This window comes from Flavobacterium sp. (assembly GCF_036405015.1).
GTDB lineage: Bacteria > Bacteroidota > Bacteroidia > Flavobacteriales > Flavobacteriaceae > Flavobacterium.
This window is the reverse complement of the sequence record NZ_DASWYK010000254.1, coordinates 1-43,181: the sequence shown is the minus strand read 5'-3', so window position 1 is coordinate 43,181 and position 43,181 is coordinate 1. Positions and strand designations below refer to the sequence as shown.

Annotated in this window: 41 protein-coding genes and 1 pseudogene; 22 read left to right on the top strand and 20 right to left on the bottom strand. The window is 33.5% G+C overall.

Going from position 1 to position 43,181, the window contains the following annotated elements:
- From VGE71_RS22360 to VGE71_RS22305, 12 genes and pseudogenes are all read left to right on the top strand, one after another.
- Positions 1–680, top strand: a pseudogene (locus VGE71_RS22360) (patatin); the annotation flags it as partial.
- A gap of 317 nt (positions 681–997) precedes the next feature.
- The gene (locus VGE71_RS22355) at positions 998–2,155 is read left to right on the top strand and encodes a homogentisate 1,2-dioxygenase (protein WP_331140307.1); all 1,158 of its coding nucleotides are present in this window, start codon (positions 998–1,000) and stop codon (positions 2,153–2,155) included.
- Between the two features lie 249 nt (positions 2,156–2,404).
- Complete coding sequence (gene hppD, locus VGE71_RS22350) at positions 2,405–3,565, top strand: 4-hydroxyphenylpyruvate dioxygenase (RefSeq protein WP_071635490.1); 1,161 nt, start codon at positions 2,405–2,407, stop codon at positions 3,563–3,565.
- Between the two features lie 298 nt (positions 3,566–3,863).
- The gene (locus VGE71_RS22345; protein WP_331140306.1) at positions 3,864–4,637 is read left to right on the top strand and encodes a DUF3108 domain-containing protein; all 774 of its coding nucleotides are present in this window, start codon (positions 3,864–3,866) and stop codon (positions 4,635–4,637) included.
- A complete protein-coding gene (locus VGE71_RS22340; RefSeq protein ID WP_331140305.1) occupies positions 4,634–5,572 on the top strand; it encodes a tryptophan 2,3-dioxygenase family protein in 939 nt (312 codons plus the stop codon). The genes VGE71_RS22345 and VGE71_RS22340 overlap by 4 nt, the downstream gene beginning before the upstream one ends.
- Positions 5,573–5,599: 27 nt before the next feature.
- Positions 5,600–6,823 carry a peptidoglycan DD-metalloendopeptidase family protein gene (locus VGE71_RS22335; protein WP_331140304.1) on the top strand — a complete coding sequence of 408 codons (1,224 nt, stop codon included), beginning with the start codon at positions 5,600–5,602 and terminating at the stop codon, positions 6,821–6,823.
- A gap of 222 nt (positions 6,824–7,045) precedes the next feature.
- Entirely contained in the window at positions 7,046–7,666 is a 621-nt protein-coding gene (locus VGE71_RS22330; RefSeq protein WP_331140303.1) for a hypothetical protein, read from the top strand.
- Between the two features lie 6 nt (positions 7,667–7,672).
- Positions 7,673–8,014 (top strand): hypothetical protein, encoded by a 342-nt coding sequence (locus VGE71_RS22325; RefSeq protein ID WP_331140302.1) that lies wholly within the window; start codon positions 7,673–7,675, stop codon positions 8,012–8,014.
- 103 nt (positions 8,015–8,117) lie between these two features.
- Complete coding sequence (gene pgi, locus VGE71_RS22320; protein WP_331140301.1) at positions 8,118–9,761, top strand: glucose-6-phosphate isomerase; 1,644 nt, start codon at positions 8,118–8,120, stop codon at positions 9,759–9,761.
- Positions 9,762–10,081: 320 nt separating this feature from the next.
- Positions 10,082–13,363, top strand: coding sequence for a TonB-dependent receptor (locus tag VGE71_RS22315; RefSeq protein ID WP_331140300.1), 3,282 nt, complete (start codon positions 10,082–10,084; stop codon positions 13,361–13,363).
- 104 nt (positions 13,364–13,467) lie between these two features.
- Positions 13,468–13,890, top strand: coding sequence for a hypothetical protein (locus VGE71_RS22310; protein ID WP_095953867.1), 423 nt, complete (start codon positions 13,468–13,470; stop codon positions 13,888–13,890).
- 92 nt (positions 13,891–13,982) lie between these two features.
- A complete protein-coding gene (locus VGE71_RS22305) occupies positions 13,983–14,474 on the top strand; it encodes a septal ring lytic transglycosylase RlpA family protein (protein ID WP_331140299.1) in 492 nt (163 codons plus the stop codon).
- 31 nt (positions 14,475–14,505) lie between these two features.
- Here the strand turns inward: VGE71_RS22305 and VGE71_RS22300 are convergent, their stop codons facing one another.
- Positions 14,506–14,961 carry a DinB family protein gene (locus VGE71_RS22300; protein WP_331140298.1) on the bottom strand — a complete coding sequence of 152 codons (456 nt, stop codon included), beginning with the start codon at positions 14,959–14,961 and terminating at the stop codon, positions 14,506–14,508.
- A gap of 79 nt (positions 14,962–15,040) precedes the next feature.
- Between VGE71_RS22300 and VGE71_RS22295 the strand changes: the two genes are divergently transcribed.
- From VGE71_RS22295 to nadD, 4 genes are all read left to right on the top strand, one after another.
- Positions 15,041–15,388: an arsenate reductase family protein gene (locus VGE71_RS22295; protein ID WP_331140297.1), complete on the top strand. Its 348-nt coding sequence runs from the start codon at positions 15,041–15,043 to the stop codon at positions 15,386–15,388.
- 94 nt (positions 15,389–15,482) lie between these two features.
- Positions 15,483–16,343, top strand: a complete 861-nt coding sequence (locus VGE71_RS22290; RefSeq protein ID WP_331140296.1) for a YicC/YloC family endoribonuclease — start codon at positions 15,483–15,485, stop codon at positions 16,341–16,343.
- A 78-nt stretch (positions 16,344–16,421) separates the two neighbouring features.
- Entirely contained in the window at positions 16,422–16,994 is a 573-nt protein-coding gene (gmk, locus tag VGE71_RS22285) for a guanylate kinase (protein ID WP_331140295.1), read from the top strand.
- A 110-nt stretch (positions 16,995–17,104) separates the two neighbouring features.
- A complete protein-coding gene (nadD, locus tag VGE71_RS22280) occupies positions 17,105–17,686 on the top strand; it encodes a nicotinate (nicotinamide) nucleotide adenylyltransferase (protein ID WP_331140294.1) in 582 nt (193 codons plus the stop codon).
- A 396-nt stretch (positions 17,687–18,082) separates the two neighbouring features.
- On the opposite strand, the gene VGE71_RS22275 is transcribed toward nadD, so the two are convergent.
- The 18 genes from VGE71_RS22275 to VGE71_RS22190 all read right to left on the bottom strand — a co-directional run bounded on the left by VGE71_RS22275 (position 18,083) and on the right by VGE71_RS22190 (position 31,616).
- Positions 18,083–19,552, bottom strand: coding sequence for a nicotinate phosphoribosyltransferase (locus VGE71_RS22275; RefSeq protein ID WP_331140293.1), 1,470 nt, complete (start codon positions 19,550–19,552; stop codon positions 18,083–18,085).
- A 13-nt stretch (positions 19,553–19,565) separates the two neighbouring features.
- Entirely contained in the window at positions 19,566–19,874 is a 309-nt protein-coding gene (locus VGE71_RS22270; protein WP_331140292.1) for a hypothetical protein, read from the bottom strand.
- The gene (locus VGE71_RS22265; protein ID WP_331140291.1) at positions 19,871–20,839 is read right to left on the bottom strand and encodes an ADP-ribosylglycohydrolase family protein; all 969 of its coding nucleotides are present in this window, start codon (positions 20,837–20,839) and stop codon (positions 19,871–19,873) included. The genes VGE71_RS22270 and VGE71_RS22265 overlap by 4 nt, the downstream gene beginning before the upstream one ends.
- Positions 20,836–21,567, bottom strand: coding sequence for a metallophosphoesterase family protein (locus VGE71_RS22260; RefSeq protein WP_331140290.1), 732 nt, complete (start codon positions 21,565–21,567; stop codon positions 20,836–20,838). The genes VGE71_RS22265 and VGE71_RS22260 overlap by 4 nt, the downstream gene beginning before the upstream one ends.
- Positions 21,568–21,570: 3 nt before the next feature.
- Positions 21,571–22,131 carry a 2OG-Fe(II) oxygenase gene (locus VGE71_RS22255; RefSeq protein WP_331140289.1) on the bottom strand — a complete coding sequence of 187 codons (561 nt, stop codon included), beginning with the start codon at positions 22,129–22,131 and terminating at the stop codon, positions 21,571–21,573.
- Positions 22,132–22,196: 65 nt separating this feature from the next.
- Complete coding sequence (locus VGE71_RS22250) at positions 22,197–22,745, bottom strand: RNA 2'-phosphotransferase (protein ID WP_331140288.1); 549 nt, start codon at positions 22,743–22,745, stop codon at positions 22,197–22,199.
- Positions 22,746–22,750: 5 nt separating this feature from the next.
- Positions 22,751–23,386, bottom strand: a complete 636-nt coding sequence (locus VGE71_RS22245; RefSeq protein WP_331140287.1) for a DUF4291 domain-containing protein — start codon at positions 23,384–23,386, stop codon at positions 22,751–22,753.
- Between the two features lie 128 nt (positions 23,387–23,514).
- Positions 23,515–24,021 carry an O-acetyl-ADP-ribose deacetylase gene (locus tag VGE71_RS22240; protein ID WP_331140286.1) on the bottom strand — a complete coding sequence of 169 codons (507 nt, stop codon included), beginning with the start codon at positions 24,019–24,021 and terminating at the stop codon, positions 23,515–23,517.
- 127 nt (positions 24,022–24,148) lie between these two features.
- On the bottom strand, positions 24,149–24,562 hold the full coding sequence (locus tag VGE71_RS22235; RefSeq protein WP_331140285.1) for an ADP-ribosylation/crystallin J1: 414 nt from the start codon (positions 24,560–24,562) through the stop codon (positions 24,149–24,151).
- A 7-nt stretch (positions 24,563–24,569) separates the two neighbouring features.
- On the bottom strand, positions 24,570–25,097 hold the full coding sequence (locus VGE71_RS22230) for an NADAR family protein (protein ID WP_331140284.1): 528 nt from the start codon (positions 25,095–25,097) through the stop codon (positions 24,570–24,572).
- Between the two features lie 12 nt (positions 25,098–25,109).
- A complete protein-coding gene (locus VGE71_RS22225; RefSeq protein WP_331140283.1) occupies positions 25,110–26,192 on the bottom strand; it encodes an adenylosuccinate synthetase in 1,083 nt (360 codons plus the stop codon).
- Between the two features lie 169 nt (positions 26,193–26,361).
- Positions 26,362–27,231, bottom strand: coding sequence for a hypothetical protein (locus tag VGE71_RS22220; protein WP_331140282.1), 870 nt, complete (start codon positions 27,229–27,231; stop codon positions 26,362–26,364).
- 2 nt (positions 27,232–27,233) lie between these two features.
- Entirely contained in the window at positions 27,234–27,569 is a 336-nt protein-coding gene (locus tag VGE71_RS22215; protein ID WP_144216898.1) for a hypothetical protein, read from the bottom strand.
- Between the two features lie 160 nt (positions 27,570–27,729).
- On the bottom strand, positions 27,730–28,548 hold the full coding sequence (locus tag VGE71_RS22210) for a TIGR02452 family protein (RefSeq protein WP_331140281.1): 819 nt from the start codon (positions 28,546–28,548) through the stop codon (positions 27,730–27,732).
- A complete protein-coding gene (gene prs / locus VGE71_RS22205) occupies positions 28,545–29,372 on the bottom strand; it encodes a ribose-phosphate diphosphokinase (protein WP_331140280.1) in 828 nt (275 codons plus the stop codon). Before prs ends, VGE71_RS22210 begins: the two co-directional genes overlap by 4 nt.
- 74 nt (positions 29,373–29,446) lie before the next feature.
- Positions 29,447–30,139 (bottom strand): NUDIX hydrolase, encoded by a 693-nt coding sequence (locus VGE71_RS22200; protein ID WP_331140279.1) that lies wholly within the window; start codon positions 30,137–30,139, stop codon positions 29,447–29,449.
- Between the two features lie 107 nt (positions 30,140–30,246).
- Positions 30,247–30,609: a PKD domain-containing protein gene (locus tag VGE71_RS22195; RefSeq protein ID WP_144216890.1), complete on the bottom strand. Its 363-nt coding sequence runs from the start codon at positions 30,607–30,609 to the stop codon at positions 30,247–30,249.
- A 101-nt stretch (positions 30,610–30,710) separates the two neighbouring features.
- On the bottom strand, positions 30,711–31,616 hold the full coding sequence (locus VGE71_RS22190) for a LysR family transcriptional regulator (protein WP_331140278.1): 906 nt from the start codon (positions 31,614–31,616) through the stop codon (positions 30,711–30,713).
- Positions 31,617–31,701: 85 nt separating this feature from the next.
- Here VGE71_RS22190 and VGE71_RS22185 point away from each other — a divergent pair, with 85 nt between their 5' ends.
- Complete coding sequence (locus tag VGE71_RS22185) at positions 31,702–32,463, top strand: type 1 glutamine amidotransferase domain-containing protein (protein WP_331140277.1); 762 nt, start codon at positions 31,702–31,704, stop codon at positions 32,461–32,463.
- A gap of 183 nt (positions 32,464–32,646) precedes the next feature.
- A complete protein-coding gene (locus tag VGE71_RS22180; protein ID WP_331140276.1) occupies positions 32,647–33,804 on the top strand; it encodes an iron-containing alcohol dehydrogenase in 1,158 nt (385 codons plus the stop codon).
- A 254-nt stretch (positions 33,805–34,058) separates the two neighbouring features.
- Here VGE71_RS22180 and VGE71_RS22175 read toward each other — a convergent pair whose 3' ends face one another.
- A complete protein-coding gene (locus tag VGE71_RS22175; RefSeq protein WP_331140275.1) occupies positions 34,059–36,464 on the bottom strand; it encodes a hypothetical protein in 2,406 nt (801 codons plus the stop codon).
- A 241-nt stretch (positions 36,465–36,705) separates the two neighbouring features.
- On the opposite strand from VGE71_RS22175, the gene VGE71_RS22170 reads away from it, so the two are divergent.
- From VGE71_RS22170 to VGE71_RS22155, 4 genes are all read left to right on the top strand, one after another.
- On the top strand, positions 36,706–37,701 hold the full coding sequence (locus tag VGE71_RS22170; RefSeq protein ID WP_331140274.1) for an NAD(P)H-dependent glycerol-3-phosphate dehydrogenase: 996 nt from the start codon (positions 36,706–36,708) through the stop codon (positions 37,699–37,701).
- Positions 37,702–38,101: 400 nt separating this feature from the next.
- Positions 38,102–40,771: a TonB-dependent receptor gene (locus tag VGE71_RS22165; protein WP_331140273.1), complete on the top strand. Its 2,670-nt coding sequence runs from the start codon at positions 38,102–38,104 to the stop codon at positions 40,769–40,771.
- A 12-nt stretch (positions 40,772–40,783) separates the two neighbouring features.
- Entirely contained in the window at positions 40,784–42,094 is a 1,311-nt protein-coding gene (locus VGE71_RS22160; protein WP_331140272.1) for a DUF4876 domain-containing protein, read from the top strand.
- Positions 42,095–42,105: 11 nt separating this feature from the next.
- On the top strand, positions 42,106–43,181 hold a 1,076-nt coding region (locus tag VGE71_RS22155; protein WP_331140271.1), incomplete at its 3' end, for a DUF6850 family outer membrane beta-barrel protein.

Sequence of the window (43,181 nt, the reverse complement as noted above, 5' to 3'; positions counted from 1 at the left end):
AGAAGTTTTTAATGGGCGGTGGATTAGAATATAAATATCTAAAGATCAATTCACCTACTTTGGCCAACGAAGACAATATTATTGACAAAAGCAGTTATTTTAGTGCATTTGCGTATTTAAAATATGATTCGTTTGATGATAAATATTATCCAAGTTCCGGATTGTATTTTTCTACTGACTTGCAAACTTATCTCGCATCTTCAGATTACACGAATACTTTCAAACCTTTTTCAATGGCAAAAGCCGAAGTTTCTTTTGTGAATCCTTTGTTTAGAAGAGCTACTTTTAAGATCGATGCCGAAGCTGGTTTTACTTTTGGAAACAGCAGCGTTCCGTTTTTTGACTTTATTTTAGGAGGTTATGGCTACAGCAAAATCAACAACTTCAATTATTTTTATGGATATGATTTTTTAAGCATTGCTGGAAATAGTTTTATAAAAACAGGAATTACTTTAGATTATGAAATCCTAAGAAAAAACCACATTAATCTTTCTGCCAATTTTGCCAATTTAGGAAATGATATTTTCAATGGTGTTGATTGGATTTCGATGCCGAAATATACAGGTTATGCTGTAGGTTACGGATTAGAAACTATTATTGGACCAATCGAAATCAAACAATCTTGGTCGCCAGAAATGTCAAGAGGTTTTACTTGGTTCAGCATTGGATTCTTGTTTTAGTATTTTCACAAAGAATACTTCAATAAAATCGTACTATTTTTTTGCTATGTAAAAATTATATCAAAAAACTTTAAATTATTTTAGTTATAATTAATATAATTTTTATTTTTACTTCGAAAAAATTACGACATTTGTTATAATGAAAACAAAATGGACAGGTTTATTAGAGTATCTTCAATTCCTCATCAAGAGAAATCCTGAGTAAGCTATCGAATTGAGATAATTAGGTCATTCAAAAAAAGGAATGATTGAATTATCTGTTCAGACAATTCTAATTTTCGAATTATCTAATTTACAAATTATCTAATTGAAAAGCCATGCCATTATATCACAAACTCGGAGATTTTCCGCAAAAGCGACACACCCAATTTGAAAAACCAGAAGGCGGTTTTTACTACGAACAATTATTTGGAACCGAAGGTTTTCACGGACATTCGTCATTATCTTATCATGTTCACAGACCTACACAGGTTAAAGAAATTTTAAACTCTTATTCGGTTGAACCTAAAATTGCAATCGGAAAAAACATAAAATCATTACTTTTTAAAGGTTTTGAATTAAAACCTGAAAAAGACTTTTTGGACAGCCGAAAAGCAATGTTGGTCAACAAAGATTGTATTATTGGTTTGGCTTCGCCGAAAGAATCACTTCGAAATTATTTCTACAAAAATGCCGATGCCGATGAAATGCTTTTCATTCACAGAGGAAAAGGAAAATTAAGAACCATGTTAGGAAATATTCCGTTTGAATATGGCGATTATTTGATTATTCCGCGTGGCATTATTTATCAGATTGATTTCGAAACAGAAGACAATAGACTTTTTTATGTAGAATCATACTCTCCATTTTATACGCCAAAACGTTATAAAAACCAATCGGGTCAGCATTTAGAACACTCTCCATTTTGCGAACGTGATTTTATTCTACCTAACGAATTGGAAACGTATGACGAAAAAGGTGATTTTTTAATTAAAATCAAAAAAGAAGGAATGATGCATGAAGTGGTTTACGCCACGCATCCGTTTGACGTTGTAGGCTGGGATGGCTATAACTTTCCTTACGGATTCTCCATTCACAATTTCGAACCTATAACTGGACGCGTTCACCAACCGCCGCCAGTACATCAAACTTTTGAAACGGCTACTTTTGTCGTTTGTTCATTCTGCCCAAGACTTTACGATTATCATCCTAAAGCGATTCCGGCGCCATACAATCACAGCAATATAGATTCTGACGAAGTACTATATTATGTTGATGGCGATTTTATGAGTCGTAATAATATTGAGCAAGGTCATATCACTTTACACCCAAAAGGAATTCCGCACGGACCAGCGCCTGGAGCAATGGAACGCAGTATCGGTCACAAAGAAACTCAAGAATTAGCTGTTATGGTGGATACTTTCCGTCCATTAATGGTTACCGAAGAAGCTATGGGATTGGATGATGGGAAATATTACAAATCCTGGACGGAATAGTTAATTCATGTAACGCAGAGTTCGCGGAGGATTTTCGCAAAGATCACAAAGGTTTTTTTGAGGAAGTTTTATCAAACAAGTTCACAGAGCTTGTGTTTATTATTAATTCAGAAAATCTAAATAATAGAAAACTTTGCGCTCTTTGCGATTGCCTTTGCGCTCTTTGCGGTTAAAAAAAAATCTTAAAAACAACACTAACACTTCGGCTTCAATCAATTAAACGATTAACCGATTAAACAAATAAACATCATGTCAAAAGAAGTAAAATCAGTAGAATACGGATTAGAGAAAATATTCGAAGGAGCACAAGATTTCCTTCCATTATTAGGAACAGATTATGTAGAATTCTATGTTGGAAATGCGAAACAATCTGCACATTATTATAAAACAGCTTTCGGATATCAATCATTGGCTTATGCCGGATTAGAAACTGGAGTAAAAGACAAAGCATCTTATGTTTTGAAACAAGACAAAATCAGAATTGTTTTGACTACACCTTTAACAGCTGATTCTCCAATCAATGAACATTTGAAAAAACATGGAGACGGCGTAAAAGTTGCCGCGCTTTGGGTTGAAGATGCTACAAAATCTTACGAAGAAACGATGAAACGTGGCGCACGTTCTTTTATGGAACCGACTGTTGAAGAAGATGAATTTGGCCAAGTAATTCGTTCTGGAATTTATACTTACGGAGAAACCGTTCACATTTTCGTAGAAAGAAAAAACTACAACGGAGTTTTCCTTCCAGGTTACAAAGAATGGAAATCAGACTACAATCCAGAACCAACTGGATTAAAATATATTGACCACATGGTTGGAAATGTGGGCTGGAATGAAATGAATACTTGGGTAAAATTCTATGAAGATGTAATGGGATTTGTGAATTTCCTTTCTTTTGATGACAAACAAATCACTACAGAATATTCTGCTTTGATGAGTAAAGTAATGTCAAACGGAAACGGAAGAATTAAATTTCCAATCAACGAACCAGCTGAAGGAAAGAAAAAATCGCAGATTGAAGAATATTTAGATTTCTACGGCGGACCTGGAATTCAGCATATTGCTATTGCAACAGACGATATTATTAAAACAGTATCACAGCTAAGAGCACGTGGTGTCGAATTTTTATCTGCTCCTCCTCATACTTATTATCAAGCAATTCCAGAAAGATTAGGAGTTCACATGGATATGATGAAAGAAGACATTAATGAAATCGAAAAACTAGCCATTATGGTGGATGCCGATGAAGATGGTTATTTATTGCAGATTTTCACAAAACCAGTTCAAGACAGACCAACACTTTTCTTCGAAATTATTCAAAGAATGGGAGCAAAAGGATTTGGTGCAGGTAACTTTAAAGCTCTTTTTGAGTCAATTGAAAGAGAACAAGAATTAAGAGGAACTTTGTAAAAATGCATTTTTTTTGCATTTAAACGAGGATTTCACCAAAAAAGGATGCTTTTTTTGCAAATGTTATGTTAAACTTGACTTTGGCTATTTGAAATCTGAACTTTCTATCTATCTTTGCACTCGCAAATCAGGAAGGGGTGGTTTCCTTCCGAATTGATATAAATTTCATAATTTATAGTTTTTTGGTTAGTTAATAGCATAAAAACTCAGTCATTCTTGACTGAGTTTTTTTGTTTTGGTACATTTGGAATAGAATTTGCATTTCTCTATCTTTATATATAGATGTAAAAAATGTACTATGAAAAAACTCATTCTCACTATATTAGTTCTCACTTGCTTTGCTTTCGATTCTCAAAAAGAGGATGCATTTGACACAGGAGAATTTTTTAAGTTCAGGATTCACTACGGAATTGTCAACGCTGGTTATGCAACTCTCGAATTAAAAGATGCAACCATCAGCAACAAAAAAGTATATCATGCTGTTGGTAAAGGTTATACAACCGGAATGTCTAAATTCTTTTTTAAAGTTGAAGACTTGTACGAAAGTTATTTTGACAAAGAAACAGGTAATCCTTACCGATATGTTCGAAAAATTGATGAAGGAGGTTACACCAAAAATCAAGAAGGTTTTTTCAATCAAACGGAAAACAAAGTTTTAGTAAAAGATTACAAACGCAAATCAGAAAAAACAATCGTAATTACTGATAATGTGCAAGATATTGTTTCTTCTTTTTACTTTCTTAGAAATCATCCGAACATTGACAAATTAAAATCAGGAGAAGCGATTACAATAGATATGTTTTTTGATGATGAAATCACAAAATTTAAGTTAAAATTTGTAGGCCGTCAAGATATTACAACTAAATTTGGAACGGTTTCTACGATGGTCTTCAAACCTTTGGTACAAACCGGAAGAGTCTTCAAAGAGAAAGAAAGCTTAACGCTCTGGATCACAGACGACGACAACAAAATTCCAATTAGAATTAAAGCAGATCTGGCTGTTGGATCCCTAAAAGCAGATCTCGATGAATATAAAGGATTGAAAAGTCCGCTTAAAGTAAAAAAGAAATGAATTTAACTGATAATTCAGAAGCAATTTTAAAAGAAATTGATCTTAAATTTCAAGCCATAAATCAAAAAACTGATGTTCAGTTAGAAGGATTGCTTTGGGCTAAACCAATCACTTATTGGGATTACATTCAAACCGATGCTTTATTAAATCTACAAATTCAGCGCACCACACTTCCTGACGAAATGGTTTTCATCATGTACCATCAGGTAAACGAATTAATTTTTAAAATGATTCTGTGGGAAATTGATCAAATTGCTGCCACAGAAAATATTCAGGTTGATTTTTTCAGCGAAAGATTGTCAAGAATTACCAGATATTTTGATATGCTTACCAATTCTTTCAGTATTATGGAAAACGGAATGGAAGTCGATCAGTATATGAAATTCAGAAATACACTTACTCCTGCAAGTGGTTTTCAAAGCGCACAATATAGAATGATCGAATTTGCCTCGACTGATGTTATCAATTTAACAGATCGCAGATACAAAGCAAACTTTGATGAAAATACAGATTTAGAAACCAGTTTTGAACATTTGTATTGGCAAGCTGCAGGAAAAGATTATCAGACAGGCGAAAAATCATATTTACTTCAGGAATTCGAAAACAAATATAAAGGTCAGTTTTTACGACAAATGTCAACTTTTAAGACTAAAAATATCTGGCAAAAATTTTCGCAACTTCCAGAACAAGATCAGCAAAATCCGGAATTAATCGCAGCCATGCGTCACTATGATAAAACCGTGAATATCACTTGGGTTATGCAACATCTTAACACGGCAAGAAAATACATTTTGGAAAGTGGAAAAGGTAATGGAGAAGCTACAGGCGGAAGTGACTGGCAAAAATATATGCATCCAAAATACCAAAAACGCATCTTTTTTCCTAAATTGTGGACCGAAGAAGAATTGTCCAATTGGGGAAATGAAAACGAATAAAAATTTCGCCACAAAAATCCAAAAAGTTTGAAAAAAGCAGTCGTAATTTTAATTGTCTTGTTTTCTATTTTTTCATGTAAAAAAACAGAAGAAAAAAAAGTAGAAACAAAAATTACTAAACCAGCAACCAAAAAAATAGAATTCGGTTTTAATTACGCAGATTTCAATATTGTTAATGATACTATCTCAAAAGGAGACTCTTTTGGCTCGATCCTGCAAAGTCAGAATATTGGAAACAAAAAAGTTTTTGACATTGTAGAACAAGTTAAAGATTCTTTTAATGTTAGAAGTATTCGCTACGGCAAACCTTTCACTTTACTTCGTTCAAAAAACAAAACCAACAATTTACAGGTTTTTATTTATCAGCCAGACGCTTTAAGCTATTATGTTATTGACTTACGTGATAGTATTGCCAAAGCATATAAAAAAGTAAAACCAGTTACCTTAAAAAGAAAAATGATTGGCGGCGTTTTAAAAAGCTCACTTTCTGAAACTTTAGGAAACGAAAGTGTCGAAACAGCTTTAGCAAGCAGAATCACCAAAGTATTTTCATGGTCTATTGACTTTTTCAAACTTAAAAAAGGAGATCGTTACGGATTAATTTTCACAGAAAGATTCATCAACGGAAAAACGTATGATGGTGTCGAAGATCTTGAAGCAGCATTTTTTGAATATAAAGGAAAAATCATTTATGCTTTCCCTTTTGAAAGAGACACTACTTCTGGAAAAATTGAATATTACGATGATGAAGGAAAAACACTTAAAAACTTCTTTCTAAAAACTCCAATTAAATTCAGCAGAATCACTTCTAGATTCACGATGAACAGATACCATCCGGTACAACATACTTGGAAAGCACATAAAGGAACAGATTATGCTGCTCCAACAGGAACCCCAATTTCAACAACAGCTTCGGGAGTTGTAGAAGTAACAGGATACACCGCAGGAAACGGAAACTTTGTAAAAGTAAAACATAACGGAACCTACTCTACTCAATATCTACACATGTCTAAAATTTTGGTTCGCCGCGGACAACGCGTTACTCAAGGCCAGACCATTGGTTTAGTTGGAAGTACAGGTTTAGCTTCTGGACCTCACGTTTGTTATCGTTTCTGGAAAAACGGAGTACAAGTTGATGCACTTCGATTGAATCTTCCAACAGGAGAATCTTTGACAGGAAATGATAAAACGCGTTTCATGAAACAAATGGAACCTTTGAAAAGAGAATTGGACAGTATTGGAAATTTGTAAAGAACCCGTTTAAAAAAAAGATTTAACACATAGAAACATAGATTTTTCTTTCTGGGAAAGGGAATTGAAAGAAACTAGTTTCTAACACATAGCTTTGTGCATTTCCGCAATCGAAACGTCTTTGACGACAAAGCAAATCTATGTTTCTATGTGTTAAAACAATTATAATCAACGGATTAAATTAACTACATTTTTTTTAGAAATCTTTTGAAATCGAAAGTCATGAAAAATGAACGCCTTAGAACCATTTACCATGAAACTTTTTCTGGTTTAAAATTATTTTACAGAGACACCAATCTCTCTGAAAATTTAATTTCGAATTACAAAATTGGACAAATCATTCAAGAAAAAGGCTTTACTGATATGAGTTCAATTGGCGGAGGACTTTCTGTAAATTTGAGATATCTGATTGCCAGTGCTCATGCAAAAGATTTATCAAAATTCAATCCTGATTCTGCCAAAAACGGTCATTTTCTTTTAGACTCGATTGCTTATTTTAAAGTTTTGGACATTCAAAAAATGGATGACAAAACACAAGTTTTTCTTTTAAATATTCCAGACAATTCAATTTCACTTTTCAAAAATTCATCTTCCAATTTAGAAGAAGAAATTATAGAAAAGGCTCAAAAACGCTTTCGCGAAAAAATCGACGCTCCTTTAATTCCAGAATTACAAACCGAAAACTGGAAAGAAAGAACGAAACTTCCACTCGGGATGAATGAAAATGGAGAATTATTTTTTGATGATTCTAAAATTAAAACAGAATCTACAAAAAGAATTGATGTTGATGTAACTAAGAAAGTTATAGCAATTAATAAAAAACCTTGGTGGAAATTTTGGTAAAAACCAATGAAACACATTCTATTAATATTGTTCGCCTTAATCGCAATTGGTTGTTCTAAACCAAAAACTTTTCTCTTAAATGATAACGAGAAGAACAAATATTATGTCTCAGAATTTGTAAATACTGTCTTTGAAAAAGATCTAATTGACAGCTCTCCTTTAGTTGTAATAAACGGAATACCATTTAAATACAACAAAAGTAAAGACACTATATTATTACCTCTTAAAAAATCAGATATCTATAGTTTAGATTTCGTAAACAAAAATAGCAGTCGAATAATTTACAACGAAAAAGAAAATGACGGTGCCATAATTATAACCTGCAAAATTGAAACTCAGAATCCATAAAACGTTTTCGTAACTAATTGTTATATAATCGCCAACCATTCCCCTTTTAAAAGTTATTTCAGTATTTTTGTGTTTCAAGAAACAAACTCAATTATAGATAAAAATGGCTTTAAACACAACAAACCCAACCGGGACTGAAGCGTGGAAAAATCTCCAAAACCACTATAACGCAATTCACGAAACCACAATACAAGAATTGTTTCAACAAGATAGTGCACGTGCCGAAAAATTCAACTTACAATGGAACGATTTCCTTGTAGATTATTCAAAAAACAATATTAGTCAGGAAACCATTTCTCTTTTATTAGAACTGGCAAATTCAATCGGATTAAAAAATGCAATCGCTGATTATTTTGGTGGTGAATTAATTAACAAAACAGAAAACCGCGCTGTTCTTCATACAGCTTTACGTGCTCCAGAAACAGCAGTAATTAAGGTTGACGGAGAAAATGTAATTCCTGAAGTTTATGAAGTAAAAAACAAAATCAAGAGTTTTACTCAGGAAGTAATCTCTGGAGAAAGAAAAGGTTTCACTGGAAAAGCTTTTACAGATATCGTAAATATCGGAATTGGAGGCTCGGACCTTGGCCCTGTTATGGCGGTTGAAGCTTTACAATTTTATAAAAATCATTTAAATACACATTTCGTTTCAAACGTTGATGGTGACCATGTAAATGAAGTTATAAAAAAACTAGATCCAGAAACGACACTTTTCGTAATTGTTTCTAAAACCTTCACTACTCAGGAAACACTTTCTAATTCTGAGACTATTAAAGAATGGTTTTTGAAATCGGCTTCTCAAGAAGATATTGCAAAACACTTTGTAGCGGTTTCTACAAATATCCAAAAAGTAACAGAGTTCGGAATTAACCCAGATAACGTTTTTCCTATGTGGGATTGGGTTGGAGGAAGATTTTCGCTTTGGAGCGCAGTAGGACTAAGCATTGCTTTGGCTGTTGGATTTGATAATTATAATGATTTATTAGCTGGTGCATATGAAATGGACGAACATTTCAAATCGGCAGAATTTGACGAAAACATTCCAGTTATTTTAGCTTTATTAAGCGTTTGGTATAATAATTTTTATGGTGCCGAAAGTGAAGCTTTGATTCCGTACACACAATATTTACACAAACTTGCTCCTTACTTGCAACAAGCTTTTATGGAAAGTAACGGAAAAAGTGTTGGCCGTGACGGAAAACCGGTAAACTACCAAACAGGAACAATTATTTGGGGAGAACCTGGAACAAACTCGCAACATGCTTTCTTCCAATTAATTCACCAAGGAACAAAAAGAATCCCAACAGACTTTATTGGATTTGTAAAACCTCTTTACGGAAACGAAGATCATCATGACAAACTAATGTCCAATTTCTTTGCTCAAACTGAAGCTTTAATGAACGGAAAAACCGAAGCTCAAGTTCAGGCAGAATTTGACAAACAAGGACTTTCAGCTGAAAAGGCATCTTACTTATTACCTTTTAAAGTATTTACTGGAAACAAACCAACGAACACTATTTTAATTCAGAAACTAACCCCAAAAAGCTTAGGATCTTTAATTGCATTGTACGAACACAAGATTTTTGTACAGGGAATTATTTGGAATATTTTTAGTTTTGATCAGTGGGGAGTTGAACTAGGTAAGCAATTAGCTAATTCTATTTTAGACGAAATCAATTCTAAGACTGTAAAAACTCACGATAGTTCGACTACTTTTTTGCTAAATCATTTCTTAAAAAATAAGTAAAAAATCAAAATTTAAATATTTCATAACACTTTGAAACGTCTTAATTTAACCTAAATTAAGGCGTTTTTTCGCATAAAACACCGACAAAAAGACTAAAAATATCGTCTATTTGCACGTTTTCACCTACAACATAATTCAAATTTTTACATAATTAACAAAATATCATAATAAAAATTTAAGAAATCGATATTTTTTTTATAGAAAACAGAAAAATTCATTTTAATGCGCAACACAAAAGACAAAACTTATTTTTCTTAACATTTCGATAACATTATCTGAGTTATTTGTTATAATTTTGCCAAAAACAAATAACAAAACAGATGAAAAAATTGTCAAAGTTTCTCTTACTGCTTTTAGCGTTTATTTATGCAGGAGATATTTATGCGCAAGGTAACACAACTTCTTCTATCACTGGAGTTGTTTACGATTCGCAAAACAAGTCCCTTCCAGGAGCAACGATTCTTGCAGTTCATGAGGCTTCAGGTAGCCGTTATTCAACAACAACGGATTTTGATGGTCACTTTAGAATCTCTAACATGCGTGTTGGTGGTCCTTACAAAATTGAAGTGACTTTCATAGGTTTCACAACCTACACAGAATCAGGAGTATATCTTCAACTTGGTGATTCAAAAAATTTAAAAGCTGTCTTAAAAGACGAAACAAACCAACTTAGTGAAGTTGTTGTTATGGGTAAAAAAGACCCAACTTTCAACTCTAAAAAGACTGGTGCTCAAACCATTATCGATCACGAAAAGATAACAGAATTACCTTCGTTATCAAGAAATATCGCTGATTTTGCTAGACTTACACCACAAGCGCAAATGCGTGGAGATGATGTAATCTCAATCGGTGGACAAAATAACAGATTCAACGCAATCTACATTGACGGAGCTGTAAACAATGACGTTTTCGGTTTAGCTGCAAACGGTACTAACGGTGGACAAACAGGAGTTTCTCCAATTTCATTAGATGCAATTGAGCAATTCCAAGTGAGTGTTTCTCCTTACGATGTTAAATTATCAGGATTCGCTGGAGGAGCAATTAGTGCTATTACACGTTCTGGAACAAATAACTTTGATGGATCTGCTTATTTCTTATACAGAGATCAGTCTTTAGCTGGAAAAACTCCACAAAAAGCAAGCAGTACTGCTGAAAGAAAAAAATTAGCTGATTTTACAGCACAAACTTATGGTGTAAGAGCTGGAGGAGCAATTATCAAAGATAAATTATTCTACTTCATCAACTACGAAAGACAAGACAACCAAACACCAGCTCCATTTGATATCAACAATTATACTGGAAACATTGGTGTAAGTGGTACAAATCCTTATAGCGGAGCAGTTGCACAACAAAGAATTGATGCATTGACTAACTATTTAGGAACAGCTTACAACTACAACCCAGGTGGTTTTACAAACAACACAAGTAGTTTAGTATCTGACAAATTAATTGCAAAAATAGATTATAACATTAACGATAATCACAAAATCTCTGTTAAGAACAGTTACGTTAAAGCAACAAACTTCTCACCATATCGTTCAACTGCAACAGCAATTAACTTTACTAACGGAGCTCAAGAATTTACATCTACTACAAACTCTTCATCATTGGAGTGGAATGCTAGAATTAGTAATAAATTTTCAAACAACTTAGTAGTTGGTTATACTTCAGTAAATGACGATAGAGATCCTTCAGGAAATCCATTCCCTACTGTAGAAATTAGAGATGGTTCTGGTACAATTTACTTTGGAGCAGAAACTAACTCAACTGCAAACTTATTAAACCAAAGAACTCTTACTGTTACTGACAACTTTGAGATCAACACTGGTAGACATAACATCCTTATTGGTACTCACAACGAGTTTTCATACGCTAAAAACGTATTTATCTCTAGAAACTTCGGTTACTACCAATACAACAACTTAAATGACTTCATGAACAATGCTAAACCAATCAGATTCCGTTTAGGATACTCATTGTTTGGTGGTTCAGGAGACGATTCTCAAGGTGCTGCTGAATTCAACATGAACCAATACGGTTTATATGTTCAAGACAACATTAGAGTTACTGACAACTTTAGAGTTTCTGTAGGTGTACGTGCTGACATGCCAGTTTGGGAAAACGGTAACGTAAACACTGACTTTAACGAAAGAACTATTCCAATCTTAGAAGCTGCTGGAAAAGATTTAAAAGGAGCTAAAGTTGGACAAGCAATTCAAAATACTGTTCATTTCTCTCCAAGAGTTGGATTCAACTACGATGTAAACGGAGATAAAGAAACTCAAATACGTGGAGGTATTGGTGTATTTACATCAAGAGTTCCTTTAGTATGGCCAGGTGGAGCTTACAACAACAATGGTGTTTCTCAAAATGCTATTGATATCAGAACAACTGCTGCTGCTCCATTCTTCAATCCAAATACAAGTGTTGACAGCCAACTTTACAGCAATGGTGTTGCTTTAGGACCACTTCCAGGAAGCGGACAAACAGGTGGAAACATCGATTTATTTGCTAAAGATTTCAAATTACCACAAGTTTTAAAAACAAGTCTTGCATTTGATCGTAAACTTCCAGGTGGATTAGTATTAACTGCTGAGGCAATCTTCAACGAAAACCTTAATGCAATTCAATATCAAAACTTAAACATCAAAGCTCCAACAAGTTATACTACTGGTGCTGATGTTAGACCAAGATACCCAAGTACTTTTGAAGATCCTAAATACCAAGGTATTTACTTAGCTTCTAACAAAAAAGCTGGTAGCGCTTGGAACACAAACTTAACTTTAACGAAATACTTTACTTCTGATTTTATTGATGCAAACATTTCTGCAACATATTCTTATGGAGAGTCTAAAGTTTGGATGGATGCTACAAGTTCTCAAAACAGTTCTCAATGGGCTTACATGGAAACTGTTAACGGTTCAAATGCAGTATCTGGTGTAACTAGATCAGATTTCGAGCAAGGTTCTAGAGTTATGGCTAACTCTTCTATCAAATTCAAATGGAACAAAAACATGAAGACTACTGTTGGTTTATACTACGAAGGTGCTCAAGGAACTCCATTTAGCTATGTATACAATGATAACGGTAGAATCTTAGGTGATACTTTCCAAAACTCAGCTTTACCTTATATCCCAGCTAACAAAAGTGAAATTAACTTAGTTACAGTAACTGGTAACTCTTTAACTCCAGACCAACAATGGGAAGCACTTGATGCTTTCATCTCTGGAAACAAGTACTTAAACAGCAGAAGAGGTAAATATGCAGAACGTAACGGTGATCGTTTAAACTGGAGCCATGTTATTGATTTAAAATTAGCTCAAGAATTTAAAGTTAACGTAGGTAAAAAAAGCCACAAGTTAGAGTTTACAGCTGATGTTTTCAACTTCACAAACATGTTAAACAAAAACTGGGGAAGAAGATACTTCGCTACAAACGACCAAGTATTATTACTTCAACAAGTTGGTTTCTTAGCAAACGGAACTACTCCAACATTCAACTTCAACCCGAATGTTGCAAACACACTTAACAATATTGATGATGTAGGTTTACAATCAGCAAGATGGCAAATGCAAGTTGGAGCTAGATATTCTTTCAACTAATAAAGAACCATCCTAAATAATAAAAAGGGCATTGACTTTTAAGTTTAATGCCCTTTTTTTTTACTCATTTTTGCTATATTTGTTTCAAACAAAAAACAAGGTTTATGTATAATTTTCTACAAAAATTTCACTCTGGCTGGGCATACTTAGCATTGCTTCTTTTATTGGTTGCAGTGGTAAATGCCATCATCGGAGTTACTTCAAAAAAGGAGTTTACAGCTAAAGATCGTAAAATCGCTTTATTCGCTTTAATCGGAACTCATACTCAATTATTGATTGGTCTGATTTTATATTTTGTTTCTCCATTAGGAAAAGCAGCTTTTGGACAAATGTCTAATGCAGAATTAAGATTAACATCTTTAGAACACCCATTAATCAATCTTATTGCTATCGTCCTAATCACAATTGGATGGTCTAAACATAAAAAATTAATCAATAGTGAAGCTAAATTTAAAACCTTTGCTATTTTTTACGGATTAGGATTGTTGCTTATTTTAAGTAGAATTCCTTGGAACCTTTGGTTCTAAAAAATACCAATTTAAAAGCCCTTTAACAGGGCTTTTTTTATCTCGGCATATTATTTGTACAAACTCCCCCCAAGTCTGAAAAAAAATAACCCATGAGAAATAAAAAAAACATTTTATTCGCCACAATCGCTCTGACTTTAATTAGCGGCTTTACTTATGTCATAAGCCAAACAAAACCTACAACAGAACCCAAAATTATTCAGGACACTGTTAAAAACGGAAGACCAAATCTTATTGCATTACCAATAGATTCTGTATTTACAGACAAAGGTTTAAAATTAAGACCATACAAAAAAAACGCTCATGCTTCCTACTATGCTGATCGTTTTAATGGAAAAAGAACTGCTAATGGAAGCCGATTCAACAACAACAATTATACTGCGGCTCACAAAAAACTTCCTTTTGGAACACGAGTTAAAGTAACAAACGAAGCCAACGGCAAATTCGTTATTGTAAAAATTACAGATCGCGGTCCTTTTGTAAAAACCAGAGAGATCGATTTATCCAAAAGAGCTTTTATGGATATCACCAAAAATAAAGGTGCAGGTGCTATGAAAGTTACAATTGAAACCATAGTAGAATAAAAAAATCCCGCTTCAAGCGGGATTTTCTATTTTAAACCAATTTTCTAAGATTCATTGCCATTCCAGAATGAATTCCTTCATGATAATTATTAAAATCTAAAGCGTCTTGTACTTTTCGAAGCGTAAATCCCATGCTGGTTGTGTATTCATGATAATCAACAAAAAGACCACTTTCAAAATCTTTTTTTGTTTTTTCTAAAGTTGTAAAAAGCAAAGTTTTTATCTCGTCAACTTCTTCTTGAGAAACATCTCCTTCTGGTTTCGTTCCCTTTTTATATTTTGCAATAAAATCTTCAGAAACCATAGTTGGCAGACCTGATAATTTATAAACCAAAACTTGCTGTGAAGAAATGCAATGTCCGACATTCCAAATGATATTGTTATTGAATCCTTCCGGCACTTTATTTAATTGCGCTAAAGAATGATTATCCAAAATTTTTAAGAGAATTTCTCTAATTGTTTTTTGTACTTCAAAAACTGAACTCATAATTTTATTTTTTTTCTAAAATTAGGCATTTTTAAGTTTCAAATGAATTTTCTTTGTAGTCTAACAAAATTCAAAAATCATGAACAAAATATATTATTTAGCTTCTTGCGATACTTGCCGAAAAATCATTAAAAGTTTACCTGAAAACGATTTGGTTTTCCAAGACATCAGACAAGATCCAATTACTGAAGAACAGCTTGAAGAAATGTACAAACTTTCAGGAAGTTACGAAGCCTTGTTCAGCAAAAAAGCACAATTGTACAAGTCAATGGGATTAAAAGACAAATCTTTGACCGAAGCTGATTTTAAAAAATACATTTTAGAACATTACACTTTCTTAAGTCGTCCTGTTTTTATTATTGATGGTAAGATTTACATCGGCAACAGCCAAAAAAATGTAGCCGAAGTAATAAAAGTATTATCGTAAGAATAGTATTAAATTAGCTATACAAAACTGATTTACAATTTACAACACAAAGCAGCAAACTTTTAATTATCTTTGCGCCTTTATACTCAATTATATGATACAATCTATGACAGGGTTTGGCAAAGCTTCTTTGCAATTGCCAACAAAAAAAATTACAGTTGAAGTAAAATCCTTAAACAGTAAAGGTTTAGATTTAAATGTTAGAATGCCATCACTTTACCGTGAAATGGAACTTGGATTACGAACTCAAATCTCAACAAAACTAGAAAGAGGAAAAATTGATTTTGCAATCTATTTAGAAAGCACTGCAGAACAAACTTCGACTAAAGTAAATGTACCAGTTGTAAAAGGTTATATCGCACAATTGAAAGAAGTAAATCCTGATGCAGACGAAACTGAATTAATGAAAATGGCTGTTCGTATGCCAGATACATTAAAAACAGAGCGCGAAGAAATCGACGAAAACGACTGGGAACAAATTCAGGCAATCATCGATGAAGCACTTCAAAATATTTTAAATTTCCGTAAAGATGAAGGTGAATCTTTGGAAAAAGAATTCAACCTACGAATTGGAAATATTCGTCAATATATGAATGATGCTTTGGCGCTTGATCCAGAGCGTATTCAAGCCATAAAAGATCGTTTACAAAACGCCATTGCAGAATTGGAAGTTAATGTTGATGAAAACCGCTTCGAACAGGAATTAATCTATTATTTAGAGAAATTAGATATCACAGAAGAAAAAGTTCGTTTGACTAATCATTTGGACTACTTTTTAGAAACTTTAAACGGTTCTGAAGCTAACGGACGTAAACTTGGTTTTATCACTCAAGAGATGGGACGTGAAATCAATACAATGGGTTCAAAATCGAATCATGCACAAATGCAGAAATTGGTGGTGATGATGAAAGATGAATTGGAGAAGATTAAAGAGCAAGTACTGAACGTCTTGTAAAAGCTATACGTTTTAAGCACAAAAAAAACTAAAATTTAAAGCTAAAGGCATATTGCCTAAAGCCTAAAGCATACCATAATGAACAAAGGAAAACTAATTGTTTTTTCGGCACCATCTGGATCGGGAAAAACAACTATCGTAAAACATTTATTAGGTCAAGAAGATTTAAATCTTGAATTTTCGATTTCGGCAGCATCTCGTGCGCCACGTGGTGAAGAAGTACACGGAAAGGATTATTATTTCATTTCGTTGGAAGAATTCAAAAAACACATTAAAGCCGAAGATTTCTTAGAATGGGAAGAAGTTTACCGAGATAATTTCTACGGAACTTTAAAATCTGAAATTGAAAGAATCTGGGCTTTAGGAAAAAATGTAATTTTTGACATTGATGTTGCCGGCGGACTTCGTATTAAACATAAATTTCCTGAACAAACTTTAGCCGTTTTTGTCAAACCACCAAGTGTTGACGAATTGAAACGCAGACTAAAAGAACGTTCTACTGAGAGCGAAGACAAAATCAATATGCGTATTGCAAAAGCATCTGTTGAATTGGCAACTGCTCCACAATTTGATGTTATTATCAAAAACTATGATTTGCCAGTAGCTTTGGAAGAAGCGCATCAGCTAGTGAAAGATTTCGTAAGTAAATAATTTTTATTCCGCAGAGATACACCAAGAAAAAACACAGAGATTCGCAAAGCTTTTTTTAGACTTTGCGAATCTTTGTGCTATCTTAGCGACTCTCTGCGAAACTACACAAAATGAAAATAGGTCTTTATTTCGGAACTTATAATCCTATACACGTTGGTCATTTAATCATCGCCAATCATATGGCAGAATATGCCGATTTAGATCAGATTTGGATGGTGGTTACACCTCATAATCCGTTAAAGAAGAAAGCGACTTTATTAGACGATCAACAGCGCTTGCAAATGGTTTTTCTGGCAACAGAAGATTATCCGAAAATAAAACCGTCTGATATCGAGTTTAAATTACCTCAGCCGAGTTATACCGTTATCACGCTCGCTCATCTACAAGACAAATATCCAAATCATGAGTTTTCGTTAATTATGGGCGAAGACAATCTGAAAACGCTTCATAAATGGAAAAACTATGATGTAATTCTTGAAAATCATGATATTTATGTATATCCGCGAATTTCTGACGAACCTGAAAATATGGAATTAAAAGCGCATCCAAAAATTCATGTAATTGATGCGCCGATTGTAGAGATTTCTTCGACTTTTATTCGAAATAATATTAAAGAAGGAAAAAATATCCAACCTTTACTTCCTCCAAAAGTTTGGGAATACATTGATCATAATAATTTTTATAAGAAGTAAAAAATTTGAATTGCCTCCAGTTTTAACTGGAGGTTTTTTTATTTTCACAAACAGGTGGTTTTAGCCAAACATTGCAATTTTGGCTAAAGCCGATGTACAAATCAATATTTTTCACCTCCAGTTAAAACTGGAGGCAATTGAATTACAACAACAACGAAAAAACCTTTGTCAAAGTTTAAAACTTTGACAAAGGTTTTCGTGATTAAAAATCTTATTCTAAAAGCTCCAGCGGAGCTAAATATTTATAGAAAAAAACATTTACCCTCCAATCCAGAGCTCCAGCGGAGCGAAATATATCACCCCGCCGGGGCTTTCTTAAAAATCGATCTTATCCAATTTGCTATAAATATGTCGTCCCTCTGGGACTTGATTATAAATGCGTTCTAAACTTTGATGTTATGCTTCAACGTTTACTTCACTTTTTACTCTTGTTCTGATTTCGCTCAACGATTGATCAACTAAAAGTTTTCCATCTCTGAAAACTTCCTTCAATTCGCCTTGTTTTTCTTCTTCCCAAGAAACATTATCTGTTAAATGATACTTCCCGTCGATTAGATCGATTTTCATCAATCCTTTAGCAGATTTTTTAGTTCCGTCATCTGTAATCGGATCTTTGAAGATGGCTCTTCCCTCTCCGTTTACTTCTCCGTAAGTTGCTTTCATCGCAAATCCGAAAGTATCTCTGGTATTATATTGATACGTGAAAGATCCAATTCCTAAAACAACATTGGTAGAAGCAAATCCTTTAGCTTTTAATCTTTCGCAGATTTGAGTTGCTCTTGCCACGGTAATACTGTCTCCATAAATTGCTCCGATTTGCGGAACCAATTCCTTGAATCCTTTCGCATTTGTAGTTCCGCCAAAAACATCCCAAAGCAATTCGATAACTCCTTTTTTCTCTTGTTCTGTTTTTCCGTTTGGATTTCCGCAGATGATATCTACTGGATCACCGCTATCAGGGCGAATTACGACTTTACCTTCTCTAGAAACGATTTCATCTTTTAATCTTGGAAGATAATCCGTTAAAACTTTCCATAAATCCCAAGTATCAGAAACGATAGAAACAATTCCTTTTGGATACACTTCTGTAATTAATCTTTTGAAAGTTTCGTACTCACCTTCTGTAGTTCCCATACACATTACAGAATGTTCTGTTGCTGCTACTGAACCCGCAACCAATTCTTGATCTGAATTGGAATTATAGTATTCTTCTAAGAAATCAATTGCTGGAATCGTATCAGAACCTGTGAAACTTAATAAATGTCCAGCTGCAGAAGTTAAAGCTGCTTCGATACCGCCCATTCCTCTCATTGAGAAATCGTGTGCTTGCCAATCTACAAATTCTGGAACAGAAGAAGTTTCTGTCGCATATTTGTCTAATACTTTTCTGTATTCTTTTGCAATTGTAGCTGAGTTACAAGGCAACCAAACTACTGCAGAAAGTAATGTTTCGAAATAATTTGTCAACCAGAAAAATTCTGGAATCGTATTGTACATTGTAAACATTGGCACTCTCAACGGAACGCTCGCACCCTCTGGCAAAGCTTTAAATACCATCGGAATATATCCTAAATCGTGTAAATCTTCGATGTGTTTAATGCCTACAAGATTTTCACCTAAATAATTATTGATTCTGCGAGAATACTTTTTGATTACTTCTTCTTTTGGCTTTTTAAAGAATTCTTCTTCAAAGTCGTGAATGATATATTTTTTGATGAAATACTGCAGTCCGAAAAAGATCACTTCATCAACAGTTTCAATTCTTGATTTTCTTGGTGTCCAGTTAGAATATACAATTGTAGTTCCGTCTGGATATTGTCTTCTGTGGTCAACTTTGTAACCGTCGGTTAATAGTAGTGGGTTCATATATTTTATGGTATTATTTTAAATTTTCGTACAAAGTATCAAATTTCGAAGACAAATTCAAATATTCCTGAATCCAGTCATTCTGCATCGAGATTTCCTGCAAAGTTCCGGTTGGCGCAAATAAATATTCTAAAGCCTCTAATCCTTTTCTGTTTTTTTCTCGCACCAAATTATCAATTATATTTATTTCGGCAATTAATTCTTCTGCCGAATTATAATTGGTCCATAATAAATCTGTTTCCTGGCTAATTTTGGACTTGATTATATTAAGTATTTTAAATACCTCAACCCAATCAGTATCTTGATTTTTCTCTTCAGTCATGACTGTGATAATTTCTTCGACAATCTATTCGCTAAATCTTTTATATCATTAGATCTTGCCAAACTATCAATCCATTTTGCTGGTATATTTTCCATTCCATAATAAATTCCAGCCAATCCACCTGCCACAGCACCAGTTGTATCAGTATCGCTTCCAAGATTAACAGCTTTCAATACCGCATCTTTATAATTATCGGTTTGAAGAATGCACCAAATAGACGCTTCCAACGTATTCAATACATAACCAGAAGAGAATATTTCGGATTCAGAAAGAGATTCTATCGGTTGAACATCATAGTCTCCAACTTTAAAAGAAAGTATTCGGTGAAAACGGTCAATCTCTGATTGAGGCATATTTGGATTTTCTAAAAACGATTTTACAATTTCCTGCATTTCTTTCAGAGCATCATCTTTACTTTTTCCGTTGTATAACTGTAAAGCATATTCTAGATAAATAAAACAAGCTATTACAGAACGAACATGACGATGTGTAAGCGACGATACTTCTTTTACATGCTGATATCGCTGGTCTATCGGCATATCTTTGATATAAAAAAGCAATGGTAAAATTCGCATTAGAGAACCATTCCCATTACTTTCTTCTGTATCGCCTCCGGCAAGCACAGGATCTTTCCCACAATGCAATTCATGAATAGCAATAGAAGTTGCAATACCAATATCAAACACCTCACCGTGTGGCGTCCAATAACTATATTCTTTCCAATTCACAAAACGATTGGCGAGTTTTTGCAGATCATATTTTTCTGCTAATGTTTCTGCAAGACAAAAAGTCAATGAGCTGTCATCGGACCAAGTTCCTGCTGGCTGGTTGTGTGTTCCATATCCAATCATCTCAACAGCAGGGAATTTCTTCATCTGATTTCTCGAAAGAAATTCATAAGGAACACCTAAAGCATCACCAACGGCAACACCAAATAAAGCTGATTCTATTTTATTCTTCATCATTTATTTCTTCCTTTTTCATCTGGATAAAATGTCTGCACAACATCACTTTGCCAAAATTCTTTTGTTTCAACCTCCATACAGGTTAATTTCCCATAAAAAGCCGCACCAGTATCTACATTCCATACATTACAGCCCTGCATTGGGATTTCTACATCATAATTTAAAGTTGGCGTGTGCCCGATATAAATTTCATTGTAAAGCAACAATCTTTTTGGATATAAAAGTGAATCTTTTTTGATTCGCTTGTCCATTGTCAGCGCCATTTCCCACAACGTCCTGTCCCACGAAAAATTAGTTTGGTAATGTTCTTTTGCTGGTCCGTGCATGGATGAAAATCCGGCGTGAATGAAAAGGTTATTGTTTTCGTCTACGAAATAATCTTTCATTTGACTAAAGAATTCCAAATGTTGTCGCTTTCGCGAAAGCTCGATATTCCGATAACTTTCTATAGTCGATTTTCCGCCGTGCAGAAACCAAATATCATTTATGATATCTTTTTCTAACCATTCCTGACACCAGGCATCGTGATTTCCTTTTATAAAAATACATTCCTGTTTTTGAGACAACTCCATAAGAAATTCAATAACCTGTGCCGATTCGCTCCAACCGTCTACATAATCTCCTAAGAAAATCAGTCGGTCGTTTTGAGATACAGCAACTCGCTCCAGTAACTGAACCAGCGCCTTTAATCCTCCGTGAATATCTCCAAAAACTAAAGTTCTTTTCATGAATTAGATACTCTCTTTAAGTTTATACATAATATCGCTTCTTAAAACATATTTTATTCCCGAAATCAAAGAGGCTCCTTCATGTCGTTGTTTATGTTCAAAAATAAGAGCTGATCCTGTTTTGGGTTGGATGATTTCACCCGAAGCAAATTTTGTTTCTCCGCCTTCAAATCCATCATTCAAATAAATCATAAATGTGTAATAACTGAATTCAGATTCATTGCGTTTATAACTTCCGTCAAGATGCATTTTAAAACGCTGACTCGGATTGTATTTATAAAATCGGAACATTTCGTTTAATCCGATGGCTTTACTATTTCCTACTTCAGGTTTAACATAAGGTTCCAATTTCTGCCATAACAAAGAGGCATATTCATCATCCTGATACATGATACGTTCGTTATTGCGTACCATTTTCATCATTTTTTGAGCGCCATCAACATTTACCTCAGCTTCTTCAAAGCCAATTTGCTCACTTCTTTCTATTAAATCATTACACTCTTCAACAGTTAGAAAATTATCGATGGTATAAATTTCCTTTTCTTCATTAATGATATTTAACATGATTATGTATTTAGGAATTACTAAAATTGTTTCTTGGAAAGTCTTTTGTCTAAACCCGTTTTTTATTATGAAACAAACTCAATATACTTTGCGGGAACCTCATCTGTCAGCCAGACATTGTTTTCTGACAAATAAAACTTAAATCCGTCTCTGTGCATCGCCCCGCTTCTAACGGTTAAAATCTGTGGCACTCCTCTTCTACTTCCGACTTTTGTCGCCGTTTCTTTGTCTTTGCTTAAATGTACGTGCTGACGGCTCATTTTTTTCAAACCCTCTTTGCGAATGTTTTCCATGAATTTACCAACCGTTCCGTGATACAAATATTCTGAAGGTTCTGTTTCTGCCAAATTTAATTCAACCGAAATCGAATGTCCTTGGCTTGCGCGGATTTTGGTTTTATCTTCATTGTAAGCAAAACGTTTTTTATCGTTATTTTCTACAACGTAATCCAAAAGTTTAGCGTCGAGACGTTGTCCTCTTTTATTGCATTTTATAATTAATTCTTCTACATCTGCCCATCCATTTTCGTTTAATTTTAATCCGATAGTTTCAGGCGAATGTCTAAGCACCAAGCTCAAAAATTTGCTGACGCTTTTTGCTGTTTTTTCATTCATCTTTTCTATATAAGTTTTAATTTTTTATTCAATTTTTCATCTTTAAAAAGAAAAGGCTTCTCGGCCGGAATCAGCAGATTTTCCAATTCTTTCTTTTGAACAAATTCGTATTGTTCTTTTACAAAATCCGAAATATCTTCGATTAACAATACATCTCCTTTGGAATAAGATCTTGTAAATTCGTCTCGCAAACCAATCTGAATGGCTCTTCTTTCTAATTTTCCTCCATAAGGATCATGATCTGGATCCCACTGTAATCGTACTGAAGAGGATTTTACTTGCGACTGCCATTCTTCGTAACTTACTTCCAATTCTGTTGCATAAGAAGAATAAACGGCATTTTGAAGGTATTTTTCGAATGCTTCTCTTTTCAAATGAATGGCCAGAACAACTTCTTGACCTTCTTTTGTTCCCCAGCCGTTTCGGTACATCATCCAAAGAAAATTAGGTTTGATCCAAGTCATTCGGTCAAGACTGAAAGCCCCTCCAAAAAACTGATTTTTTACGGCAAATTCGCCTATTTCTTTTCGGTATGACTGATAAACTATTATTTTTTCATCGTCATACTGAGCCATTATGTGATAACCGGATTTCGGCCATTCTGATAATTGCTCGTTATATTTTTTTAATTCTATTTTCATTTTATTAGAACACAATAACGTGATTGTGTTTTGTTTTTAATTAATTCTTGGTGGTCAGACGTTCCGCTGGAACGTAAATTCAACTAATCGATTTTTTTTCTACCGACGATATGTTCCTAACGGAACAACTAAAGAATGCTTTTATAAATCTGATAATTTTCGTCATCAAAGCAAACAAAGAGTACTTTATCTATTTCAGAAATTCTTTCAAAATCTTTTACCGCTTTTAACGCAATTTCAGCTGCTTTATCTTTTGGAAAATGATAAATTCCTGTACTGATATTCGGAAAAGCAATTGTTTTGATTTTGTTTTCTATAGCTAGAATCAAACTGTTTTGATAACAATCTGCTAGCAGTTTTGACTTTTCGTCTTTATCACCATTCCAAACTGGTCCAACAGTATGAATAACATATTTTGAAGGTAGATTTCCTGCTGTTGTTATAACAGCAGTACCAGTTTTACAGCCTCCTTGTTTGTTGCGAATTTGAATACATTCGTCTAAAATTGCTTTTCCTCCTTTTCGATGAATTGCTCCATCAACACCGCCACCGCCAAGCAAAGAAGTATTTGCCGCATTTACAATTGCATCGACTTTTATTTCTGTTATATCGCCTTTTATGATTTCTATAATCATTTTCTAAATACACCTAATTATGGTTCTCTACTCCGTGTTCATCAAACGTTCCTATGGAACGTAAATTCAACTAATCGCTATTTTTTCTACCGACCAAATGTTCCGCTGGAACATTGTAATTTTAAAGTCATTTTCTAAAACTATCTAGTTTTTCATTAAGTTCTTTGTTGTCACTTAACAAAGAACGCTCTGTAAAATGAACATTTACGATTTGAATACCATCGATTATATTAGAATTGAAGTCATTCAAATCTTCTGAAGGAATCCAAAGCTCGTTATGGTTTTTATCGCCTACATTTTGAATTTCATACTTTTTCAAAAAATCTGAGTTAACGTCAAACGCAGTTACAATTCCAATAAAACCTGAGAATTCGTCAACGGTATTCCATTCAAAAGCAATTTGATCTGCATATTGCTGATTGGTTACCGGATAAAAAATAGGTTGCCATTCTAACCTTGGTGGAAAAGCATTGTAATCCAAATCCGCGATTAATTCCATTTCTTTTAAACCAACTGGACGATATAATCTTGTCGTTTTCATAATCTAATTATTTCAATTCATCCCTAACTTCCATTAAAGCAAAACCCAAAAGATTCAGTCCTTTCCATTTTTCAGGATTTAAAGCTTCTTTGTGATCTTCTGCCATTCCGATTCCCCAAATTGGATCTACAGGACTTGCTTCGACAATTACTCGTTCATTCGTATTTATTAAAAAAGTCTTCAAATCAGGATTTTGACTGAATTTGTGAAAGTTTCCTTGTTTCACGATTTCAAATCGGTTTTCTAACCAGATTTTATCATCGTAATTTCTAACCTTTCTGCCTAGTTTTTTGGCTTCGGCTGGAGATTTGCATTCTATAATTTTTGCTAGAATTTCCTCATCCTTAAATAATTCTGCTTTCTTGGCCATCATCCAGTGTTCGGCCGTTTTATACGTTATTCCATCCACCTTAAAAGAACTCAACCACCATTGACTGAAACAAGTTTTAATAATCGTTCCGTCTTTACTTGGCTGATGTCCCCAGAAAAACAAAAATTTACTTTCTGGAGCTATAGTATCTATATTGTATTTCATGTTTTCTCTTTTTTATTGAAACAAAGAAGTGATGTTTTTGAAATCTTTTGAATCGGGTGAAAATGATCCGTAGATTTCATCGAATTCTGTTGTCAAACTTTCAAACTCATAATCCTGCTCCAGCTGATCCATACAGGTTACAACCAAATTTCGTTTTGCCATTGGGCTGTAGGCTGCATCGAGTTTTAGAGCATAATTCAGAAGTTCGTAATTCAGATTTCCAAAACGTAAGTGTTTTTGGTATTCATTAAAAACACAGGTTTCTTCTTCGTTGTTTTTTAATTTAATTTCTCCTTCATTCGCCATCCAGCCATGTCCGTGGCGGGTTGAATAACTTCGGGTTACGTAATAAACCGCTACATCTTCAATCTTTAGTTTATTACAAATTTCAATGGCATTTTTTGAAGTGGTATTGGCATACGTTACATTCGGAAAAACACCGTGATCCATGTCGAGTAAAATTCCCTGACTGCCTTCAAAAATCAGATTTTCGTATTTTGAAAGGAATGTATAATCGACAATATTCCATTGTATTTTATCGATGGCTTCCAGATATTGCTCTACTTCATCGTCGATGTCACTTTCGTTTGAAAAACCATAGTAATAGGCGATTTGGTTTAGTTTTTCTAAAAGCATTTCTCTAGGCGCAATCAAATCGATGGCAAACAATTTATACGGACCTTCATTTCTTTTCATAGTTGAACCAATGCCTTTTCCGCAGGTTCCGTTTTCAATGTTTCGTACATTTCCTCTGTTGTGCCAGACATCAAAAGGAGTGGTAACTTTTGCTAAAGGATGAATGTACAAATCCAGATTAGCGTTTTTTTCTTTTAATTCTTCTCTTTCGTTGAATAAAAAAAGAGGATGAATCGTGCAATGCTCACTGTAATAAGACGGAAGACCGCGAAGTGCTCCACTAGCAAAACTCGAATGCACGTGTTTTCTATCGTCAATCATAACCGTGTGCGCGGCTTGTTGTCCTCCCGAAAAGCGAATAACTATAGATTCAGGGTTTTGTTTTGCCAGAAAATCTGTTGTTATGCCTTTCCCTTCATCACCAAATCCTAAACCTATAACTATTTTCGCTGTTTTCATTTTACTAAACTGTTGGTCAATTATTTTTTAACACATAGAATCATAGACTTAAGAAACGTAAAAAGGTGTTTCACTTGTTTCAATTCACATAGCTATGTGTTAGAAACTAGTTTCTTTCTCTATTCTTTTATAATATAGGAAAAATCTATGTTTCTATATGTTTAAAAAATTAAAGCATTTCTATATTATCTAAATTGTTATCGCTTTTATCAGAAACTGGTATTGATCCTAAACCAGAACTTTTATGTTTATCACAGATTATTTTTTTGATTACGTTTGGAATTTCTCTGTGATCTTCGATAGATAAACAATTTTGTCCCAACAATTCTTTCCATTCCACATCTGCATTTATCGCTTGTCCTGAATGCAACACACTAATGTGATATACATCGTATCTTTTTTGCGCTTCTGCTAATAATTCAAGATGTGTATAAGTCTGTTGTCCTTGACCCATAATTTCTTTGATTGCTGAAGCTGGAAGCGTTTTTAAACCTGGTTCATCACCAACGGTAAACAACAATCCTTTTTGTCCTCTTTTTTCGAAAGCATCGGTTTTAGTGTGAAATGCTGCAAAATACCATGCTAAAAGATAACTTTCTCCAGCGTTTCCTCCGCCTCCGCCTTCGATGTACGTTCTTGTTAACCACATATCCAATTCTTCGTCACCAGATTCAAACTGTCCCACTTGAAGCGGAAATCTGTCGCATTCGTGATCTCCGATTCCTAAGAATAAAAGTGCCGGATCTGGAACACCTCCTTGAATAATTCCACCCATTAATTTTGGAAGTCCGTCTTTTATTAATTCGTGTGGAATATGTCCCATACTTCCTGTAACATCTAATCCTAAAATGATTGGAACTGTGTTTGGATGCACATCAGAATCTCTTGCTTCTCTAAAAATCACTCCGTTTGGATTCATAGATTCATGAGCCTTATGTAATGCATTCTGTGTAAATATCTCGCTAGCTGATTTTTTTCCGTAACCTGCTGCTTCTGCTCTGCTCAAACGAGCGCCTATATCGTATCTTGTACCTCCCATAACTAGAATTTTTTACCAAATAAATATTCAAATCTCTTTTTTGTTACTTCAAACTGGATGTTTAAATTTCTGATGGTCAACGAAAGTTCCATGTCTTTCTGAACAAAGGCTTCTGGCTGAAAATCGGCGAAAGTCAAACTGTTTTTATCCAACGGACTAATATCAATCAGTCCTTCTTGTTCTCTTTCGAGTCTTTTAATTTTTAATTCGATATCCTCGACTCTTCTTCTGTAAATTAATTCAGAATCTTCACCAATTACTTTGGCTCTGTCTTCTCTAATCTGATCATTGTTTCTTTTTAAAGATTCAATAAATCTTGGTTTTAAATCGTCGCTCATAATTTTTATTGGTTGTTTTTGTTTCAGGTTTCAGGTTTCAAGTTATTTGATGGACTTGAAATTTGGTTTAGACTTGAAACGGTTAATAGATTTTTTTTCAGGTTTTCTTTGTTTCAGGTTTTAAGTTCTCTGCAGTAACTTGAAACTTGAAACATTTTACTTAATTAAAAGCATCTTCGAAAATCTTAAGATTTGGTTTCTTATCAGAAGCACTAAATATGGCAAAAACTATTTTTTTGAAAGCGCCAGAATATCTTTCTGCGATAATTTCCTTAAATAATTGTGCTACATCTTTGGGTTCATTTCTAAAAACACCGCATCCCCAAGCTCCCAAAATCAATGTTTCAATATTTTGTTTTGCTGCAATTGCTAATACTTTATCCATTCTTTTTTTGAAAACTTCCTCTGTTTTAGCAATTTCATCTTTCCTGTTGTGTTGCAACATCGCGCCTTTGTTTGGTGCTGGTGCTGTAATCACATCTACAACAAATGGTTTTTCAAAATAATCTCCATTATCATCGTTCCAAAACAAAACATTCGGACTGTAAATCATGTATTCTGAATACAAAAACGAAGACTGATTTCTATTAAAATCATACATTGTCTTGTCTTTAGTCTGCGTTTCATAAAGACTCGAAGATCTTGCCAAACTTTCTTCCTGAGCCGAAGCGCCACCTAGAAATCCACCGCCTGGATTTTTCGCAGAAGCGAAATTCAAAACACCGATTTTACCATTTTCTTCATGAATAATTGCTTCAATTGTCGAACAGTTTTTCGTAACGATTTCTGTTTCAAACTTATTTTCAATTGGTATTTTCAAAATTGCATCCCAATCGTTTGGTGCAATGGTAAACGTATTTTTTATAGATTCTTCAAGTTCTTTTTCTACGGGAATCTTTTTTCCTTTATAATCATAAAAACCATTCTTTATGATTTCTAAGGTTTTATTTGCTATTTCTGTTCTTTCATTTTTATTCATAATTCAAATTTTATGACTTCGACGTTCTCGCCGTCAAAGTCTTTAAAAGAATTCGTAGTAAATATTTTGTCGAAACAATCTAAGACTTCAAATCCTTTATTGAAAATTCCGTGGCTTACTGCCAAGTATAATTTTCCTGCGTTTTTCTTTTTTAATTCTTCTGCTAGTCCTACGAAAGTTCCTCCTCCATCGCAGATATCATCTACAATTAAACAATCCATTCCTTCTAAATCATCATTGTAGACTTTGAAACCAGATAATTTTCCGGTTTTTACATCACGGCTTTTACTGCATTCTACAACCTCAACTCCGCCTAAAAACTCAGATACTTTGTAGATTTTCTTTAAAGCACCACCGTCTGGAGAAATCAGTTTTACGTTTTCGCCCACTCTTTTTACCACTTCCTGAATAAAACTGTAGTTCGGAATTACAGTACAATTGTTCAATAAAGCCGGAGTTACTTCAGAATGCGCATCAAAAACAAACACTTTGTTCAATTGCATGGCATTAATAATATCAGCATATACTTTTACAGACAACGGCTCGCCCGGAATCATAACGCGGTCTTGTCTTGCAGCTGGAAAATACGGAATAAAAAGATCGATAATCTTAACGTCCATTCTGCGTAAAGCGTCTACTGTAATACACAACAAACCTAAATCGTTGAATGAATTCAATCTTTGCGTAATAGTTACTTTTCTGTTGGTATCAAAATCTGGAACGATTTTAATGTGTGGCTCGCCTCCAGAGAAAGTAAAACTTTGAAATTTAATTTCTTCCTGATTTTGAAATGGAGCGAATTTTGGGTCGAGATTTAGTATCATAGTTTTTTAGTTTGCGTTAATTATACGCAAATGTAGAATTTAATTTTAAATAAACAATATATTTTGTGTAAAAATTACGCAAACTTTATTTCAAAGTGAAAGCCTTCTTTAACTAATGAATTGTATTTCATTTTATTAAACTTAAAAAGCTTTGCTGGTCTACCATTTTTTACAGGAGCAATTTTATCGGTTTGTTCCAAAATTCCGTAACTCAATATTTTTTTTCTGAAGTTTCTTCGATCGATTTCCTTTTCTAAAATGGTACAATAAAGGTTTTCCAAATCCGAAAATAAAAATTCATCTGGAAGCAAATCGAAACCAATAGGCTCGTAAGTTAGTTTTGATTTTAATCTTGCAATGGCTTTTTTGAGAATTAAATTATGATCAAATGCCAAAGACGGAATTTCATCAATTTTAAACCATTGTACTCTTTCGGCATCGGTATCGGCTTTAATTTCTAAGTTTGAAGCATCGACCAAAGCGTAATACGCTACTGAAATTACACGATTTCTGGAATCTCTAAAAATATCATCTCCAAAAGTGTATAATTGTTCCATGAAATTCAGCTGAACATTGGTTTCTTCATGCAATTCTCGAATTACTGCATCGCTCAACGATTCCTCATTCTGAACCAAACCTCCTGGTAATGCCCAGTATTTATCAGCAGAACCAAACTTTTGTTCGATCAATAACACATATAAACCGTTGTTTTTATAACCAAAAACAATAGCATCAACCGCAATTCTAATATTTTGTAATTTTTCCATAATCGTAAATCATATCAAACAAATATAACGAATGAGAGTCAATTCTGTAATTGAATGCTCAAGCATAAATCACAGAATTGACTCTCAAAAAATATATTGTCGGTTTTCTAATTCACCGTTATCGTTTTATTTTTCTCATGTGAACATTCTGAAGAATTTCCTTTCTTGGTCGTAACTTCAGCTTTAACTGTATAAGAACCTGCTGCACTATAAGTGTGTGATACAGCTATACCAGTCGCAGTTTGCCCATCTCCAAAAGTCCATTTTACATTGCTTAGTGTTCTTTCGTCTCCAGAATACTCAATTGAAAAATTAATCTTTTTTGAATTGGCAGCATCTGCAGGATGCTTTAATTCAGTAAAAATAGAATCTCCAAAACAATCTACTATATTTTCTTCCTCACTTTTACTGCAAGAAATACTGATGAAAAATGCCATTGTAAACATTAAAACTGCTGTAATCTTTTTCATAATGGAAATTTTAGTGGTTTATTACTCAAAAATATTCTTTTAAAAAATAAGGTCAAAGCAAAAAAAGAAGAATTTTCAGATGTTTTAATAAGGGTAAAAATCTATAATCTGTTACCGAAAAACAGTTTTAATTCTTTAGCAATAATCTCAAAAAACGAGTTTACGTTATTATTTTTTGGAGTTAGTAAGTACACAAATTCTTCTGGGACATGAAAACTATTCCATACTAATTGAAGTTTGTTTTTCTTAATAAAATTTCGTGCATTGCAATTCCATGTTGCTGCAATTCCATCATATTTAGATAAAAGTCTTAACATTTCAAATTCTGATGGAATAATATAATTGGGTACCATTGATGGTCTCTTTTTATTAAAAGCATGCAACCAAAACAGCTTTATGTGCGGAATACGAGCATCATGGCTGTACCATTTCTGTGCATTAAGCCATTGCTCTATTTCGGTAAAATTATCTGATTTTAATTTCTGGCGGAATTCGCTTATATCTAAACTAGTCGGTGCAACCAATATCAGTTTAATTTTTCCGACGATTTCATAAGTGGTATCAAAAGTGTCGAATCTTTTGGTGGTAATGGCAAAATCTAATTTTTTAGCATCTACCAAAGCGAAAAGTTCATCGTTTTCTGCAAAAGTAAAATCAATTAAATCAAACTTTGCAATAAGCAAATCGCCAACACAACCAAAAAGATGTTTTGAAATACCAACAGAAATTAACCGATTCGCATCTTCGGCTTTGGATCTAAAACTAGTTTCAACACTTTCAAGCCTGTCTAGCGCGTCTATAATCAAATTATTCAGTAACTTAGCGTATTCTGTTGGTTCAACCCCTTTCGATTTTCGGTTAAACAATTTATTACCAACATGCGCTTCTAACATAGAAATCTGCTGACTCACCGCCGGCTGACTCATAAATAACTCTTTTGCGGCGACCGAAAAATTACCATTTTTATAAACCGCCTTAAATGTTCTGTACCATTCTAGATTTACCATGATATAAATTATTTTATAACAAACATAGTTTATTTTATTTTTACTGATATCACATAAGCCGTAAATTTGTTGAAAATTTAATCTTATGAAGAAAATAGCACTATTCGCAATAACTGCATTTACAGCCATAAGCTTTTCTGCTGAGGCTCAAAAATCAAATAAAAAGAAAATGAAAAAAGTATTATTTGTTGTGACCAGCAATGATAAACTGGGCAATACAGGAGAAAAAACAGGATTCTGGTCAGAAGAATTTGCTGCACCATATTATGAATTATTAGATCAAGGAGTTGAAATTACAATTGCTTCTCCAAAAGGAGGACAACCGCCAATTGATCCAAAAAGTGCCGATCCTGCTTCTGCAACAGAAGACACCAAACGTTTTGATGCTGATAAAGTTTTACAGGAAAAATTAAAAAACACTTTGAAACTTTCAACAATTAACCAAAAAGATTACGACGCTGTTTTTTATCCAGGTGGTCACGGTCCGCTTTGGGATTTAGTAGAAGACAGAAGTTCGATTGCTTTAATTGAATCTTTTTATAAAAATAATAAACCTGTAGCTTTTGTTTGTCACGCTCCAGCCGTTTTGAAAAACGTGAAAGTCGACGGACAATATTTAGTAAAAGGGAAAAAAATAACGGGTTTTACTAATGAAGAAGAGGAAGCAGTTGGTTTAACTAAAGTGGTTCCGTTTTTATTGGAAGATGCTTTAGCTTCAAACGGAGGAATTTTCTCTAAAGGACCAAACTGGCAACCTTACGCAGTAGCTGATGGACTTTTAATTACAGGTCAAAATCCGGCATCATCTAAACTAGTGGCAGCGAAATTGTTGCAAGAGTTGAAATAAAGGTGCTGAGGGACTTAGGTACTAAGGTTCTGAGGTTTTTCTCTTAGGAACTTAAAAGCTTACTCTTTATCCACTGTCAATAAAAAAATTAAATAAATAAACATTGCTAAGTTTCTGAATTTTTACGTTCCAATAAAAAACTTAGAACCTCAGAATCTTAGCATCTTAGAACCTTAAAAAAAAATGCTAAACTTTGAATTATACAATCCGACGAACTTAGTTTTCGGAAAAGGACAAATTGAAAAACTTTCGACTTTAGTTCCAAAAAATGCTAAAATACTTTTGGCTTATGGTGGTGGAAGTATCTTTAAAAACGGAATTTACGATCAAGTAATCAACAATCTGAAAGGTTTTGAAATTATAGAATTTGGTGGAATTGAACCGAATCCGAGATTTGAAACTTTGATGAAAGCGGTTGATGTGATTAAAGCAGAAAAAATCGATTTTATTCTGGCTGTTGGTGGTGGATCAGTGATTGATGGTGTGAAATTTATTTCGGCTGCCGTAAATTTTGATGGAAACCCATTAGATATTCTCCAAAAGAGAATTTTAATTAAAGAAAATGCTTTGCCATTCGGAACCGTTTTAACGCTGCCAGCAACAGGAAGCGAAATGAATTCTGGATATGTCGTAACGATTGAAGCAACTCAGGAAAAATTATCTTCTGGCGGAAGCGCTTTGTTTCCTCAATTCTCTATTTGTGATCCAACTGTAATTGCATCTTTACCAAAAAGACAATTAGAAAACGGTGTTGTAGATGCTTACACGCACGTTATGGAGCAATATTTAACGTATCCTACAGATGCTTTTCTACAGGATAGAATTGCCGAAGGAATTTTGCAAACTTTAATTGAAGTTGGTCCAGGCGTGGTAAAAAACCCAACCGATTATACTTTGGCTTCCAACTTTATGTGGAGCTGTACAATGGCTTTAAACGGATTAATCCAAAAAGGAGTTCCAAGCGATTGGGCAACCCATATGATTGGTCACGAATTGACTGCACTTTACGAAATTGACCACGCTAGAACTTTGGCGATTATCGGTCCAAGTTTGTACACTGTTATGTTTGAAACTAAAAAAGCTAAACTAGCGCAATACGGAAGAAGAATCTTCAATTTAACGGGTTCTGATGACGAAGTAGCAAAAGAATCGATTAACAAAACCGTTGAGTTTTTCCATACTATGGGAATGGATACGAAACTTTCTCAATACACAAACGACTATTCAAATACAGCAGATTTCATCGTAAAACGTTTTGATGAAAGAGGCTGGAAAGGTTTAGGAGAAAATCAACTAGTGACTTTAGATAAAGTGAAATCTATTGTGGAACTTTCTTACTAGTCTCAGTATTCAGTGCCAGTTTGCAGTTTAGCAGCTCACTGAAAACTGTGACTGCGACGGAAAACTAAAAAAAGGCGTTCTTATGTAAATAGGAACGCCTTTTTAAAATACTAAAACAAAACTAACTAACTCAAATCTTTTTAAATTCATTAAAATTCTAATTTATAAAGAGTTACAACGTGTCGTTTTGTATTTTATTGTATGTAGATAAAAATATTTTTTTAAGATTTAAATTGAAATCGTAAAACTGCTTTTTATTTAAAGCTTTCGTTCATTTTTACATTCAATATTTCATTCAGCTTTTCAATTTCTGTTTTGACATCTTTCAAATCCACATTCTTTTTTTCTTCTAAAACTTTCTCTTTGTAAAACAGTTTTAAATCATACAAATTGGTTTTATTTTTTAGAATTAGAGTTCCAATTTCTGGTTTTTTGTTTTCATCAATTCTTAAACCTGCGATAAGATTTCCTTTGAGTTCATTACCAAATAATAATTCAACATCTTTTTCTGAAGAGATTTTAGTAGCAATCAGGTTAAAATTTTCTTCAATAGTTTTATTATGATCTAAATATGAACTAAATACAGTACTGAAAATTTCAGTGTACCTTCTTTCTTCATCATTTTCATCTGTTGATTTAAACAACTTGGCTTCGATTTTAGTTGCTGTTTGATAATATAAAATACTACCCATTTCTGATGGAATTGTCTCATCAACTTCTACTGATGAACTTGTTGCAAGTAATTTTCCACTAATACTAAACTTGCCTACGTTTTTATTATTTACTTTTTCTAAAACAATTTTTCCTTTTATTTTTTTACTAAACTCTTCCAATTCAATCGCATTATTTTTTAACTCAAAATGATATCGATTAAAATAATGCATGGCAAAAACATCAAAGTCAAAACTTTTCAAGACGCCATTTTTCCAATTTTTGGTAATAAACTGACGGTCTCGTTTTATATATTCGGGACCATCGATTATTTTTCCGTCTTTATAAGTCGATTTAATATCATAATTCGGATACTCATATTTTTCAAGATTTTCTAAGTAATTGTTAGAATATTGGTATTTGATAATTCCATTTTCATAATAATCGACATGATTAAATTCGTTAAAATCTGTGGCAAAATAACCTGAAAAAGGTTGGTCATTTTTATAAATTCCAGTGTAGAACTCTTGTTTATCTGAAGTAATTAAAAAAGATTTATTGACGATTTTTGATCGTTTTCCGTTTTCAAAATATAGTGTTTTTGCAACATTGCTTTCTTCTTTTTTATCGTATTCGCTTCTGTAATAAATCTCTTCTGCGACTTCTCCTTTTTTATAGATGGTATTCTTTTTAGCTTCCATTAAATTTCCTTCGTATGGTAGGTCATTTTTGTATTCGAGCTTTGCAATCACTTCTCTGTTATCATAAAAAACAGTTTCGCCATTTTTAATATCGTTTACCATAGTGTACGTTATAACAGGATCGTCTAGATAATAATTAAAGATTTTTTGTACGCCGTTTTTTTTGTAGCCAGAAACATTAATTAATTCGTTTTGTTCATTTTCATTTTTGATAACAAATGTTCCGTTAAACGGTTTGTTTTCTTTATAAATCCCTTTTGCAACAATATTTCCAGACTCGTCTTTTACAATCGATTCGCCTTCTTTTAAACCATTAACATAGTTCTGATTGATACTTAAATCGCTTGCAAATTTCTCATCAAAATTACCTGCAAAAGGTTGTCCGTTTTTATAAGTTCTTTTGGCTTTTATACTTCCATCAACGTTGTATTCTATTTGATCTCCATCTAATTCTCCTTCAGAATATTGACCAACTTTTAAAACTTTACCATTGGGATAATACTGAATTTCTTCACCATTTTTCTCTCCATTTTTATAATTCGTTTTCGACTTGATTGCAACAGCAAATTTATTCTGAACGTAATAATCGAAAACAATTCCATTCGAAATCTCACGACTGTATTGCACATAATCTTTCTCATCAATCGCCTGCAAAATTTTTCCAGACTTATCGTAATTGATCTGTTTAAACGACTCGATATAACTGTTTGTAATATCATACCAAATTTCCTGAGCAATTTGTTTGGAGTTTATCCAGAATATCTTCTTTTTTACAATTTTTCTTTTTTCTTCTGAAGTTTCTTCACGAATAATTACGCCTTCGATGGTTCTAAGAGGTTCTTCTTTTTCTGCTTTAGAATCTGTTCTGTTCAATTGATAATTCTCCCAATTTACAACTTCATCAAAATCACCACTTACAGGTTTTCCAGCTTCATATTTTCCTTTCATTAATACTGTTCCGTCTTCATGGTAAATAATAGTTTCGCCATCTTTTCGTCCGTTTTTGTATTGAACAGACTTAAACTTTTTACCATTTGGATAATAATAAACCAGATTGGAAACTGCAGAAAAGTTATAAAACTGATACGATGAAGAATCGAAACCATTCTCATCAAACCAAACCGCATCACCCACATAATCATCTTCATTATCCTGAAAAGCATACGCCTGAAACTGAGGTTTTTTATTGCTGTAGAAATCTTCTATTAAAACTAAATTACCTGATTTTTTTGAAGGTTGAATTCTGTAGAAAGAAGCATTTTCTTTTGTAGTAGTTTTCCAATTGGCATCGAAATAAAGTGGTTCCATAGTTTGGGAAGAAGAATAGAATGTGGTAAAAACTAAAATAAGGGTCAAATATTTATTTATCATAATTGAACGAAATTTCTCAAAAATACTATTTTTTAACTTTAAAGCTAAAATATATTCTGAAATTCAACCGCTTTTATTTTAAAAGAAAACGATCCAGAGAGGCTTTGACAAATTTCTTAAAACAGATTTTGCTTTATTAGCACATTATTAAGTACTTTTGTTTTAAATTAATAAAATAATGAACGAAAAGTTAAAATTTGCAGTAATTGGAGGAGGAAGCTGGGCAACGGCAATTGCAAAAATGTTATGCGTTAATCTTTCCGAAATTGCGTGGTACATGCGTAATGAATCTGCAATCGAACATATACAGAAATACAAACACAATCCTAATTATTTAAGCTCTGTTGAATTTGACATCAACAAACTTAAATTGACCAGCAATATAAACGAAGCAATTGAATATGCAGATTACATTATTTTTGCTATTCCTTCTGCTTTCTTAGATGCCGAATTGCAAAACATGACGGTTTCTTTATCTAATAAAATTATTTTTTCTGCCATTAAAGGAATTGTTCCTGAGACAAGTTTGATTGTTGGAGAACATTTTCATATTCAATACGATATTCCGTATTACAATATCGGAGTAATTACTGGTCCTTGCCATGCTGAAGAAGTAGCTTTGGAAAGACTTTCGTACTTAACGATTGCATGTGGTGATCCTGATAAAGCAAAAACGGTCGCAAAATCACTTTCTGGAAATTATATTAAAGCCAAAATTTCAGACGACATCATCGGAACGGAATATGCTGCGATGCTGAAAAACATCTACTCTATTGCTGCCGGAATTGCACATGGTTTAGGTTATGGCGACAACTTCCAGTCGGTTTTGATGAGTAATGCGATTCGCGAAATGAAGAAATTCATTCGTAAAGTACATAAAATGAAACGTAACATTAATGATTCAGCTTATTTAGGCGATTTATTGGTTACAGGATATTCGGTTTTCTCAAGAAATAGAATGTTCGGAAATATGATTGGTAAAGGTTATACCGTAAAAAGTGCCATGATGGAAATGAGCATGGTTGCCGAAGGTTATTATGCAACGAAAAGTGCATACAAATTAAATCAAGGTTACGGAGCAAAAACGCCTATTATTGATGCGGTTTATGCGGTTTTATACGAAGGAAAAGATGCAAAATCTGTTTTCAGAAAATTGACTGAATCTCTTGATTAATTGTTTTTAGAGAATAGAATATAGAATAAAGAGAATAGATTTATCTTAAATATTTAAAAGAGCTGGAAAATTATTTCTGGCTCTTTTTTTATGGAAATAACTCAAAAAAGCGGTTCCAAAAACAAAAAAGACTTTTCAATTAACAAGAAATAGTTTGCTTTGGAATACATCAAACCTACATCGTAAGTTAAAAAGTCTTGTCCTTTATTCTTACAAAAACACAAAAAGATTATTTCCTTGTTTTTCAAAGGACTAACTTCCTAATTTAGAAAGTCATTTCATTTGATTTTCTCACAAAAAAAGACTTTCACAATTTTACAAATCCCTTATTTTATATTGCTTCACAAAGAATTATTGATATTTTTGCATCGCTATTTTTATTCGTTCTAATTAAAAACAGATGCGTTTTATTACAATTCTCCTCTTATTTACTCAAGTAATTTTTGCTCAAAAAACAATTTCCGGTAAGGTTTTATCGAAGGAAACAGGTACATCTTTGTCGGGTGTTTTTGTTCGTGATACCAAAACCGAAAACTGGACTATTTCTGATAAAGATGGGAATTTCAGTATAACCATTCCTTATTTTCAGGATATTGAATTAAATTTTTCTATTCTTGGAAAAAAAGAAATTAATCAAATTGTTAATAACGGGCAGAATAACATTACCGTTTATTTGGAAGATAACACACTGCATCTTAAAGAAGTAACGGTTACAGCCAATAAGGAACGTAAATATTCTGAACTAACTTTGGGAACCAATGCCATAAATAACGTTCAGGCATTTTCTTTGGATGATGTTCTACAACAGCTTCCCGGGCAAACAACCACAACTTTTGATCTTAATAAATATAAAAACATTGTTTTTAGAACTGCTTCAATCCATACAGATGCCAAGGCTTTTGGAACTTCATTCATGATAAATGACATTCCGATTTCAAATAATGAAAATATGCAGGCCCTCAGTCCAAATACACTGTCTGGAGGCAATGATTTTGGAAAAGGTCAAAATAGATTCAGTAATCCAAATTTGGGTGTTGATCTTAGGGAAATTTCAACCAATACCATTGAAGAGATAAAAGTTATTCAAGGAATTCCTTCTGCAAAATATGGAGATTTAACTTCAGGACTTGTTTTGATCACAACTAAAGTTGGAAATAGTCCGTATAGAGTTTCGGCTTCAATTAGAGATGCAACAAGCGAATTGAATTTAACGAAAGGAGTTAAACTAAATGAAAATAACTCTATGAATTTTGGAGTCAATTTTCTGGATTCTAAAGCAGATCCTAGAGATAATCTGATGAGTTATCAACGTGTCAGCGGAAGTTTAGCATGGAAAACTACAGATAAATATTCTAAAGTAAAAAACACCCTAAATCTATCTTTGAGATCTAATATTGATGATATAAAACATGATCCGGATAAAATTGCTGCGGATGTGGTAAAAAATGAAAAACAAGGAGTTTCTGTTTCTAATAATTTGATGTGGAAACCATCTAATCTATGGCTTGACGGTATCAATATAAATACTGGCTTTTCTTATGACAGACAATTCTCCAGAAGAGAAAGATGGATCAATCGAGCTTTAACAGCAGCAACTGACTCTAAAGAAGAAGGAATTCATGAAGCTTTTGTTCTTCCATCGCAATATACCAGTATCAGTACAGTAGAGGGAATTCCGATTTCAACTTTCGTGAACCTTGAAACCACAAAAACAATTACCAATAAAGCCAATTGGATTCACAGCTTGTCATTTGGACTATCAGGAAGATCAAGTTCCAACAAAGGAGAAGGAAGAAAAAGCAGTGCCGTAGGTTTATTAAATTATTATGTTCTTGATGATGGAGGCGACACTAAACTTGGCTATAGAGATTATGACTTTAATAGAACGAGAACTGAAACTCAATTTTCTGCTTACCTAGAAGACCGAGTATATAAAAAATTTAAAGAAGACGAAATCTTAAATATTGATTACGGAGTGCGATATGAAAACCAGTCTGGCAACATATCATTACAACCGCGTATCAACTCGTCATATTCTTTCAACAAAACCGTTAGAATAAGAGGTGGATTTGGATTATCATCTAAAGCTCCTTCGCTTAATCAATTGTATACCGGAGATCGTTATTTAGACAGACTGTTAGGTAACGGAATTTACGTAAATCCTGGAGTTTACCAAAAAGCGTGGATTTTAACTGTAGTAACTTCTGGCGACAACCTGAATTTAAAACCTTCAAAATCGTACAAAACAGAAGGCGGTATAGATGTCAATCTTCCTTTTGCTAATATAAACCTGACTGGATATTATAACAAACTGACCAATGGTTTTACAGGCCAGCAGGTTCCTGTTTCTAAAGAAATACCAAAAGTAAACATCACTACCAACGGAACAGAAATGCCAACTTATGAGGTTGTTGGGACCGACAATTTATATTATCTAACAAACACCATTCAAAACAATACCAATTCTGAAGATATGGGTATTGAAACGATAATAAATTTTAGAAAAATCAAGGCACTTAATCTTGACGTCAGCGTGAATGCAAGTTATGTGAGATCTAAAGATTTTAGTAAAACTGTCACATATAGTGCCTCCACAAATCTTTTATCAACAGAAAGATATGGGGTATATCCGTCCTTGCCAACTGTAAATGAAAATTTTACTGCTAGTTTTAACTTCAGTTATCATATCCCGAAAGCAGGTTTGTTATTGTCACTAAGAAGTGATCATTTTATTATGCGTACTTCCTATATTCCTACGAGTAACTATCCAAATGGTTACTTAGATGCTCAATTGGTATATCATGAAATTCCAGAAGCAGATCGTACAAATTCGCAAAAATACGGACACATTATTCGCGGTGCGATTAGTGACTCACAAAACAAGCTTGATACCATGCTTCATAACTTTCATCTGCGACTATCTAAAGATTTCTTAAACGGATTTAGTGTTTCATTTTATTCTACCAACTTTTTAAATCTGAAGCCTTATTTCGAGAGCAATAACGTTAAAAGTGCTTATGACTACTACGCAAAATTCTCGTTTGGAACCCGACTTAATTATCAATTTTAAATCTATATACCTATGAAAAAAACACTCTCTATTTTTATATTGCTTTTTGCATTAATAATTCAATCTTGTAGCAATGATGATAACGAAAGTGAAGCATTAAAACCAGTTGACTTTAGCGTTTCTCTTAAATATGATGTTACTTTTAACAGTCAAGTTGTAAAAAAAGCAAGTGTTACAATCGTGAATACAGAAACTGCTAATAAATATACCGTAGAATCTGATGATAGCGGTGTAGCAACTTTCAAACAGATTTTACCTGGAACCTACTCTATTACTGCGACAAAAGTAATTGCCTCTGCTGAATTTACAGAGACTTTTGGTTACACGCCAACAGAAGCTGAAATTAATTTTAATGGTGCAGAAAGTAGTGTTGTTGTAAATGCAACAGCGCTTGCAAGCAACATAGAAATGAAAACTTCTAAGGTTGGTGATTTCGTAATTAAACAAATTTACTACGCTGGATCTGACACTAAAAAAGGCGCTATTTTTAGAGATCAATTTATAGAAATCTACAACAACTCTAATGCCGTTCAGTATGCAGATGGGTTATACTTAGCCTTGTTGACTGGATCTACATCTACTACCGTTTTGGCTTACTCTTTACCAAATGGACAGTTTGATTGGAGTAAATCTGAAGGCATGACAGGTGGTAGTACTGCAAATACAGATTATGTTTATGCATTAAACATCATTAAAATTCCTGGAAGTGGTACACAATATCCTGTGCAACCTGGAACAAGTATCATAATTGCACAAAATGCCATTAACCATAAAGCAAACTATGTTGACAATAATGGTAAAACCGTTAGCATTGTAAGCCCTGAGTTGACTGTAGATTTAAGCACAGCAGACTTCGAATCATTCTTAGGAAATTATTCTGGTGATTTGTATCAATATGACATTCAAAATCCTGCTGTTCCAGATGTAAATATTGCTTATTGGGGAAATAGCAACAACGACATGATCTTTGATTCATTAGGAAGACATAGTTATGTAATTTTCAAAATGACAGATGCAGAATTTGCAGGTTTGAAAAAATACAAAAATCCTAAAGGAGATGCTAACCAATCGCTTCAAATTCCAGTTTCTGTTTTAATTGATGGTGTTGACACTACGAGAGATTTAGGTTCAAACTTAGTTCCTAAAAAATTGCCTTCACAAATTGATGGCGGAAATACCTACATTCCTTCTGGAGCTTATTCTTCAAAATCGGTAATGAGAAAAACTAAAACTACAATTGCCGGCAGAATTGTGCTTCAGGATACCAACAACTCTACAAATGATTTCGTAGAAGTAACAGCAAATCCAAGAGGATTCAACTAAAATTTTCTTTAATGAAAATCAATAAAATTAAAATACAAAACATTAAAAGTAATGCCTGGAATTTCTGGGCATTGCTTCTTTTGTTGTTTTCTTTCGTTTTTACTGTCCATGCACAAGACACCATAAAAGTGCAAAATCATCTTATTGATAATCAAATCAAAAATCAGATTTTTAAGTATCCGGTTGCTTACACAAATTCAAATATTAAAGATTTTACATTTACTGAAGTTTCGTATGAACATCAGCAAAATGAATTTGCAAGAAAACAAATTGCCAACGAAATCAATACGTATCAATTTTTAGCACAAGGGTATTTTACAACAAAATCGAAATGGAAGTTGTTTGGAGATTTGGCGATCAAAAAAATACTGGAAAAAGATCTCGGCTGGGTACTTTCAGATGATCGTGCCGAAGAGCAGGAAGTTATTAGTCCGCATTATTTTTATGTTCCCAGAAAAGCCAATTGGGACAATCAAGTTTATGCCTTAAGCGGTGGTATTGCTAAAGATATTACCAATCATTTATCTGTCGCTGTGAAAGCCAATTTTGGTGCTGAAAAATTTAGCAGAACTTTAGACGCAAGATCTCAAATAACCAACAGAAATTTGGGCGGAGAATTGCAAATTGGGTATCAAATAACAAAAAATCATAAAGCTTTTGTTTTAGGAAGTTATGCCGAAAACCAAAAAGATTTTACTTATAAGTACAGTAACACAAGTTTAAACTACGAAGTTTATCCAGAAACCTACTTACGTTTTAACGCGGGTTACGGCAGAATATTGAATTCTTTTAAATCTTCTGGATCTGGTTATTTATACCAAGATATTGTAGATAAAATTGGACTAGGCTATACGATTAAAGGCAAAAATTCCATTTTTACTGCCTTGTATTATGCTCAGAATTCCAATAACATTTTTTATACCAGTGATCTTGATTTAAGAGTAAATGAAAGAATGAAAATCAAAACAAAAAGCAACCATGCAGAATTGTTTGCTTTTCATAAATGGAATAAAAAAGAAATACAGTCTACTTTAAAATTCGATCAAAGCGACGCAAAAAATTTTGACAAACAAAGTAATGGTTACAA

Bases quoted from the DNA above. Each gene is read 5' to 3' on its own strand.
- VGE71_RS22195 (WP_144216890.1), bottom strand. From the start codon at position 30,609: ATGAAAAAGATTACAGCAGTTTTAATGTTTACAATGGCATTTTTCATC.
- VGE71_RS22165 (WP_331140273.1), top strand. From the start codon at position 38,102: ATGCGTTTTATTACAATTCTCCTCTTATTTACTCAAGTAATTTTTGCT.
- VGE71_RS22200 (WP_331140279.1), bottom strand. From the start codon at position 30,139: ATGGAAAAATTACAAAATATTAGAATTGCGGTTGATGCTATTGTTTTT.
- prs (WP_331140280.1), bottom strand. From the start codon at position 29,372: ATGATACTAAATCTCGACCCAAAATTCGCTCCATTTCAAAATCAGGAA.
- gmk (WP_331140295.1), top strand. From the start codon at position 16,422: ATGAACAAAGGAAAACTAATTGTTTTTTCGGCACCATCTGGATCGGGA.
- pgi (WP_331140301.1), top strand. From the start codon at position 8,118: ATGGCTTTAAACACAACAAACCCAACCGGGACTGAAGCGTGGAAAAAT.
- VGE71_RS22270 (WP_331140292.1), bottom strand. From the start codon at position 19,874: ATGACTGAAGAGAAAAATCAAGATACTGATTGGGTTGAGGTATTTAAA.
- VGE71_RS22235 (WP_331140285.1), bottom strand. From the start codon at position 24,562: ATGAAAACGACAAGATTATATCGTCCAGTTGGTTTAAAAGAAATGGAA.
- nadD (WP_331140294.1), top strand. From the start codon at position 17,105: ATGAAAATAGGTCTTTATTTCGGAACTTATAATCCTATACACGTTGGT.
- VGE71_RS22185 (WP_331140277.1), top strand. From the start codon at position 31,702: ATGAAGAAAATAGCACTATTCGCAATAACTGCATTTACAGCCATAAGC.
- VGE71_RS22215 (WP_144216898.1), bottom strand. From the start codon at position 27,569: ATGAGCGACGATTTAAAACCAAGATTTATTGAATCTTTAAAAAGAAAC.
- VGE71_RS22255 (WP_331140289.1), bottom strand. From the start codon at position 22,131: ATGTTAAATATCATTAATGAAGAAAAGGAAATTTATACCATCGATAAT.
- VGE71_RS22210 (WP_331140281.1), bottom strand. From the start codon at position 28,548: ATGAATAAAAATGAAAGAACAGAAATAGCAAATAAAACCTTAGAAATC.
- VGE71_RS22310 (WP_095953867.1), top strand. From the start codon at position 13,468: ATGTATAATTTTCTACAAAAATTTCACTCTGGCTGGGCATACTTAGCA.
- VGE71_RS22305 (WP_331140299.1), top strand. From the start codon at position 13,983: ATGAGAAATAAAAAAAACATTTTATTCGCCACAATCGCTCTGACTTTA.
- VGE71_RS22230 (WP_331140284.1), bottom strand. From the start codon at position 25,097: ATGAAATACAATATAGATACTATAGCTCCAGAAAGTAAATTTTTGTTT.
- VGE71_RS22225 (WP_331140283.1), bottom strand. From the start codon at position 26,192: ATGAAAACAGCGAAAATAGTTATAGGTTTAGGATTTGGTGATGAAGGG.
- VGE71_RS22175 (WP_331140275.1), bottom strand. From the start codon at position 36,464: ATGGAACCACTTTATTTCGATGCCAATTGGAAAACTACTACAAAAGAA.
- VGE71_RS22275 (WP_331140293.1), bottom strand. From the start codon at position 19,552: ATGAACCCACTACTATTAACCGACGGTTACAAAGTTGACCACAGAAGA.
- VGE71_RS22300 (WP_331140298.1), bottom strand. From the start codon at position 14,961: ATGAGTTCAGTTTTTGAAGTACAAAAAACAATTAGAGAAATTCTCTTA.
- hppD (WP_071635490.1), top strand. From the start codon at position 2,405: ATGTCAAAAGAAGTAAAATCAGTAGAATACGGATTAGAGAAAATATTC.
- VGE71_RS22180 (WP_331140276.1), top strand. From the start codon at position 32,647: ATGCTAAACTTTGAATTATACAATCCGACGAACTTAGTTTTCGGAAAA.
- VGE71_RS22240 (WP_331140286.1), bottom strand. From the start codon at position 24,021: ATGATTATAGAAATCATAAAAGGCGATATAACAGAAATAAAAGTCGAT.
- VGE71_RS22190 (WP_331140278.1), bottom strand. From the start codon at position 31,616: ATGGTAAATCTAGAATGGTACAGAACATTTAAGGCGGTTTATAAAAAT.
- VGE71_RS22340 (WP_331140305.1), top strand. From the start codon at position 4,634: ATGAATTTAACTGATAATTCAGAAGCAATTTTAAAAGAAATTGATCTT.
- VGE71_RS22355 (WP_331140307.1), top strand. From the start codon at position 998: ATGCCATTATATCACAAACTCGGAGATTTTCCGCAAAAGCGACACACC.
- VGE71_RS22345 (WP_331140306.1), top strand. From the start codon at position 3,864: ATGAAAAAACTCATTCTCACTATATTAGTTCTCACTTGCTTTGCTTTC.
- VGE71_RS22265 (WP_331140291.1), bottom strand. From the start codon at position 20,839: ATGATGAAGAATAAAATAGAATCAGCTTTATTTGGTGTTGCCGTTGGT.
- VGE71_RS22220 (WP_331140282.1), bottom strand. From the start codon at position 27,231: ATGGGAGGTACAAGATACGATATAGGCGCTCGTTTGAGCAGAGCAGAA.
- VGE71_RS22315 (WP_331140300.1), top strand. From the start codon at position 10,082: ATGAAAAAATTGTCAAAGTTTCTCTTACTGCTTTTAGCGTTTATTTAT.
- VGE71_RS22260 (WP_331140290.1), bottom strand. From the start codon at position 21,567: ATGAAAAGAACTTTAGTTTTTGGAGATATTCACGGAGGATTAAAGGCG.
- VGE71_RS22250 (WP_331140288.1), bottom strand. From the start codon at position 22,745: ATGAATGAAAAAACAGCAAAAAGCGTCAGCAAATTTTTGAGCTTGGTG.
- VGE71_RS22330 (WP_331140303.1), top strand. From the start codon at position 7,046: ATGAAAAATGAACGCCTTAGAACCATTTACCATGAAACTTTTTCTGGT.
- VGE71_RS22290 (WP_331140296.1), top strand. From the start codon at position 15,483: ATGATACAATCTATGACAGGGTTTGGCAAAGCTTCTTTGCAATTGCCA.
- VGE71_RS22295 (WP_331140297.1), top strand. From the start codon at position 15,041: ATGAACAAAATATATTATTTAGCTTCTTGCGATACTTGCCGAAAAATC.
- VGE71_RS22245 (WP_331140287.1), bottom strand. From the start codon at position 23,386: ATGAAAATAGAATTAAAAAAATATAACGAGCAATTATCAGAATGGCCG.
- VGE71_RS22170 (WP_331140274.1), top strand. From the start codon at position 36,706: ATGAACGAAAAGTTAAAATTTGCAGTAATTGGAGGAGGAAGCTGGGCA.
- VGE71_RS22160 (WP_331140272.1), top strand. From the start codon at position 40,784: ATGAAAAAAACACTCTCTATTTTTATATTGCTTTTTGCATTAATAATT.
- VGE71_RS22325 (WP_331140302.1), top strand. From the start codon at position 7,673: ATGAAACACATTCTATTAATATTGTTCGCCTTAATCGCAATTGGTTGT.